This is a genomic window from Paenibacillus kobensis NBRC 15729 (genome assembly GCF_004000825.1).
Lineage (GTDB): Bacteria > Bacillota > Bacilli > Paenibacillales > Paenibacillaceae > Paenibacillus_T > Paenibacillus_T kobensis.
Genome location: NZ_BILZ01000050.1, coordinates 1 through 47,359, shown reverse-complemented (window position 1 = coordinate 47,359; position 47,359 = coordinate 1). Strand labels below are relative to the sequence as shown.

At 53.6% G+C, this 47,359-nt stretch carries 41 protein-coding genes; 4 read left to right on the top strand and 37 right to left on the bottom strand.

The window, feature by feature from the left end; translation table 11 throughout:
- From PKO01S_RS22400 to PKO01S_RS22355, 10 genes are all read right to left on the bottom strand, one after another.
- On the bottom strand, positions 1–851 hold an 851-nt coding region (locus tag PKO01S_RS22400; protein ID WP_127533674.1), incomplete at its 3' end, for an RlmE/FtsJ family methyltransferase.
- Positions 852–853: 2 nt separating this feature from the next.
- Positions 854–1,642 carry an ABC transporter ATP-binding protein gene (locus PKO01S_RS22395; RefSeq protein ID WP_127533667.1) on the bottom strand — a complete coding sequence of 263 codons (789 nt, stop codon included), beginning with the start codon at positions 1,640–1,642 and terminating at the stop codon, positions 854–856.
- Between the two features lie 42 nt (positions 1,643–1,684).
- Positions 1,685–2,059, bottom strand: coding sequence for a cyclic-phosphate processing receiver domain-containing protein (locus tag PKO01S_RS22390; protein ID WP_307719849.1), 375 nt, complete (start codon positions 2,057–2,059; stop codon positions 1,685–1,687).
- On the bottom strand, positions 2,041–2,877 hold the full coding sequence (locus tag PKO01S_RS22385) for a deoxyribonuclease IV (RefSeq protein ID WP_127533666.1): 837 nt from the start codon (positions 2,875–2,877) through the stop codon (positions 2,041–2,043). The genes PKO01S_RS22390 and PKO01S_RS22385 overlap by 19 nt, the downstream gene beginning before the upstream one ends.
- Before the next feature lies 1 nt (position 2,878).
- Positions 2,879–3,694: an Fpg/Nei family DNA glycosylase gene (locus PKO01S_RS22380; protein WP_127533665.1), complete on the bottom strand. Its 816-nt coding sequence runs from the start codon at positions 3,692–3,694 to the stop codon at positions 2,879–2,881.
- 36 nt (positions 3,695–3,730) lie between these two features.
- Positions 3,731–4,543 (bottom strand): HAD-IIA family hydrolase, encoded by an 813-nt coding sequence (locus PKO01S_RS22375; protein ID WP_127533664.1) that lies wholly within the window; start codon positions 4,541–4,543, stop codon positions 3,731–3,733.
- Positions 4,540–5,634, bottom strand: coding sequence for a Gfo/Idh/MocA family protein (locus PKO01S_RS22370; RefSeq protein ID WP_127533663.1), 1,095 nt, complete (start codon positions 5,632–5,634; stop codon positions 4,540–4,542). The genes PKO01S_RS22375 and PKO01S_RS22370 overlap by 4 nt, the downstream gene beginning before the upstream one ends.
- A 201-nt stretch (positions 5,635–5,835) precedes the next feature.
- Positions 5,836–7,278, bottom strand: a complete 1,443-nt coding sequence (locus PKO01S_RS22365; protein ID WP_127533662.1) for a ribonuclease H-like domain-containing protein — start codon at positions 7,276–7,278, stop codon at positions 5,836–5,838.
- Complete coding sequence (locus tag PKO01S_RS22360; RefSeq protein WP_127533661.1) at positions 7,275–9,560, bottom strand: DEAD/DEAH box helicase; 2,286 nt, start codon at positions 9,558–9,560, stop codon at positions 7,275–7,277. Before PKO01S_RS22360 ends, PKO01S_RS22365 begins: the two co-directional genes overlap by 4 nt.
- Before the next feature lie 161 nt (positions 9,561–9,721).
- Entirely contained in the window at positions 9,722–10,702 is a 981-nt protein-coding gene (locus PKO01S_RS22355; RefSeq protein WP_127533660.1) for a metal-dependent hydrolase, read from the bottom strand.
- A 235-nt stretch (positions 10,703–10,937) separates the two neighbouring features.
- Between PKO01S_RS22355 and tlp the strand changes: the two genes are divergently transcribed.
- Positions 10,938–11,159 (top strand): small acid-soluble spore protein Tlp, encoded by a 222-nt coding sequence (tlp, locus tag PKO01S_RS22350; protein WP_127533659.1) that lies wholly within the window; start codon positions 10,938–10,940, stop codon positions 11,157–11,159.
- 75 nt (positions 11,160–11,234) lie between these two features.
- Here tlp and rnz read toward each other — a convergent pair whose 3' ends face one another.
- Positions 11,235–12,161, bottom strand: a complete 927-nt coding sequence (gene rnz / locus PKO01S_RS22345; protein ID WP_127533658.1) for a ribonuclease Z — start codon at positions 12,159–12,161, stop codon at positions 11,235–11,237.
- A gap of 185 nt (positions 12,162–12,346) precedes the next feature.
- Positions 12,347–15,787: a methionine synthase gene (gene metH / locus PKO01S_RS22340; protein ID WP_127533657.1), complete on the bottom strand. Its 3,441-nt coding sequence runs from the start codon at positions 15,785–15,787 to the stop codon at positions 12,347–12,349.
- 160 nt (positions 15,788–15,947) lie between these two features.
- Between metH and PKO01S_RS22335 the strand changes: the two genes are divergently transcribed.
- A complete protein-coding gene (locus tag PKO01S_RS22335; RefSeq protein ID WP_127533656.1) occupies positions 15,948–16,490 on the top strand; it encodes a 1,2-dihydroxy-3-keto-5-methylthiopentene dioxygenase in 543 nt (180 codons plus the stop codon).
- A gap of 83 nt (positions 16,491–16,573) precedes the next feature.
- Here PKO01S_RS22335 and PKO01S_RS22330 read toward each other — a convergent pair whose 3' ends face one another.
- From PKO01S_RS22330 to PKO01S_RS22310, 5 genes are all read right to left on the bottom strand, one after another.
- Positions 16,574–17,359 (bottom strand): HAD family hydrolase, encoded by a 786-nt coding sequence (locus tag PKO01S_RS22330; RefSeq protein ID WP_127533655.1) that lies wholly within the window; start codon positions 17,357–17,359, stop codon positions 16,574–16,576.
- Between the two features lie 54 nt (positions 17,360–17,413).
- Positions 17,414–17,911: a hypothetical protein gene (locus PKO01S_RS22325; protein WP_127533654.1), complete on the bottom strand. Its 498-nt coding sequence runs from the start codon at positions 17,909–17,911 to the stop codon at positions 17,414–17,416.
- A gap of 54 nt (positions 17,912–17,965) precedes the next feature.
- Positions 17,966–18,958 carry an aldo/keto reductase gene (locus tag PKO01S_RS22320; protein ID WP_127533653.1) on the bottom strand — a complete coding sequence of 331 codons (993 nt, stop codon included), beginning with the start codon at positions 18,956–18,958 and terminating at the stop codon, positions 17,966–17,968.
- An 82-nt stretch (positions 18,959–19,040) separates the two neighbouring features.
- Positions 19,041–19,244: a DUF896 domain-containing protein gene (locus PKO01S_RS22315; RefSeq protein ID WP_127533652.1), complete on the bottom strand. Its 204-nt coding sequence runs from the start codon at positions 19,242–19,244 to the stop codon at positions 19,041–19,043.
- A gap of 628 nt (positions 19,245–19,872) precedes the next feature.
- On the bottom strand, positions 19,873–20,268 hold the full coding sequence (locus PKO01S_RS22310) for a LysM peptidoglycan-binding domain-containing protein (RefSeq protein WP_164779709.1): 396 nt from the start codon (positions 20,266–20,268) through the stop codon (positions 19,873–19,875).
- 187 nt (positions 20,269–20,455) lie between these two features.
- On the opposite strand from PKO01S_RS22310, the gene lexA reads away from it, so the two are divergent.
- A complete protein-coding gene (lexA, locus tag PKO01S_RS22305) occupies positions 20,456–21,079 on the top strand; it encodes a transcriptional repressor LexA (protein ID WP_127533650.1) in 624 nt (207 codons plus the stop codon).
- 239 nt (positions 21,080–21,318) lie between these two features.
- Here the strand turns inward: lexA and glnA are convergent, their stop codons facing one another.
- From glnA to mutS, 14 genes are all read right to left on the bottom strand, one after another.
- Complete coding sequence (gene glnA, locus PKO01S_RS22300) at positions 21,319–22,647, bottom strand: type I glutamate--ammonia ligase (RefSeq protein WP_127533649.1); 1,329 nt, start codon at positions 22,645–22,647, stop codon at positions 21,319–21,321.
- Positions 22,648–22,746: 99 nt separating this feature from the next.
- Positions 22,747–23,160 carry a MerR family transcriptional regulator gene (locus PKO01S_RS22295; protein WP_127533648.1) on the bottom strand — a complete coding sequence of 138 codons (414 nt, stop codon included), beginning with the start codon at positions 23,158–23,160 and terminating at the stop codon, positions 22,747–22,749.
- Between the two features lie 62 nt (positions 23,161–23,222).
- A complete protein-coding gene (locus PKO01S_RS22290) occupies positions 23,223–24,506 on the bottom strand; it encodes a methionine gamma-lyase family protein (RefSeq protein ID WP_407669693.1) in 1,284 nt (427 codons plus the stop codon).
- Between the two features lie 21 nt (positions 24,507–24,527).
- The gene (gene hflX, locus PKO01S_RS22285) at positions 24,528–25,823 is read right to left on the bottom strand and encodes a GTPase HflX (protein ID WP_127533647.1); all 1,296 of its coding nucleotides are present in this window, start codon (positions 25,821–25,823) and stop codon (positions 24,528–24,530) included.
- 24 nt (positions 25,824–25,847) lie between these two features.
- Complete coding sequence (locus tag PKO01S_RS22280; protein WP_127533671.1) at positions 25,848–26,861, bottom strand: AAA family ATPase; 1,014 nt, start codon at positions 26,859–26,861, stop codon at positions 25,848–25,850.
- Positions 26,862–27,022: 161 nt separating this feature from the next.
- Positions 27,023–27,724, bottom strand: a complete 702-nt coding sequence (locus tag PKO01S_RS22275; protein WP_127533646.1) for a YdcF family protein — start codon at positions 27,722–27,724, stop codon at positions 27,023–27,025.
- Complete coding sequence (locus PKO01S_RS22270) at positions 27,721–28,278, bottom strand: DUF402 domain-containing protein (protein WP_127533645.1); 558 nt, start codon at positions 28,276–28,278, stop codon at positions 27,721–27,723. Before PKO01S_RS22270 ends, PKO01S_RS22275 begins: the two co-directional genes overlap by 4 nt.
- Positions 28,279–28,509: 231 nt before the next feature.
- The gene (locus PKO01S_RS22265; protein WP_246070685.1) at positions 28,510–29,229 is read right to left on the bottom strand and encodes a peptidylprolyl isomerase; all 720 of its coding nucleotides are present in this window, start codon (positions 29,227–29,229) and stop codon (positions 28,510–28,512) included.
- A 69-nt stretch (positions 29,230–29,298) separates the two neighbouring features.
- Positions 29,299–31,899: a PBP1A family penicillin-binding protein gene (locus PKO01S_RS22260; protein WP_127533644.1), complete on the bottom strand. Its 2,601-nt coding sequence runs from the start codon at positions 31,897–31,899 to the stop codon at positions 29,299–29,301.
- A 156-nt stretch (positions 31,900–32,055) separates the two neighbouring features.
- Positions 32,056–32,295, bottom strand: a complete 240-nt coding sequence (gene hfq / locus PKO01S_RS22255) for an RNA chaperone Hfq (protein ID WP_006036762.1) — start codon at positions 32,293–32,295, stop codon at positions 32,056–32,058.
- Entirely contained in the window at positions 32,279–33,286 is a 1,008-nt protein-coding gene (gene miaA, locus PKO01S_RS22250; protein WP_127533669.1) for a tRNA (adenosine(37)-N6)-dimethylallyltransferase MiaA, read from the bottom strand. The genes hfq and miaA overlap by 17 nt, the downstream gene beginning before the upstream one ends.
- Positions 33,287–33,305: 19 nt before the next feature.
- A complete protein-coding gene (locus tag PKO01S_RS22245) occupies positions 33,306–34,100 on the bottom strand; it encodes a class I SAM-dependent methyltransferase (protein ID WP_127533643.1) in 795 nt (264 codons plus the stop codon).
- The gene (mutL, locus tag PKO01S_RS22240) at positions 34,097–36,331 is read right to left on the bottom strand and encodes a DNA mismatch repair endonuclease MutL (RefSeq protein ID WP_127533642.1); all 2,235 of its coding nucleotides are present in this window, start codon (positions 36,329–36,331) and stop codon (positions 34,097–34,099) included. The genes PKO01S_RS22245 and mutL overlap by 4 nt, the downstream gene beginning before the upstream one ends.
- Positions 36,332–36,397: 66 nt before the next feature.
- On the bottom strand, positions 36,398–39,166 hold the full coding sequence (gene mutS, locus PKO01S_RS22235; protein ID WP_127533641.1) for a DNA mismatch repair protein MutS: 2,769 nt from the start codon (positions 39,164–39,166) through the stop codon (positions 36,398–36,400).
- Positions 39,167–39,755: 589 nt separating this feature from the next.
- Between mutS and PKO01S_RS22230 the strand changes: the two genes are divergently transcribed.
- Positions 39,756–40,448, top strand: coding sequence for a hypothetical protein (locus tag PKO01S_RS22230; RefSeq protein WP_127533640.1), 693 nt, complete (start codon positions 39,756–39,758; stop codon positions 40,446–40,448).
- Between the two features lie 67 nt (positions 40,449–40,515).
- Here the strand turns inward: PKO01S_RS22230 and PKO01S_RS22225 are convergent, their stop codons facing one another.
- The 6 genes from PKO01S_RS22225 to PKO01S_RS22200 all read right to left on the bottom strand — a co-directional run.
- Complete coding sequence (locus tag PKO01S_RS22225; protein WP_127533639.1) at positions 40,516–42,369, bottom strand: putative amidoligase domain-containing protein; 1,854 nt, start codon at positions 42,367–42,369, stop codon at positions 40,516–40,518.
- Entirely contained in the window at positions 42,278–42,844 is a 567-nt protein-coding gene (locus tag PKO01S_RS22220) for an outer spore coat protein CotE (RefSeq protein ID WP_127533638.1), read from the bottom strand. The genes PKO01S_RS22225 and PKO01S_RS22220 overlap by 92 nt, the downstream gene beginning before the upstream one ends.
- Positions 42,845–43,098: 254 nt before the next feature.
- A complete protein-coding gene (locus PKO01S_RS22215; RefSeq protein ID WP_246070684.1) occupies positions 43,099–43,995 on the bottom strand; it encodes an alpha/beta hydrolase in 897 nt (298 codons plus the stop codon).
- Positions 43,996–44,098: 103 nt separating this feature from the next.
- Entirely contained in the window at positions 44,099–45,271 is a 1,173-nt protein-coding gene (locus tag PKO01S_RS22210; protein ID WP_127533637.1) for an alpha/beta hydrolase-fold protein, read from the bottom strand.
- A gap of 133 nt (positions 45,272–45,404) precedes the next feature.
- Positions 45,405–46,424, bottom strand: a complete 1,020-nt coding sequence (locus PKO01S_RS22205; protein WP_127533636.1) for a LacI family DNA-binding transcriptional regulator — start codon at positions 46,422–46,424, stop codon at positions 45,405–45,407.
- A gap of 41 nt (positions 46,425–46,465) precedes the next feature.
- A partial coding sequence (locus PKO01S_RS22200) for an aromatic acid exporter family protein (protein ID WP_127533635.1) occupies positions 46,466–47,359 on the bottom strand: 894 nt, incomplete at its 5' end.

Genomic DNA, 47,359 nt, shown 5'->3' with positions numbered 1-47,359 from the left:
TCAAGCACGAGCTTCACCATTTGCATCGGGCTCCAGCTCATATCGCATACGAGAAGATCGAATGTGCCTGGCTTGAACTTTACATCGGATGCGTTCCGTTTCATAATCTTCAAGTTCGGATGACGCTTCAACGAGGGGTGCATGTCGCCTGGATCAACCGCCGTCACCTTCACGCCGCGCTCCAACAGAAGCGATGTCCAACCGCCCGGCGCTGCTCCGATGTCGAGCGCCTCCCGGTACTGGCTGTATTGAAGACCGAAAGCGCGTTCCGCTTCGATCAGCTTGAACTTAGCACGGGAGATTTGACCGTCCTCCCGGTGGAACCGGATCGCTCCGCCCGGCCAGTCGGACATCAGTTCTTCCGGCGTACCGATACCGTACATCAGCTGGTCCTTCACGGCATACACGGACACGATTTGCTCCGGACTGCGCTGGTCCGGCTCCGCTCCGATATCCCGCAGCGCGGCATCGACCGATGTCTTCGTATCCAGCACGGAACGTTCGAACGCGCTCCCTTCCGCTCGCCGAATATGAACAGCAGCATGTTTGCCCGTCAATACGGCCTGCGCAACACGCACCTGTTCCGACAGCCATTCCAGCGGATCGCGTTCGCCGTCCAGAACGAGAATACCGTCAATCGGCTGAATATGGCGCAGAAACACGGACGGGTATTCGCTCAGCACCCTCAGCGTCTCCGTCCGATCGAAAGGACTCTCGATAATGAATGTCTCTGCCGGCGCCAATACCCGGACGGAAGCTCCAGATAGCGTGCGGCGAATCTCTTCCATGGCAAGCGGCGCGTAGCCTTGATTCGAAGTGCCGATCCATGCCGTTACCGATGGCATATCCATACTCACTTGACGGCTCCTTCCTGTTGCGGCAGCACTCTTATCCAAGGTCTGCCGTGCTGCCAATCCACTTCAATCGGCAGCTCATATGCGCTAGACAACACGGACGGCTGCAGAACCTGCTCCTTCGTGCCTGCAGCCGCAATGCGCCCATCATGAACGAGCGCAACATGCGTGAATAGCGGAACGATTTCTTCAATATGATGCGTAACATAGATAACCGTGATATCACGGTTTTTCAGCAGTTCCAGATCAGCCAGCAACTTCTCGCGTTCATACAGATCAAGCCCCGCACAAGGCTCGTCCATAATAAGCAGCTTCGGCTCCTGCATAAGGGCGCGCGCCAGCATCACTTTCTTCCGTTCACCTTGCGACAGCGTTCCGAGCGGCTGGTCCGCCGTATGCAGCAATCCGACCTCAGCAAGCAGCGACTTCGCTTTCGCCTGCACCTCTTCCGGAATCTCTTGATAGAACCGCAGGAAAGCGTACTCGCCCGTCGCAACGACCTCCCATACCGGATCGCGCAGCGTCAGTTTCTCGATCAACGACTGCGATATATAACCAATCTGCTTGCGTACTTCGCGCACGTCGACCGTGCCGAACCGGTTGCCAAGCACGTCGACCGTACCGCTCGTCGGAAACTGATAGCCGGTCATGAACTCGAGCAGTGTCGTTTTGCCGGAGCCATTCCGTCCGAGAATAACCCATTGCTGGCCTTTGCTGATATGAAGATTAACGCCATTTAATATCGTACGCTCATCGCGCTTGAACGTTATGTCCTGCAAATGTATCAAAGTTAACTCCCCCTTCACGATCGGATATCCAATCCATCCGTATCATTGCTTCGAGCTCTCACCCGTTGATCCGTCTCTCGCGGCTCTCTCCCGCACTTCATCAGGCATTGCCCTATAATGCAGGACCATGTCCTTCGGCGCATGCTGCGAGAGCAAGCGGTACATTTGCATCCGACCCGCCTCGCTGGACGTGTGCAAATAAACCTCTTGCGGATAAATCCCGTGTTCGACTATATATCGGACAACTTCGAGCCCCGTCGGTTGCCCATACCCAAGATCGTAATCCAGCGACAAAATGCCGACCGGCATATTCGCCAGCAGCATTATGCATTCTTCGGCATCGCGTGCAAGCACGAAACCGGACGGACATTTCCGATAGTCGTCCAAAAAAATATGCTTCAGCGTTCCGTCCCCCATATTACCATCCGCTCCAGCTGTTGTTTATGTGATCCCGCGCCTTCGGTCGGCGTCTCCAGTACGAAGGGGACGTTCTTAAGCTCCGGCGCTTGAAGCAGCCAGCGCAGCCCTTGCTCGCCGATCATTCCCGCACCGATCGCGGCATGGCGGTCCTTGCGCTGTCCCGATTCGTATTTGCTGTCGTTAAAATGAATGGCCTCGATGTGCGGCAATACTCCCGTTTCAGTCGCTTTCTTCAACCACGGCGCATTCGGCTCGCCGTTCCAGCCGCCGCTTGCGAACAAATGGCATGTATCCAGACAGAAGCCGATCTGCAGTGGAGCATTACATAAGCTGCGCACTGTCGCCAGCTCCTCGAACGTCGTGCCCATGAACGCATGGTCGCCCGCTTGATTCTCGATCAGCAGCTTCGCCTTGCCGTCCCACTGGGCTGTCACCTCGTTCAATGCCGTAATAATGTTCTGGTAACCGGCCAGCGGCTCAGCACCTTTATAGATACCGAAATGAACGACAACACCGATCGAACCGCACGCTTCTGCTATATCAAGGTCGTTAAGCAACGATGAGACGGTCCGGCTTCGCTGATCCGCATCCGCCGCAGCCAGATTCGTCGGGTAAGGCGTATGCGCGATCGAATGCAGCCCGCGTTCGGTGCAGTAAGCGGCGCACCGCTTCGCATCCGTACGGTCGAACGATTTAACGGAGAGCGCCCGCGGATTTTTCGGAAAATATTGAAATGACTTCGCGCCCTGCGCCTCCGCTCTCACGGCTGCCGCCAAATAACCGCCTCTGGTACTCACATGACAGCCGTACAGCATGTTATTGCTCCGGTTGGCACGAAGGGCAGTAGAACATTTTTTTCGAGGCGACTTCCGATTGCTCGATTGCGGTGCCGCATTGCAAGCAAGGCTGGCCGCCGCGGTCGTAGACACGGCAGCGCTCGTTGTAGCCGCCCGTCAGCGTATCCCCGAGGAACGTCGGCGATTCCATGTATCCGCCTGCTGCGGTCGCATCGCGAAGCACCGATTGCGTCGCACGGAACAAACGCTCCCATTCCTCGTCGCGAAGCGACGGGATGCGAGTATTCGGCCGAATCGATGCAGTAAAACAAATTTCGTCTGAATAACAATTGCCGATGCCCGCTATCGTCTGCTGATCGACGAGTGCCGATTTCAATACGCCGCGTTTGCCCTGGAACAACTTCCTGAATGATGCTGCCGTCAGCCGCGGATCCAGCGGCTCGGGTCCGAGTTCCTTGAACCGTTCGACTGCTTCCTTCGCGGACAGCAGATGGACGTAACCCAGACGCAGTCCGATTCCGAACAGCTTATGGCTGCCGAACGACAGTTCCACCTGTACCGTCCGGTCAGGACGGTCTTCTTCATCGCCATAATACAACGAGCCGCCGAGCATCAGATGGATGACGAGTCTGCGGCCATCGTCCAGATGCAGCAGCAGATGCTTGCCTCTTCGTTCGACGAACCAGACGGTTCTGCCGACGACATCCGAAATGAACGCGTCGGGCTCCATATTTATCGTTTTATCGCGCGTTACCGCAGCACCGGTTATCAGCTTGCCGGCAATCCGTTCCGACAGCATGATGCGATACGTTTCCATTTCCGGTAGTTCTGGCATCCGTCCTCTTCCTTCCTGTCCGTACGTTTCCTTCTCTTATTGCCCGATTCGCTCGGATATATACGAGCTTAACGCATCCAAGTCCGCGCATACAACGTCCGCTCTGCAACCGGCTCTCGCTGCATAATGTTCCAAGTTGTCTGCCGTCGTAAGTCCCGTCAGCACGAGAGCTGTAACACACCCCGCCGCGATGCCGGCACCAATATCCGTCGCAAGATTGTCTCCTACAACCAGCGTATCGCACGCCTCGACGCCAAGCCGCTCCAGCGCATAGTTCATTAGAATCGGCGAAGGTTTGCCGATAATCGTCGGCGCCTTGCCGCTCGCTGCTTGCAGCATCGCGCCAATCGAGCCAGCCCCTGGCATTAAACCATGCTCGGAAGGCAGCAGCAGGTCTGGATTCGTCATAACCGACTCCGCTCCGCTAAGCAATTGATCGACAGCTTGCGCCATTTTGCTATAAGTAAGCTCCCGGTCGATGCCTTGGAGCACGACATCAGCTCCGTTCTCGACGGGCTGAAGTCCTGCTTCCACCGCGGCTTCGCGCAGTCCGCTCTCTCCTATAATAAACACTTTAGCGCCGGGACGGCGCTCCGCCACATATTCGGCTGCTGCGCCTGCCGAGGTACAGACATCCTCTGCCCGGGCTGGAAGCCCCATTCCCCGCAACCTTGCCGCGAAAGCCTCCGGCGATAACGAAGAGTTGTTCGTTACATATAAGTAAGGAATGTTTCTTGCCGTCAGCATCTCCATTAAACGGTCCGCTCCGGCAATCATCCTCGTACCGTGATACAACGTACCGTCTAGATCGAGAAGCACACCTTTTATTGTTCGCCCCGAATTTTTCATGCCTGACCCGCTTTCGCTTGGGTAAGCACCCGATCGATCCAATACTCTGCAATAACGCCGTCCTTGAGCGTCGGTACGATATCGGACCAACGGTCATCGCCCGCAAGCCGGAGCACGAAATGATGAAGCGCACCAAAATGGGTGTCAACCGCAAATCCCATCGTAGATTTCTCATCTGGCACAAGCGCAAGCGATGAAGGCTCCGGCAGCGTCCCTGGCGTCCCGCGAAGCAGATGGACCGCCGGTACGGCATCCCGTTCCAAATCGCAAGTAATAGAACCTTTCGAGCCAACGATTTGAATATCGAATGCTTCGGATCCAAGTGCGACGCGCGATACTTCCGCCATGCCGTTCACGCCAGATTCGGTCGTAAGATGGATGATCGCCCAGTCGTCGATGGCCATCTCTACGAGTTCCGTGCTGCCTGCAGCAGCCGGTCGGCGCTTCACATGCGTATGAACTCGTCCGTCCGCGTGCGCGACCTCGCCGAACCAATACCGGAACAGATCAAGCGCATGAACGCCTAGATCGCTGATCGCTCCGCCTCCGGACATGCCCGTATCGAGTCTCCAGCTTACCGGACGCTCTGCGTTCAGATAACCGGACCGGCGGTACGCGATTTTACATTGCAGAATGTCGCCGACAACGCCTTGCATTACCAGTTCGCGTATACGCATAGCAGCCGGATGATAACGGAAAGTGAAAGCCAATTGCTGCGTCAGTCCCGAAGCGCTAACCGCTTGCTCCAGCGCAGCTGACGAATCGTATTGATCTGTAATCGGCTTCTCGCAATAAATTGCTTTGCCGCCTGCAATGGCCGCTCTCGCATCTTCGTCATGCCGATTGTTCGGCGTGCAAATGTCAAGAACATCGACTTGCGGATCAATCGCTGCTTCCGCAACGCTTGAGACGATTCGCCGGAAGCCGATCGCTTCCGCATGCGCCCGGTTGCGCTCCGGATCGCGCGTAATAAGAGTATCGAGCACCGGAACAGCCGGGACTTTCTTGACGATTGGCAGCGCGCGGAGCGCTGTCATATGGGTTTTGGCTATATTTCCGAAGCCGCTGAAGGCGAATCGGATCGTATTCATGTATGTATTCCCCCTGCCGCTGTCCTATCAAAATCACCTTGTACAATAACAAACAGCCTTCTGCCACAATAACATAGCTGTTGCCCTGTTGCCAAGCACATGTGACGCATGCGGCAATCGCTAGTTAAAGCTCATGTCAGCCTATGAAAATAAGCGTCCCTCACAGAGACGCTTATTGCCAACAACACAGTAATCGCTTCATTAACGTCCCGCTTTGCGGAGAAGCCGGTCGATACGGTGCTTGAGCGCATCGATTTCTTTGCGCCGCTTACTGTCTGCTTTGCCGCTTAGCGGATGACTAAGCGCAAGTTCAAGTGCGGTGCGGCCGTAATGGAGCGCTTGATGAATGTCTTTAGCCCGATGCTCGAAATACATGGATAACTCCACATGCGCATCCCAATTCAGCATTCCTGATGCTTGCTCAGCGGCGTCCGCCGCTTTCTCCCATAGAGCGGTCGCACACGCCCAATCGCCAAGCCGCTTATCGCGTTCCGCGAGCCGGTTCCAGACAGCCGGCGTGCCCCGTTCCGACGTCCGGACCAGTTCGAGCAGAGGCAGCGCGGAGTCATGGCGGCCCATTCGTTCCAACCACAGTCCAGTACGGACTAGCTCCTCCGGCTCCGTCGGAATCGGGAACGCTTCACCGATTCTGCCACCCAACAGGTGTCCGAACCGAATAGCAAGCGCGGCCAGCGAAAGCATATCGATCTCGTTATGCTTGAACACATCGAGAAGCGGCTGCGGATCTCCGTCTGCCAAATAAGCAAAGTACCGCCCCGGCGCCTCCGAACCAGGCAAATCGTCTTCACGGAATACGCCTAGCCGTTCTTCTTCGACATAACTAAGCTTGCAGGAGACGAGTGTATTGCGCCAAATACTTCTGGAAGGATGCAAAAAATCAAGATGGAGCGGCTCCCATACCCGGCTGCCGAATCCATTCATAATAAACCGGCTCTGCATAACCGGCCAGTCGAACGTTCGGCCATTATACGTCACGAGATATCGGAACCGCGGCAGCCGTTCCTTCAAATCGGCCAGCATTGCGCGCTCCTCAGCCGGATGGCGGATCAACGATTGCCGGACGACATATTCCCCATTCTCGAAATAAGCGATGCCTAGCATGAACGGCACGTTACCCGCTCCGGCTCCTAATCCGGTCGTTTCCAAATCGAGGAACAACACTTCTTCGCCAGCAAGCCTTGCTGTAGTCTCCTCATCAGCGTGCGAACCGGCACCCATCACTTCCTCGATCCCGTGAAAAGCTGCGAGCGAGGAGGAAGCCTCGCCCCATTCGGAAAAAGCATGGATACCGTGCTGGTACGAAACCGGGTAGCGCGTTTCTTTCAACAGAAACTCTCCCGACTCATTGCGTGCAAGCCGGACACCATGCGGTTCCCACTCCGGTACGATTTCGAGGACATCTGCAGGCAGAGACATGGAAGTGTGTGTCTGTTCCGACTCAGAAGCCGAAGCAGAAGCGTCCAGGCGGCCCCCTCTATCACTGTCAGTCTCATCTTGATCCGGAGTCGCAGCAGATAACTCCCTTTCGTCAATTTCGGCCGCGCCCGTCGTCTGCTCCGCAGCCGTTTCAGTTGAGGCGCTCTGTCCGCGCAGCCGGTTGAACCGGTCGCGAAATGCACTCATCGGCCTGCACCCGCTTCCTCAAGCAACTGGAGCGCTTGTGTTTTGCCGAGCAGTCCGACCTCCTCGATCGGTCCAACGCATGCAGGACAACCGCTTAAGCAGGTGCAATTGCGAATCATCTTGTGCGCCCGCTCCAGCAGCTCATCATGGACATCGAACAGCCGCTCGCTAAGTCCGATCCCGCCAGGGTACCGGTCGTAGAAATAAATCGTCGGCCGCTGCGTATGCACCGCCTTCACCTGCGGCACGACACGAATGTCGAGCGGATCGCACATGAGATAGACCGGCGCAATATGAACGAGCACGTTGGCAAGGCCTAGCAGTGCACACTGCATTTCGTTCGTCCCTTTGCCTGCCGCCGCCTCCTCGCTGAACGAGAACCAATAGCCGCTCGTATGCAGCTCCTCTTCGGGCAGGTGGATCGGTCCGGAGCCGATATTTTCGTGCGTGCGCAGTTTGATCTTTTTGAAAATCGTCGCCTTCGCATTAACCGTCACTTCGCCGTAGGTTCGTACGATCTCGCCGCTTATGCGCTCCTTGTCGGCATGCAGCACCTTCAGCTCTACCGCCATATTCGCATCGGTGTAATAATCGACGTCTACCTGTCGGACATAAGCTTTCTTCTCATGATAGTCCAGCTTCTCGACCTGATACTGGACACCCTCATGAATATAGATCGCCTCGTCATGTATGAGCGTCGGTGCACTGAACCGGTCGACCTCACCGAGCACGCGGCTGCCCTCGCTCATATCGATGATGATGAAGTTCTCCTGCGCCGCCGAGCGCAGCGATATGCCATGGGCCGGGAACGACTGCTCCATCCAATACCAGCGGTTGCCCGTTCGGTGCAGCACCTTCTCTTCCACCAGAAATTCAAGCATATCTTCAAGCGTCTCCGAGCCGAACTTCTCGCCCATCTCGAATGGCAGTTCATAAGCGGCACACTTCACATGATCGATTAGAATAAGCAGATTGTCGGGATGAATCAGCGCCCGCTCTGGCGGACGGTTGAAGAAGTATTCCGGGTTCTGAATGATGTACTGATCCAGCGGATTGCTGCTTGCCACCATGAACGTCACCGAGCTCGTCTGCCGCCGGCCGGCGCGCCCTGACTGCTGCCACGTACTCGCAACTGTGCCCGGATACCCGTTCAGCACACATGCCTGCAGCTGCCCGATGTCGATGCCGAGCTCGAGCGCGTTCGTACTGACGACACCTCGAATTTCGCCGCTTCTTAAGCCCCGTTCGATCTCGCGGCGGAGCTTCGGCAGATAACCTCCCCGATAGCCGCGAATCGTCTTGTCGTTCACTTTGTCCTTGATAAGCTCCTGCAAGTAGGTCAGCAGCAGCTCGACCCGAACCCGGCTGCGAGCGAACACGATCGTCTGCACGCCTTGCCGAAGCAGCATGCCGGCAAGCTTGCGTGTCTCCAGAACGCTGCTGCGGCGAATGCCGAGCTGTTGATTCACGACCGGCGGATTATAAAATATAAAATGCTTCTCGCCCATTGGAGCCCCGTTATCGTCGACTAGCGTAACCTGTTCGCCGATCAGCCGCTCCGCGTGCTCGCGCGGATTGTCGATCGTCGCGGATGCGCATATAAATTGCGGCGACGAGCCATAGAACTTACAAATCCGCTTCAGACGCCGAATAACGTTCGCCACATGGCTCCCGAACACGCCCCGGTAAGCATGCAGCTCATCGATAACGATATAGCGGATATTCTCGAACAGCTTCACCCATTTCGTATGATGAGGCAGGATGGCCGAGTGCAGCATATCCGGATTCGTCACAACGATATGTCCCGCATTCCGTATAGCCGTCCGCACCGTCGGCGGCGTATCGCCGTCGTATGTATGCGTCTTAATATCGACTTCCATTATATCTGCAAGCTTCTGCAGCTCTGCGACCTGGTCCTGCGCAAGTGCCTTCGTCGGGAACATGTACAGCGCCCTGCCGTCATCATTCTCAAGCAGCGATTGCAGCACCGGCAAATTGTAGCACATCGTCTTGCCCGATGCCGTAGGTGTAACGGCTACGACATGCCGTCCTTCCCGTACCGCTTGATAGGCCTTGGCCTGATGCACGTACAGCTCGTTGACCCCCCGATCCTGGAGCGCAGCCTTCAGCTTTGAATCCAAATCATAGGGAAGCGGCGACGTACGCGCCTCGCGAGGCGGTATCGTATGCCAGTGCGTCACGTTGTCCATCAGTTCCGGCTCATGCTTCAATTGCTCCAGCCAATCGTCCAAGTCGTCGGCTCGGCCCGTCCATCGGTTCATCCCTGTATCCTCCCGCATTCCGTACACGTAGTCTAGCTACATTGTACAGAATGCATGTTCGGCTGGCAATGGAAAGGATGGACAGCCGCTTGCGAAGAACAGCCCGCCCCAACCGGACGGGCTGGCAGAGCGGGCTTCAATCTTCACTATGCTGAGTCCGATCAGACGTATGGAGGCTCCCACGTTTTTTTGTCCCAACCGAGCTTGCTGCTTAACACATTCATCTGACGGTCCAACGTAACCGCAGCTGTATAGGGGAGCTTATGATTGTGCCAGAAACGGACGTCTCCCCAAGTTACCTCATACCCGTCAAGCTTCTCCTTCACTTGAACGTGCACATTCGTTGCAAAAGACAAGAATGCACGCACGCCGTCCGTTCCGAGCGTCGCAACAACCGGCTCTGATCCGCTAAGCGAGGTCGATTTCCATATCTTTGCTTCCATTACGATGCCCTTCACGCCGATCGTTCCTGTCTCATAGCACTCTGCGCCATCGATAACAAATTGCCAGGTCAGACCGGACATATGCGGCAGCAGCGTAATCCGGTTATTCGTACCGAAGACACGCTCCAGTTGTTTCTTCCGTCTTCGGCGTTCTGCGAGACGACTGAGCATATACACGAAGGTCAAGCCATACAGGATGTCGAACATCGCGCCTGCCGCAGATCCCTCCACAATTCCAGTCAGCCATAGCAGCGCTGCAGCAGTATGGATACCGAATATATAAGGATCGAATAAGCATAACGAATCCAGATGAAGCCACCGTCTTGTAAAAGGCCGCAGGCATTGAACGCCATAACCATTGAAGAGATCCAGCGTAATATGAAAAATAACAGCCAGCATCGTCCATAAGACGAGCAGCACTGCATGCTCCCATACGCCGAACAGCCATGCCGCCGGCAAACCGATTGCGGCCGCCCACACAGGCGGCGCCGGCAGAGAATGCGTAATGCCGCGATGATGGCGCAAATAAACGGTTTGCCCTTTCAACCGGGCAACAGCATCAAAATCAGGCGCATGGCTGCCAATGAGCGAAGCAGCAATTAGCGCATGCTGCAGCGACGGATCGGCTCCGACAGCCGGGATGGCAAGCGATGCGCCAGCTAACGTCAGTCCGAGCAGCAGATGACTTCCGGTATCCATTCGATCTACCCCTTCCAATTCTGATGCTGGCATCATACCAAGGCCGCTTCGCGCCTTCGACCATATCGTATCAGCGAACCGTTAACACATTGTTTACGGTTTCTATCGAAATTGTAAGGAAGGGGCTGTCACACGTATATTTCGCCGCCCGCTACCGCATCTTATACAAGGATTCGCAAGAGGAACTGTTCCGCTCAATCCAAATCATACACCGCTAATAGGAGGCCGAACCCAAATGGCTAAACCAGACGACCGCAGCAACAACGCATCCCGAATTCGCAATTCGATCGAGAACACGGAACAAAATTTACAAGAGGCACAAAGCTATCTCGACGAGCACGCAGAAGAAATTTCGCCTCAGGAGCTTAGCGCCATCCAAAGCAAAAACAAAGGCCGGCAAGCGGCCATCGAAGGCTTCCAGAGCGAACTCCAAGACGAAGAACCGCTCGAATCGTAAAATAATCGGCTATAATGCAACAGGCGGCAGACATACGTGTTGTTCAGACACGATGGCTGCCGCCCTGTTATTTGGTTAGCAGCGGCATTCCACTGCGAACTGAGAGCCGTCTTGGGCTGCATATGATGCCGGGAATCGCGTGCGGGCTTCCTCTTCGAGCCGCACAGCTTCATCCAGATCGTAGCGCGAGCTGAAATGGGTCATTACCAGCTTATGTGCGCCTGCTTCGCGTGCAATTTCTGCCGCTTGTATCGTCGTCGAATGGCCGTACGCTTCCGCCTTCTCCTCCAACCCGGCTTCGAATGTCGCTTCATGCACGAGCAAATCCGCATCGCGAGCCAGCTTCAAAGCACCGCTGCACGGTTTCGTATCCCCTAATATAGTGATGATCCGTCCAGGAATACAAGGACCTGTTACATCCGCCGAGCATACCGTGCGTCCGTCGTCCAGCACAATATCTTCGCCGGCTTTCAGCTTGCCATACAATGGACCCGCAGGCACGCCCGCCTCTTTCAGCTTCGCCGTATCCAACCGGCCAGAACGGTCCCGCTCGACGATCCTGTAGCCGAAGCACGGAACCCGATGCTCGAGCGCAGCCGCTTCCACACTGAACTGCCCGTCATCATAAATGATCCCTTCCTCGACTTCAACATAACGGATTTCGTAAGTAATGCGCGTGCTGCTCAATTCGAACAGACATTCAATCATTTCGCGCAGCCCCGGCGGACCGTATAACGTAACGGGATCAACGCCTCCGTCATAAGCGCGCGTACTGAGCAATCCTGCTAATCCGAACGTATGATCACCATGCATATGCGAAATAAAAATGCGGTCGATCCGATTCAGCTTAATCGGTGTATCAAGCAGCTTATGCTGCGTTCCTTCACCTGCGTCGAACAGCCAGACCGAATTCAACGGCGAAGGAAGCCGAAGCGCAATCGACGTCACGTTGCGCTGCCGGCTCGGTCTGCCTGCACCTGTACCGAGAAATGTTAGCTCCAACCATGCGCCTCCATCCTGTAATTAAAATCCAATATGTCCATTCGAGAATCGTCTAGTCTATGTGCATTATTTCTTACTATCCTGTACCGCATACCCGATACCCGAGACTGCTCTATGCAGCTCAAATAAAAACCTCCGGGCCACCGCCTCGATTCGGCGGTGCCCGGAGGCTGAGGCTGCTATCGTTATGCTTTGTCGACGTTGAAGTAACGGGCTTCCGGATGAGCGAACACCATCGCGGAGACAGATGCTTCGGGCTCCATCATGAACTCTTCCGTCAGCTCGACGCCGATATCCTCTGGCTTCATCAGTGCGAACAGAGGACCTTGATCCTCCAGATTCGGACATGCCGGATAACCGAACGATACACGGATGCCGCGGTAACGGGCACCGTGGCGCTGCGCCATCGTCATGTCGACCGGATCCGGAATGCCCCAGATGTCCCGCATAATATGATGCACGCGCTCTGCGAGGCCTTCTGCCAGCTCGATCGCCGTCGCTTGGATCGCATGGGAGAGCAGGTAATCGCCGTTCTCTTTGTACTGCTCCGCACGATCGCGGATGCCGTGACCCGCCGTGACGACGAGGAACCCGACATAATCCATCTCGCCGCTTTCCACCGAGCGGAGGAAGTCCGCCAAGCACAGGAACGGCTCGACATTCTGGCGAGGGAACGAGAACCGGTGCAGCACTTTCGTGTGATCCGCAGAATCATAGACGATAATGTCGTTGCCGGACGATTGGGCCGGGAAGAACCGGTACATCGCGTGCGCCTTAATCGATCCCGTCGCCGCCGCATCGCGAATGATGCCGTCCACCGTTTCCTTCAGATGCTCCGCCTTCGCGTCGCCTTGAGCGATCAGCTTATCGAAATTGCCTTTCAAGCCGAGATGGTGACCGATCAGCGTCTGCATGTTCACGTACGGAACAACTTGCGGGATCGGGATATTACGCAGGACGTGGCGCTCCAAATCAGGAGGCGCCAATACCGGCACATCCGTCGCAACGTTCGAACGAACGGCGCGCGACAGCTCCGGCATTGCCTTCGGCTCTTCCGTAATCCCGAAGCCCGAAGCGCGAAGCGCCTCATGCTCTTGCTCGATCACTTCCCGGTGAGTCGGGTTAACGAGCTTGTTCGCGATATCGAGTCCGTCCATGGCATCCTTCGCATATAGGACAAGTCCGTCATACTCCGGTGCGATACGCGTCTTCGTGAATTTGCGCGTAAGCGCAGCACCGCCGACCAGAATCGGCGCATCAATGCCCGCATTGCGCAAGTCTTGCGCTGTAATGACCATCTGGGCAGCTGACTTGACGAGTAGACCAGACAACCCGATTGCGTCTGCCTTTTCTTTGCGGTATGCCTCGATCAGTTGTTCAGGCGGAACCTTGATACCAAGGTTGATGATTTGATAACCATTGTTCGACAAAATGATTTCCACGAGGTTTTTGCCGATATCGTGCACGTCGCCTTTAACGGTTGCGAGAATAATTTTCCCCTTAACCGACGATTCCGACTTCTCCATGTGCGGTTCCAAGTGCGCGACGGACGCCTTCATCACTTCCGCGCTCTGCAGAACTTCGGCAACGATCAGCTCGTTCGCGTTAAACAGACGGCCGACTTCTTCCATGCCTGCCATAAGCGGACCGTTAATGATCGCCAGCGGCGCGTACTTCGTCAGCGCTTCGTCGAGATCCGCGAGCAAACCTTCCTTCGTCCCTTCGACGACATAGGAAGCAAGACGTTCTTCCAGCGTCAAGTTGGAAGCTTTCTCTTTCTTCACGACCGTCTTGTCGCGGAACGCGGCTACGAACAGAGCCAGCGTCTCGTCGTTCGTGTTAAAGATCAGATCTTCCGCCAGCTTCCGCTCTTCAGCCGGAATGGATGCGTAACGCTCCAGCTTCTCGGAGTTGACGATAGCGTAGTCGAGACCGGCTTTCGTGCACTCGTACAGGTAGACCGAGTTCAGCACTTCGCGGCCCGCCGGCGGCAAGCCGAACGAGATATTGCTGAGGCCGAGAATCGTCTTCGCGCGAGGATACTTCTGCTTGATCATCCGAATGCCTTCGATCGTCTCAACAGCAGAACCGATATACTGCGGGTCGCCGGAGCCAACCGGGAACATATTCGGGTCAAAAATAATATCTTCCGGCGTAACGCCATACTTATTGACCAGTAGATCGTACGAGCGGTCTGCCACTTCCATCTTCGCTTGGCGGGATACCGCTTGTCCGCTCTCGTCGATCAGAATACAGACGACAGCTGCGCCGTACTTATGCATGAGCGGCACGATTTTCTCGAACTTCGACTCGCCGTCTTCCAAGTTAATCGAGTTGATGATGGCTTTGCCTTGCGAATATTTCAGACCGAGCTCAATAATATGGTCATAAGTCGAGTCCAGCATGAGCGGTGCTTTGATCTTCTTCACAACCTGCGGAATGAACTGGTGAACGGCGTATTCCTCGTCCACATCGGTATCCTGAAGGTTGATGTCAATCACTTGAGCGCCATTCTTCACTTGGGAACGGGCAATCTCCGATGCTTCGTCGAAAGAGCCTTCCTTAATCAGACGCTTGAAGCGAAGCGAACCGGAAATGTTCGTCCGCTCACCGACCATGATCGGGCGGTTCGCATCTTCGATATAGACCGTATCGATGCCGGTAACAGCCGGAAGATGCTCGCCTTCTTTGCGGCGCGGCGCATGTTTTGCCATCGTCTCCGCCATCGCTTTAATATGAGCCGGAGTCGTGCCGCAGCAACCCCCCGCCACGTTCAGCCAGCCGCTCTCCGCGAATCCCGCCATCTTCGCAGCTAAGGATTCCGGCGTTTCATGGTATTGTCCGTTCTCATCCGGCAGACCGGCATTCGGATAGCAACTGATCGCTGCCTTCGAAATATCGTTCAGCGTACGGATATGATCGCGCATAAACTCTGGTCCCGTCGCACAGTTCAGACCGATCGAGATGGGTTTCAGATGCTCCAGCGACAAATAGAAGGATTCGATTGTCTGGCCTGCAAGCGTTGTGCCCATTGGCTCAATTGTGCCTGAGATCATGATCGGCAGTTCAATGCCCGTCTCTTCGAACGCTTGACGGATGCCGATGCTGCCGGCTTTGACGTTCAGCGTATCTTGGCTTGTCTCAAGCAGCAGCGCATCAACGCCGCCTTCGATCAGTGCGACTGCCTGCTCTTGATAGCTTTCGACGAGCTGATCGAACGTAACGCCGCCGGTAACGGACAACGTCTTCGTCGTCGGACCCATTGCGCCAGCAACGTAACGCGGCTTATCAGGCGTCGAGTATTTCTTCGCCGCATCGACTGCGAGCTTAGCTGCGACGAGATTGAGCTCGCGCGCCTTCTCCGGAATATCGTACTCTTGAAGAACGACGCTGGTTGATCCGAACGTGTTCGTTTCCAGAATGTCCGCGCCGGCTTCCAAGTATTGTTCATGAATCAATTGAATAACGTCAGGACGAGTCAGAACGAGCAATTCGTTACAACCATCCAGCTCTTCGCCGCCGAAATCTTCTGCTGTAAGATCTGCTTGCTGAATCATCGTACCCATTGCGCCGTCCATAATGAGAATGCGTTCTTGCATTAGTTGTTTTAGGCTCGGTTTCGTCACGCTTACACCACATCACTTTCGACAAAAATCATTAACATTTAGTCTACCAGAAAGGTCCACAAGTGAAAAGGACAATTGGTCGACATGCGGTTTTTTTTGCTTTATAATATAGGCTAGATGATCGATATTTTTATTCCAATAGGAAAAGAGGGAATGTGTCATGGCTGAAATTCGCATCCGCAACACGAACGAACGCATTCAAGGCGATGTCAACGTCGGCGAGTTCCTATCGAAACAAAATGTATTATATGAGCAATGGGACATGTCGAAGCTCCCGGCACAATTGAAAGAGAAATTTACGCTCTCGAACGAAGAGAAAGCCGAAATTCTCGCCGCATTCGACGACGAGATCCGCGACCTTGCCGCTCGCCGCGGCTACCAGACATGGGATATCATCACGCTGTCGGAATCGACGCCTAACCTCGAAGATCTGCTCAAAAAATTCGAGGATGTCCATACGCATACCGAAGACGAAATCCGTGCCATCGTTGGCGGACGAGGCATCTTTATTATTAAAGGCTCCGACGATATCGGCTACTTCGACGTCGAACTTGAGCCGGGCGACATCATCTCCGTACCGGAGAACACGCCCCACTTCTTCACGCTGATGGACAACAAGAAGATCGTTGCAGTTCGTCTGTTCATCGAGACGGACGGCTGGATCGCTCATCCGTTCGCAGACCCTACATTCAAGAAAGCATAATGCTTTCCTTATATTGCAGCATGAGAAAGCCCGCAACCAATCGGTTGCGGGCTTTTCGTTATCGATCGCGCCAGAATCCGCCGTTATTCAATAATCGGAAGGAGCTGCTCCAGATGCGAAATCTCGTATGCCGGCACAATTTCATCGGTGCGTTTCATACCGTGACGGTTGATCCACACGGACGTCATGCCGACCGTGTTCGCGCCGAGAATATCGGTCGTCAGCTTGTCCCCGACCATAACGCCGTCTTCCGGTTCAATGCCGAGCTTGTCCATCGCATGGCGGAAAATCGATGCCGCCGGCTTGCCTTCGCCGAACGCTCCAGAAATAATAATGTGATCGAAATAAGACACGAGATCCGGCACGCCGTCCAGCTTCTCTTGCTGCAGGTCAGGCGAACCATTCGTCAGCAGCAGCAGCTTGTACTTGCCTTTCAGACGGTCCAGCAGACGGAACGTCTCCTCGTATACGTACGAACGGGAACGGCGTTCAGCCGGGAACATCTCTGCAAGCTCCGCGCCAAGAGCTGCGTCTTCGATGCCCAATGCCGCAAGGCCGCGCGTCCATGAATCTCTGCGATAGCCTGGCGCGAGCGCCTGCATTTTACGGAACGACTCGAGTTCGCCTCCCGTGAAATTGCCCCACATACCTTCGAACGGGTTAATGCCGATCATCTTCGTGAACGCGAACGTTTCATACGACTCATACAGTGCGCGCGCTTCGCTGCGAACGGCTTCTTCCAGCTTGGCTGCGTCTACGCCCGTCTTCTCAGCCGCATAACGGCAAGTTGCGTCGAACGCCTCCTGAACGCTGCGGTCATCCCATAGCAAAGTGTCATCCAAGTCGAATAATACTGCTTTCTTAGCCATTTGTCTGTCGTCTCTCCCTGATTGAACATTCAACGATTATTGAACGAACATAAATTATTTGGTGTTAAAAGGAAGTTGGTGCTGCTTCGCGAAAGCTTGCAGCCGCTCAGCGAGCTTGTCCGTCGGATAACGGTTCACGAACTGGGAGAATACCCAGTTGCCGCCGCGATGGCGTTCGATGACCACGTAGCCGCTCGAAGCCGTAATCGATTTGATATCCGCTGCTTGCAGCGTTTTGTGACCGGAAAACTTGCGCGTCTGAACATTATCTGTTGCAACCTTCACGTACGGGCGGCGAACGAACAGCATCAGAGCCAAGAATAAGTATAATGCGATCGTTACCCAGTAAAGGTTCGACTCATTATCATTGCCGACGACGATCGCGTACATCGCCGTTAGCAAGACGAGTAAAATGGGCCCGATAAAGCTGCGCCCCTTATATGTATCGGATTTTTCCGCCGATGGCACTACCGATTGCAAGCCTTGCTTCTTACGTTGTTTATTCAGATTATTCATATTGCTGCGCACTTTGCGCTCCCAAGAACGTGACACGAATGATGTCCTCCTCTAACCTTCTGCCTTCGAGTCAAGTTGCCGAATTGACTCCTACTTAAGACCTCTGCTGAACTTCGTAATGAAACGTTTCGGATACTCGGAAGGAAGCGAGCTGACTTCATCGAGCTTAGCCCATACGTCATCAGGCATTTCCCAGCCGACCGCGCCCATGTTGTCCTCGAATTGTTCAAGCGTCCGCGCGCCGAAGATCGGCGATGTAATGCCTTGCCGCTGCAACAACCAGCGAAGCGCCACTTGCGCCGTCGTGCGGCCAAGCTCTTCGGCGGCTTGCTGCACAGCCTCCCGGATCGCGAAGTTGCGTTCCGTACCGCGAACAGTCCATGAGCTCTCGCCGCCGTTCGGATTCGCAAGTCGTCCTTCCGTCGGATACTCTTTGCCATAACGGTCCGTCAAGAATCCCCCGCCAATCGGCGCCCACGGGATGATAGCAATGTTCTCCTCGAGGCAAAGCTCGAGCAGCTCGCGGTCCATATCGCGGCTAACTAAGCTGTATTGCTGCTGAATGGATACGAAACGGGCATAATCGCGTGCATCGCTCACGGCGAGCGACTTCATCAAATGCCAAGCATAGAAGTTGGAACATCCGATATAACGGACTTTGCCGGAAGCGACCAAATCGTCCAGCGCCCGAAGCGTTTCTTCAATCGGCGTCGCCTGGTCCCAAGTATGCACTTGATATAGGTCTATGTAATCGGTACCGAGCCGGGTTAGGCTGGCCTCCACCGATTCGAAAATATGTTTGCGGGACAATCCGCCGCCGTTCACGTGGCTTGCGGTAGGAAACCGTACTTTCGTTGCGAGAATAAGCTCCGAACGTCGCGGTTTAATCGCCTTGCCGACGATTTCTTCCGAACGTCCGCCTACGTATACGTTCGCCGTATCCAGGAAGTTGCCGCCAAGTTCGACGAATTGATCCATCATTCGAAGCGATTGCTGCTCATCCGTCGTATTGCCGAACGTCATTGTGCCGAGGCACAATTCCGATACAGCAATACCGCTGTTCCCCAATAAACCGTATTTCATATTTTCCCCTCCTGCATCTCGTTCTCGTATTTCATTCTATCGGTTACGCTCCCAGACGTCTTACGTTTCGCCCTATTGCGGATTAATGCTTAATCCGCGGCTCCTCTCCGCCGTCTTCTCCCTCGCCTTCCCACTTGATCGAGTCAAGCTGGTTGCGGAAATTGCCTTTGAACACTTCAAGATACTTGCGCCGCAGTTGCGCCCGCTCCTCTGTCTCCGCTTCGGTCAAGCCTACCGTTTTATGTTTACGGGACAATTCGTTTATCCGCGCAATTAGTTCTTCCATTTTACGATTCTCCTTTCGGGTCAGTCATTTTTGCACTTCTTATTACTTTGACATTTTCGCTATTCGATTGTCAAGGTTTGAGCAGGCTTGACAACACGTATTCCTGCAAGAAACATAGGGGTTGTTGGATAAATGGTATATGTGCGGGTAGAGGCAGCTGCGCAGGCGAATGTTCTGACGATCGCTGTGCTCCGTTGCCGTCCCTTGATAGGTAATAGAATAACCACCCGATACGCCGCCTGTACATCGAAGCATTATCTTGAAACTTCTCATTAAATTAGAAATAGCGGCAGTATGGACCTATAAAGTCTTTTACAAGCCGCTGTATATTTGGGTCGCCGCTATCCTTTAGTTCTGTCTGGCTTGATTGAGAAACATCTCCAGTTTCTCCGAATAATCATCATCCGAACCGCGTGCATATAATTGATACCAAATAATATTCAATGAATGCATCATGTTATCTTGTTCAGATGGTGAGCCGGGCACAAACGTTGAACGATGTTTAAAAACAAAACGGATGAGCTGAGATATGTACACTCTCAGCTCATCCGTATGAATCGTATCCTATTAGTTCAGTCATCGAACTGAGACCTGAATCAATTAAAGGAAACCGGTGGTATACAATATACTACGAGTTCGGAATAATCAGCTTCTGACCCGACTTCAGCATCCCCGATTGCATATTGTTGCGCTTCTTAATCTCATAGACACGCTCACGAATATCATCCTTATGACCGATCGTACTGGAGGCAATACTCCACAACGTGTCACCAGGAGCTACGTATACAACCGCTTCACCTTCCATTGGCTCAGCAGGATGTTCCCCCGATGCATCTGACATTACAAGCAGTGCGCCGCAGAACAGAATAATCGCGAAGCCAATTGCAAATCCCCATCTTAATACTGCACGAACAGCCTCTGCTTGTTTCTTATTCAGCCGTCCAGCTTGGATCCGACCTGCCGAACGTACCGTTCTAGCCGTTCCATTGTTACTTCTATAATAAACTGCTGTCATTTCTCTCATCTTCATCAGCACCCCAAACATTTGTTCTTGTTGTCCATAATATACCACGAACAATTGTTCGGGTCAACAAGATTTCGGAACATTTGTTCCCTTTTATGTGCGAACGAATGTGCGAACGAACTTATGTTTGTACGAACTCCGGTTCTGTGTTATAATTTGCTATAATCTTACCTTTGGAGTGATGATGGTGTCGAAGCTTTCCAACCGCCAGCAGGCGATTCTTGAATTTATCAAGAACGAAGTTCGGGATAAAGGCTATCCGCCTTCCGTTCGAGAAATCGGCGAAGCGGTCGGTCTCGCCTCCAGCTCCACCGTTCATGGCCACTTGGACCGGTTGGAGAAGAAAGGCTTTATCCGCCGCGACCCAACGAAGCCGCGCGCAATCGAGATACTAGACGGCGACGTCGAGAGCACGGGCTCCTTCTCGCTCTCTTATGCCAAGGTGCCGGTCGTCGGTAAAGTAACGGCAGGCGTACCTATTACAGCAACCGAGAACATCGAGGACTACTTCCCGCTTCCAACCCATATGGTCGGCGATCATGATGTGTTCATCCTTAATGTCATGGGCGACTCGATGATTGAAGCCGGCATTCATAACGGCGACTACGTCATCGTACGCCAACAGCCGACGGCAACGAACGGCGATATCGTCGTCGCGATGACAGAAGAAGACGAAGCGACGGTTAAGACGTTCTATAAAGAGAAGGATCATATCCGTCTGCAGCCGCAGAACCCGACAATGGAGCCGCTTCGTTTGAAGCACGTAACGATTCTCGGCAAGGTCATCGGACTGTTCCGCGACATTCATTAAAGTATATCCCTTGCATGACCTATAGCCCGCATCGTTCCATCGGACAAGCTGATGAGAACAATGCGGGCTATTTGCTTACACCAATATGTCTTCAGGTGTTTTATATTTTAGTTCATGTCAGTGTTTATTCAGAAGTGACGTCAGTCATTTGGCATACTCAATAGAATAACCAACAACATAATAAACAAATGAACAAAAGAAAACACGGACGATGTCGAATCGTCCGTGTCGTTTGAATTCTAATAGAGAGTAAGGTATTGGTCGCGTTCCCATTGGTGGATTTGCGTCCGGTACATATCCCACTCGATTTCTTTCAGTTCGTAGAAGTGAGCAAGTGCGTGCTCGCCGAGCGCATCGCAGATCACTTCGCTGCGGAGCAGCTCTTGCAACGCTTCTGCCAAATCGCCAGGCAAGCTTGGAATGCCCTCTTCGATTCGCTCTTCTTCGCTCATGATATAAATGTTGCGGTCGACCGGCGCCGGCAGCGACATCCGGTTCTTAATGCCATCCAAGCCGGCTTTCAGCATAACTGCAAGCGCAAGATAAGGGTTCGCAGCTGGATCCGGGTTACGAGCTTCGATCCGGGTGCTAAGGCCGCGCGAAGCCGGAATACGAACCATCGGGCTGCGGTTGCTTGCAGACCATGCTACGTAACATGGCGCTTCATAGCCGGGAACGAGACGCTTGTACGAATTGACCGTAGGGTTCGTAATCGCCGCATAAGCACGAGCGTGATGCAGGATGCCAGCCATGTAATAGCGGGCGGTTTGGCTGAGGCCAAGCTTGTCGCTCTCGTCGTAGAATGCGTTCTTGTCGCCTTGGAACAACGACTGGTGGCAGTGCATGCCGGAGCCGTTGACGCCGAACAGCGGCTTCGGCATGAACGACGCATGCAGGCCGTGCTGTCTAGCAACCGTCTTAACGACGAGCTTGAACGTTTGAATTTGGTCCGCCGCTTTGATCGCGTCGGCATATTTGAAGTCGATTTCGTGCTGGCCAGGCGCCACTTCGTGGTGGGATGCTTCGATCTCGAAGCCCATCTCTTCCAGCGTCAACACGATTTCGCGGCGGCAGTTCTCGCCAAGGTCCATCGGTGCAAGGTCGAAGTATCCGCCTTGGTCGTTAAGCTCCGTCGTCGGATTACCTTTCTCGTCCGTTTTGAACAAGAAGAACTCTGGTTCTGGCCCAACGTTCATGGAGGAATAGCCCATCTCCTCGGCTTCCTTCAGCACACGTTTCAGAATGCCGCGAGGATCGCCAGCGAACGGCGTGCCGTCCGGCATATAGATATCACAGATCAGTCTTGCGACGCGATCTTCCGTAACCCAAGGGAAGACGACCCACGTATCGAGGTCCGGATACAAGTACATGTCGGATTCTTCGATCCGTACATAGCCTTCGATGGAAGAGCCGTCGAACATCATTTTGTTATCCAGCGCCTTCTCTAATTGGCTGACCGGAATTTCGACGTTCTTGATTGTACCGAGCAAGTCGGTGAACTGCAGACGGATGAATCTGACGTTCTCTTCTTTCGTAATACGCAGGATGTCCTCTTTTGTAAAGCCCACGAGATCATCTCCTTCTTCGCATCTAATTTAGATTATCGTAAAGTCAGTGGTACTCGCAGTAAGAAGCCATGATGCATCGTATTCATAAATGACAGCGCTTTAATGCTTGTTGTAGAAACGGGAGAGCTGGCCTTGAATAAGCGACGCCTTGCCTCCAGGCCGCTTCTCAAGCAATTGCTGCTTAAGCATCCGATGCAGCTGAGCGTCCGACAATTCGCGGCGCTTCACTTCGGATTGCTCGCTCATGACCGTTGCTTCTTCGGATTCCGTGTTGAGCGGATTCATCACTTGCTTAATGCCCGCGATGTTGACGCCCTTCTCGATTAGCGATTTGATCTCCAGCAGACGCTCGACATCATTAAAAGAGAACAACCGTTGATTGCCTGACGTACGCGCCGGAACAATCAGCTCATGCTGCTCATAATAGCGAATTTGTCGAGCGGTCAAATCCGTGAGCTTCATGACGATCCCTATCGGAAAAAGCGCCATGTTTCTCCGTATTTCGTCACCCATGTTCGCATCAACCTTCCAGTAGCCGAGATATGCCTTTATTGTAACGTTGCTGACATGACACGTCAAGTTGTGGAAGGGTTGATTGTTAATATTCCGCGTTCAGCCATGCGGCTTAACGCCGTTAGTACACCAAATTTCACATGCCCATACGTTAAGCCGCCCTGCATGTAGGCAATGTAAGGCTCACGAATTGGCGCATCAGCAGAAAGCTCGAGACTGCCGCCTTGAATGAACGTTCCAGCTGCCATAATGACGGGGTGTTCGTATCCCGGCATATCCCACGGTTCCGGAACGACATGTGAGTCCACGGCTGCTGCTTTCTGAATGCCTTGAACGAACGCGATCAAATGGTCGGCACTGCCGAAACGGATCGCTTGAATTAGATCGGTGCGCGGTTCATCCCATGCTGGCTTGGTCTCGAAGCCAAGCATTTCGAACAATGCCGACGCGAATACCGAGCCCTTAAGTGCTTGTCCGACTGTATGCGGAGCGAAGTATAGTCCCTGATACATGCCTCGCATGGTGCCGAGCATTGCGCCGACTTCGCCGCCAATGCCAGGAGCCGTCAGCCGGTACGCGGCTGCCTCAACGAGATCCGCTTTACCGGCGATATAGCCGCCCGTTGCCGCGATGCCGCCTCCCGGATTTTTGATGAGCGAACCAGCCATCAGATCGACGCCAACCTCAGTCGGCTCCGTCAATTCCGTAAATTCGCCGTAACAGTTATCGACGAACACAATGACATCGGGCTTTATCGCCTTCAGACGGCTCACCATCTCACCGATCTGCTCAACGGTAAAGGATGAACGCCAATCGTAACCGCGCGACCGCTGAATGCCTACGACCTTCGTGCGTTCGTTCATCTGTGCGGCAACGCCGTCCCAATCGACCGTTCCGTCCGGCAGCAAAGCCACTTCGCCATACCCGATTCCCCAATCTTGCAGCGATCCGGTACCGTCGCCGGGCTTGCCGATCACTTTGTGCAGCGTATCGTATGGGCGCCCTGTCACATACAGCAGTTCATCGCCGGGCCGCAGCACGCCGAACAGCGCTGTGCCGATCGTATGCGTACCCGATACGAAATGCGGACGAACGAGCGCCGCTTCCGCACCGAATACGTCGGCGTATACGAGGTCGAGTACTTCGCGTCCGCGGTCGTTATACCCGTATCCCGTCGAACCATTGAAATGAAAATCACTTACCTTATGCTGCTGGAATGCTCGAATTACTTTCCACTGATTGCGTTCAGCTGTTTTATCCAGTCGCGCAAAAGAAGCGGAGACGCGCCGTTCGGCCGCCTCCGCCCAACTTTCCAAGTGTGTCCATACCGTCATATCTTGATGCATAACGATTGATTCTCTCCCTCTCTATGTAGCCGGCTGCTCCAGGAACGGCTCCAGCGTGCGTGCGTGCTTCTCGAAATCTTGTTTGTTCACTTCGACCGTGAGCAGGAGCCGCTCTCCGTCGACATCCTGACTTTTCACTTCTCCTGTCCGGTAGACGAGTGCAATAAGATCGCCGCGCTCAGCCGGAATCGCGAACGTCCGCGTATCGCCGGCGAGCCGGTCCTGTAATGTTTGCTTCAGTCTTGCAAGATCCGCCTCTTCATAAGCACTGACGACCATTGCATCGCCGCCGTCCGGCAACGTCATCCGCTCATCGGGCGGGCACATATCTTTCTTATTATATATGACGATCGTAGGCTTGCCTGCTGCACCGAGCTGACCCAGCACTTCCTCTACGACAACCATATGCTCATTGCGCGTCGGCGACGAGCTGTCCACGACATGCAGCACGAGATCTGCTTCGTTCACTTCTTCTAGCGTCGCGCGGAATGCAGCAACGAGATCATGCGGCAGATTTTGAATAAAACCTACCGTATCCGTCAAAACGATCTCCTTACCGCTAGGCAGTTCCAGCGTACGAGAAGTCGGATCAAGCGTGGCAAACAATTGATTCTCAACATACACATCAGCATCCGTCAACTCTCGCAGGAGCGTTGATTTGCCTGCATTCGTGTACCCGACAAGCGCCACTTGAAAGACGCCTGACTTCTTGCGGCGTTCCCGGTGAAGCTTCCGGTGGCGGACGACTTCCTCCAGCGAATGCTTCAGGTCCGAAATTCGGTCTCGAATGTGACGGCGGTCCGTCTCCAGCTTCGTCTCGCCGGGACCGCGCGTACCGATGCCGCCTCCGAGTCGGGACAGATTTTTGCCATGGCCGGATAGACGCGGCAATAAATAGCTGAGCTGAGCCAGCTCAACCTGAAGAATACCTTCCCGCGTCTTGGCGCGCTGCGCGAATATATCAAGAATGAGCTGCGTCCGGTCGATGATCTTCATATCAAGCGCTTCTTCCAGGTTGCGAACTTGTGCCCCCGATAGCTCTTGATCGAAGATAGCTGTCGTTGCGCCAAGCTCTTCCGCCGCAGCACGAAGCTCCTCAACCTTCCCTTTGCCGATAAACCACTTCGTATCGACCGATTCCTTGTTCTGCGTCATCGTCGTCAGCACTTCCACGCCTGCTGTCTCCGCCAGGTTGACAAGTTCGTCGAGCGATTGTTCCGGGTTCATGCCGCTCCGCTTCACATCCGGCGTTACTAAGCTTACTAGTACCGCACGGTCTGCGATTCCGTTATCTACTTCATGCGTAGTATGTTTCATGAATGGCTCTCTGAGCTCCTTTATTCACCCTATTATGCCGTCTCTTCTGCCGCTTCCGCTAGCCGGTACGTCCACCTTCAAATCCTCGGGCCGAATAGACATCAGCTCTTGCTTGCCCGGCACACTGTTCGAATACTGGGTTAACAAGCGCACGGCTTGATGACGAATCGCCTTCTCGATCATATTCCTAACGTACCGGGCATTGCTGAATGAGAAGAGACTCATTTGTTTCTCCTGCATCAAATGCTGCCGCAGCTTGAACAGCGATTGAGGCAGCAGCGTATAATCCCGATCCTTCGCCATCAGCTCCGCGATCTGAATCAACTGATCCACCGTATAGTCCGGGAAATCAATCTGAATCGGAAACCTTGAAGGCAACCCGGGATTCGTAAGCAGAAAATGATCGATCTCCGCCGGATAGCCAGCCAAGATAAGTACGAACTGCGTCCGCATATCTTCCATCGCCTTCACAAGCGTATCGATCGCTTCTTTGCCGAAATCTTTCTCGCCGCCTCGCGCCAGACTGTACGCTTCATCGACGAACAGAACGCCGCCCGACGCTTTGCGGACAAGATCCCGCGTCTTCTGAGCCGTGTGTCCGATATATTCGCCGACGAGATCAGCACGCTCCACCTCGATAAGGTGACCTTTCGTCAGCACGCCCATCTTCTGAAGAAGCTTCGCGACGATTCTTGCGATCGTCGTCTTTCCCGTACCGGGGTTGCCCTTGAAGATCATATGGTACACATGTGCGCCGCTGTTCAAGCCCGCTTCCGATCGCATGTGGGCGACCTGAAGCATAGCATATATTTCGTATACGAGCGACTTTACGTTATCGAGGCCGATCATTACATCCAGCTCGCGCTGGATTTCGGCATAATGATCGCCTGGCGGCAGCGGCTTAACGGCCGGCATCGGCTCGTTATCCGGCAATGGCGCTGCCGTGCTGCTGCTGCTCTCTTGACTTCGTAGCACTACATTAATTTGGCGGGATGGCCGAGTGCCGCTCTTCGCCCCTGACGCGATTTGATTGTTCATTCGCTCGATCACCTGTCCCTTCAATCCCGTCGCTGCTGGCGGCTGCAAAGGCGCGGACATGCGCTTCAGCTGCCGCCGCTATAACCAGCATATTCGGGCATTCGGGCAAACAGTATGCTTTTCATTGCAGAGCATCGGCAGACGAGCGTGAACGGATATTTCTAATGATTGAAATAAGCGATTTCCGGCACTTTGATCTCGACACCGAATTGCATCGCCACCGCATCGACCTTCCACTTCGTAAAAGCAAGCACCTCGCGCGTCTCGTTATAAACCGGCTTCAATACGTCAGACTTGAACGGGGCCATGACTGGACGTTCGATGCCGACGTACTTCGCGATCTCCTTCGAACGCGCTGTGTGATAATCATGTGTAACAATGATGACCGACTTAAACTTCTCGCGGTCGATGATTGCTTTGCTGAACAACATATTCTCGTAGGTACTAGTCGCCTTCGGCTCCAGCAGCAACTTGTCGGGCGGAACGCCTAAGCCGGTCAAATACCGACGCATCCCTTCGGCTTCAGTCAGCTTCGAACCGTTATGGTCGAGACCGCCTGTCAGAATAAGCTTGTCCGTTTTGCCTTCTTTATACAACGCGTATGCGTGATCCAGTCGTTCTTTCAGTCCGGGGCTTGGCCGGTCGTTCCAGAGCGCTGCGCCAAGCACGACTGCAACATCGGCCTTCGGTATCGTCTTCGGTATCGTAACGCTGTTGATCGACCACAATATGTAACCGCACCAGAGAACACCCAGTACAGCGAACGATAAAACAAGCCGGAACAAAACGAGCAGCGGCTTTCGCCTGCGGTTTCTCCGCAGACCGCTGCTCGGTTTCGTCGATTTCGTTAATGCGCGCTTCACGATTCGCTCAACTCTCCTGTCCGCTCGGACAAGCTTTTGCGGTGTTTAAGACTTAATGTGAAATAGCGGAATCGGCCATTACGAATCGCCGACAGCAAACGTCCCGCCGTCTTTCTCGCCATTGCGGCGTCCTTGGATGTCACTTCTCCTTGGCGCAGTGCGTCTTCCAGCTCGTCTTCGTCGAGCAGGAATACTTCACCAGTCGGCAGCACGACGATATCCAAGTACAAGTCATCGAACCACGGTACTTGCTGATCCGTCATTCCTTGCGTTTTGCATACGTCGATATACCATTGGACGACGCGTCCTTTATCATCGAACATCGTCGTCACAACAAAATGCTCGCCGCGCGGGAAGTGCTGCATCCATAAGTAGCCCCGGTCTGCAAGACAAAGACGGCGTCCGTTATATTCCTTCCATAGCGGCTCGCGTAAATCGTGAATCCGATAAAAGGTGACGAGTCCTCTGAACTCGTCTCCATCCATGGTAAGACACATATAGCTCTTACGCAGTATACGCCGCCAGTTAGCCCGGTCCGAAAATTTTCGTTTCATGCGGAACGTACCTTTCCGTTAAGATGCGAAAAAAGCCGCCGTCTAGCAGCCGGCCTCTCCATCGTACGCGTAATTTCCAACCTTTTTCCTTTAAAAAAAGCTTACCACATCTTAGGATTCAAAGCCACCGAGCGCACAAAATAAACCAAGCTCTGTTGTCCAACTGCCTGGGCTTATGCCGCGACATATAAAAAAGGAGAACGCCTCTGCGCTCTCCCCTTTATAAACCGGCTACTTCTCGATAATGTCGATCGAATCGATCGTCACTTTCTCTGTCGGTTTGGACGGATTTCCGTCCTCGCCCATTACAACTGGTGTCTTGGCAATCGACATGACAGCATCCATCCCGTCCGTCACCTGTCCAAAGATCGTATAATTCGGCTGAGTGTTCAGATTGGAGCACACTTCTCCTGTACAGATAAAGAACTGGCTTCCGCCCGAATCCGGCATGCCGGTGTTGGCCATGGCAACCGTGCCTACGTCGTACTTATGGTCCGAGCCTAGCTCGTCCGGAATGTTATATCCCGGCCCACCCGTGCCAGTACCGGTCGGATCTCCGGTTTGAATCATGAACGTCTCAATGATCCGGTGAAAGGTAATGCCATTATAGAAGTTATTCTTCGCCAAGAAAACAAAGCTGTTTACCGTCGTCGGTGCTTCATCCGCGAACAGGTTGACCGTAAATTCACCCTTGTTCGTATGGAAAACCGCCGAGTATTGTTTGCTTGGATCGATGGACATATCCGGCATCTTGTCCCATTGTTTGGCCGCAGCGTCCTGCTTCGCCGAACCCGATCCTTGCTGTGAGTCGTCAACTTGCTCTACGTTTGCCGCCTGTTTCGATTCCGGCTCATCCTTCTTGTTGCCGCACCCTGCTGCGGCAAGCGCCAGCAGCAGGAGCGACAACAAAAGAATGCCGAATCGTATACGTGTACGCTTGTGAATCATCATTCGAAGTTCCTCGCTTCTCTTCAAATTCAGCCTAGCGATCAAGCATTCGTGCAACAAGCAGCATTAGCCTTACGGAGCTGGCACAACAACATCCGGCACGATAGGATTTGATCCGGCTCCAGACGAATTGTTCGTTGATGGAGACTGGCTGCCGTCGGCTGGCGTTCCGCCGCTTACGGTTCCGTCTGGGGTTGTACCGCCAGGAACAGTGCCGTCTCCTTGCCCGCTGCCGTTACCTGTGCCGTTGCCGTTATTCCCGCCGCCATTATTCGTACCGTTGCCGGTTCCGGTTCCGTTCCCGGTATCCGGAATCGTCCCTCCGCCTTCCGGCGGTGTTACTTCGCCTTCCGGCACGGTCGTATCTGGCGGTGTCGGTTGTTCTACTGGCGGCTGCGGCTCAAGCTCTTCCGGTGGTACGACGAGAGCAACTGCAGCAGATGGCCGGCTCTCGAGATTCGCCTCTGCGTTATAGGCCGTTACATAGTATTGATACGACAAGCCAGGCGCGACGCTCATATCCTCAGCAGTAGATCCCGCTGCAGAATCGAGCAAACGACTGAATTCAGCTTCGCTTGTCTCTTTGCGGTAGAGCCGGTATGTGATCGCATCGCCTTCGACCGGCTGCCAGCTAAGCTTCGCGATATGCGTATTCGCGTCGTAATTGACGGACAGACCCGATACTTGCTTCGGTTCCGCAACGGTTTGCTCCGGCTCTTCCTGAACCGGCGCCTTACCGAAGCTTCCTCGCGGCACGTTCTTCATCGCTTCCGACATGACCTTACCGAACATGGCTGCTGCTTGACCGCTGCTGTTCTTCAGCAAATGTTGTTTGTCCGTCTTATCGTAACCCATCCAGACTGCGGCTGTCCATTCAGGCGTGTACCCGACGAACCAGACGTCCCGGTTGGCGCTCGATTTCAGATCTTTAAAACCGTGCTGCGTCGTGCCAGTCTTGCCGGCGACAGGACGGTCGAGCTTCGCTCTCGTACCCGTACCGCCCGGCTCGGTTACGCCTTGCATGATCTCTGTCAATCCCGCCGCTGTCGACTCCTTGATCAACTGCTTCGCTCGCGGTGCATGGTACGTATACACCGGATCATCGTTCCGGTTATCGATACGCTTCACCGAGTGCGCGTCGACGCTCTTGCCGTCGTTGGCGAACACGCTGTATGCTGTTGCCATCTGAAGCGGTGAGACACCTTTCGTCAGACCGCCTAGCGCAATGGCCAGATTGCGGTCGTCCTTGCTAAGGTTGAATCCGAGCTTCTTCGCAAAATCGAGCCCTTTGTCAACGCCGATCTGATCGAGAAGCCAGACCGCTGGCAGGTTGCGCGATTCCTTAATCGCCTGTTTCATACTAACAGGCCCGATATATTTCGACTTATTGGAATCAGACGGACAATAGTTACCGAAACATTGCTTATCGTCCCTCAGGGTTGAGTTCGGCGTGAATTTGCCAGACTCGAGCGCAGGACCATACGCGGAAATCGGCTTGAATGACGAGCCCGGCTGTCTAGACTTCGTCACCCGGTTCCACGTTTTTTTCTGGTAATCGCGCCCACCCGCGATAGCCTGAATCTCGCCGTTGCGATGATCCATAATAATCATGGATCCCTGTACCTTTATATCGTCAGGACTTTGCTCAAAGTTTGCATCATCAGCGAATTGTTTCTCCACCGATTTTTGTGCGGTCGGATTAAGCGTCGTATAGATTTTGTAGCCGCCGATCCGCAATTCTTCCTCGCTAATGCCGCTCTGCTCGACCGCTTCATCGATGACGTAATCAACGAAAGCCGGATAGAGCTGCGGATTTGCTTTCTCGTTGGACATTGCAGGATCATACTCAGCGTTCACTGCCTCTTCCTTCTGCTCCGCCGTAATGTACCCTTGATCGAACATCAGCTTCAGCACGACCTCACGGCGAGCTTGCGAAGCTTCCGGATCGTTGATCGGGTTTAAACGCGTTGGAGCTTTCGGAATGCCTGCGAGTGTCGCCATCTGCCACAGTTCCAAATCCTTCGGTTCCTTGCCGAAGTAATATTCCGATGCCTGCTTAATGCCATAGGTGCCTTTGCCGAAAGGAATCCGGTTCAGGTACATTTCGAGAATTTCATCCTTCGTCTTATTGTTCTCGAGCGCAATGGCGATCGATGCTTCCGTCGCTTTGCGGAAGAACGTCTTATCAGCTGTCAAGAATATGTTCTTCGCCAGCTGTTGTGTAATCGTACTGCCGCCCTCCACTTTGCTTCGGGCGATGACGTCTTTCACAGCCGCACGGCCGAGCGAGAAGTAATCGATGCCCGAGTGCTGGTAGAAGCGCTGATCCTCTGTCGCAATGAATGCTTGGCGCTGCAACTCCGGAATTTCGTCGAGGCTAATGTTCTCGCGAGCGACGTTCGCATTATATAAGGATGCGATTTCATTGTTATTAGCATCGTACACATGCGATGCTTCCGGAAGAATGAGCTTATCCTGATTCGCCGTTAGTATTCTCTCACCGTTCAGTATGATGAACAAATATCCGATGATGCCGCATACAACTGCTATCGCTGCCGAGAAGAATAAAATGATAAACAGCTTCTTCGGCGAAAGCCGTCTCTTCTTGCCTGACTTTCTTGTGGACTTTCTTGTTGTCGTTCTATCGTTTCTACTTCGTGGTTGCTCCGTCATGATGACGACTCCCTCCTGTACGATCTGTCTCTACGTCTATCTTTACCCGCGAATGAAAAGAACAACCCACTCAGAGAGCGGGTTGTCGCAATTATCCGCTATTCAAATAGACGAACCGGGTCGGCCGAAGGTTTCAATCGCAAGCTGCAGCGCGTATTAGTGATCGTTCGAATGATCCTGCATCAAAGATACGTTGCGCTGTGGCGTAAAGGTCGAGATGGCATGCTTGTAAACCATTTGCTGTCTTCCTTCGCTATCAATTACGATCGTGAAATTGTCGAATGCCTTAATGACGCCACGAATTTGGAAGCCATTGGTCAAGTAGACTGTGACCGGGACGCTGTCTTTACGCAGCTGGTTCAAAAACGTATCCTGAATGTTAATGGTTTTGTTCATTGGCCGATACCCCCGTCGAAAAAGATTGATTAGAATTATATTCAAGACCTATCGCGAACTTTCCTGCTATTATAGCATGAACCGCCGCTAATTTGTTGTGAAAATTTTCATCCGCCTCGACCCAGTCAATATCTTTCATATGCCGGAACCACGACAGCTGCCGCTTCGCGAACCGTCTCGTGTCGCGTTTGAGCGTCTCTACCGCTTCGGGAAGCGTGCATTCCCCTGCAAAGTAGGGCACAAACTCCTTATAGCCTAGTCCCTGCATAGATACGGCATCATGAGGCAATCCGGATTCGATGATGACTCGTGCCTCTTCTTCCAATCCTTGCTCCATCATGAGTTCGATTCTTTCATTAATTCTCTCGTACAGTTTCTGACGCTCCATATTGAGACCTATTATACATAGATCATAAGGAGAGGTCTTCGTCTGACGGCCAAGCTGCTCCGACATCCTCTCTCCGGTCAGCTTATAGATCTCCAGTGCGCGGATAATACGGCGACGGTCGTTCGGATGAAGCCGTGCGGCAGAATCTTCATCAACCTTCACCAATAGCGCATGAAGCGCCTCCGCTCCCTGTTCATCCGCGTACTGCTCAAGCGAAAGCCGGTACTCGGGATCGGAACCGCGGTCCGCGAACTCATAGGCATAACATACCGATTCGATATAAAGGCCGGTGCCGCCTACGATGAACGGGATTTTGCCCCTGGACGTAATGTCGGCAATTAGTCGGCGGCAATCCTCTTGAAAATCGGCGGTCGAATAGGGCTCTTCCGGATTGCGGATATCGATCAAATGATGCGGAATCCCCTGGCGTTCGTCTGGCATGATTTTGGCCGTACCAATATCCATACCCCGATAGACCTGCATTGAATCGCCCGAAATAATTTCGCAATTATACGCGTTCGCGATGTCCAGACTCAGCTGGGTTTTACCGACTGCTGTCGGGCCGATCAGCACGAGCAGTCTCGGCTTCCCGGATGCGGAGATTGGACTCAGTTCCGCTTGATTAACGTGCTGCGTCAACGGCTATCACTCCGTACGTAATTTTCGATGTTTTCTTCGTATGGCAGCGCGTAAAGCCGAGCCGCTCGAACTCGCCGCTGCCTTTTTGCTCCTTCAGCATCACACATTTGCGTGCAACTCTGACGGCTTGACGAACGGCCTCATCGGACAGCCGGCCATAGTTCGCCAGTGCCCGCAACGGGCTGATTGCGCTCGATTCCTCGATCGCTTCTTCGAACATCGGATCAAAGTAAACGATATCGGCACATTTATCAGGCAATCCAGCCAAATACGCGGTGTGATTCGCAAGTTTCGTCTCGATCCGCCGCATTGCCTCATCCACTGCAGCCAAGCCGGACTGATACTGATGCAGCCCTTCCCGGATAACCGTGTGGAGCACCGGTTCGCTTTCAAGTGCCGTTACCGCTCCCTCACGGCCAACCGCGATGGAGAATACGAGCGCATCCGCTGCAAAACCTGTTGTGCAGTCGATAACCTGATCACCAGGCTCGCAGCCTGATAATGTGATCATCGGATCTTTATCCCCGTCTAACAGCCGCTTGGCCCGCACGAATGCCATGCTGGGATGATAATAAAGAGGATGCTGATCTGTCGAACCTTCATAAAATCGAATTTCATTCTCTAAGACGACCAACAGCCGGTCGTCGCTGCCCGCTGCCATCAGCTGGTTAAGCGTCTGGCCCCGCCGCAGCGTCAACCTGCCGGACAGCTCCTCCGCAAGCTGCTTCGCTTTCGCAAGCGACGCTTCTGACGGCTTCGCTGCCGTTGTAATGATCATGACATCACCCGTTTGAACATTTTTTCCAATTGATAGGTTGAAATATGCACGACGATCGGCCGTCCGTGCGGACAAGTATAGGGCTGAATGCAAGCGCCCAACCGGTCAAGGAGCGCCTCTCCCTCTTCCCTGCTGAGACGTTGGTTCGCCTTGATGGAAGCTTTGCAGGAACACATAATCGCCGATTTCTCCCGAAGCTTCTGGATATCGACACCGCGTTTCTCCTGAAGCACCCACTCGATCATCTCCTCAATGATCGACTGCTCGTCGCCTTTAGGCAGCCATTCCGGATGGGACCGAACGAGAAACGTGTTCATACCGAACGGTTCCAATTCAAGTCCGACCTCGGCAAGCAGAGGCAGCTTGTCCTTTAATTGAACGGCATCGCCAGCCGTCATTTCGAGCGTAATCGGCACGAGCAACTGCTGCGACGCTTGCTGCGGGCGGCCGAATTTCTCGACATAATATTCATAATGAATGCGCTCATGCGCGGCATGCTGATCGATCATATACAAGCCGCCTTCACTCTGTGCAACTAAATAAGTACCGTGCAGCTGTCCAATCCACGACAACTCCGGGAACGGAGGGGTGTCGGGATCACGGCAGACTGCAGGCGGCGCAGGTTGAACATCAGCATGGGCCGCAGCATTTTCTCTGCTCGCATCGTCGTCCGTCGGCCATGGTACAGATAGCTCAGCGTCCATGCCGCTGGCGATTGTATCCTGCAAGCTGCCAGCTGCTCCTAACGAATTGTTAGACGTTTCATCTGATGCCAACTCCTGCGGAGCTGGCGCATAGAAATCGGAATCGTCCGTCGTCGATTCTCGCAAAATGCCGATGCTTTGCCCGCGTGCCGGCGCATATAGCCGCTCGGTCGCATCAGCCGGGACGCTCTCGCGGCGTTCTCCCAATCCGCTGTACGCAGCTCCGTCACGCCGGTTCGCAAAACCTCCCGACGAAGACGCCCCCGTTCCGAAGCCTTGCGTTCTCGACGATCCCAAGCCGCCGAACGATGTGCTGGAGGACGGCTGAGAACGGAACAAAGGGCTGTCATCCTGAGTTCTCTGCGAAGACGCTGTGCCGCTGGCCGAATGAAGCGGCGATGCGACGATTCCGCTTCCGCTGCGGGGAATATCAGTTGGCGGAAATCCCGGTTCCGGCCGGTGGAACGCGATTCGCTCCTGCACATACACCGGCTTTGACCGTTCGCCTTCCTTGCCGGCGGCCGGCTCAGGAATATAACGGTCGCGTCCGAGAACCTTGCGCACCGCTTGCTCAATCAGCTCGCGGAGCTCCGGCTCCTTGCTGAAGCGGACTTCCATCTTCGATGGATGAACGTTGACATCGAGCAGTGACGGATGCATGCCGATTTCAATAGCGACGAGCGGGAAACGGTTGATCGGCAGCAGCGTATGGTATCCTTGCAGCAGCGCCTGGTTAACGAGAAAGCTACGTATATAGCGGCCGTTCACGACAACCGTAATCGCATTCCGGTTCGCCCTCGTCAATTCCGGTTTCGAAATATATCCGGTTAACGTGTAGTCTGGCGTCTCACCTTCTACCGGGAGCATTGCCTTGGCTGCGCTCGTGCCGTATACGGCAGCAATGACTTGCAGCCGGTCGCCGGTGCCCGGTGTCCGCAGCAGCTCATTGCCATTATGTCTGAGCGTGAAAGCGATACCCGGATGTGCCAGAGCAATACGATTAATATAATCGCTAATATGGCCTAATTCCGTCTGGATAGACTTCATATACTTTAAACGAGCGGGGGTATTATAAAACAAATCGCGAACGGTCATATCCGTCCCTTGCGGGGCATTGACCGGACCTTGTTGCTTCACTGTTCCGCCCTCAATGACGAGTCTGTGACCAAGACCGTCCGTTGTCTGCGAGGAAATGCATTCTACTCGCGATACGGCCGCGATACTTGGCAGCGCCTCGCCGCGGAAGCCGAGACTTGCGATGCGGAACAGATCCGCGCTCGTAATGAGCTTGCTCGTCGCATGCCGTTGGAATGCAGTCTCGATCTCTTCTGGATGAATGCCAGCACCATTATCGAGCACACGGATCAGATTCAATCCGCCTTCCTCGATGGTCAGATCGATCGTCGTTGCTCCGGCATCCACCGCATTTTCGACAAGTTCCTTCACGACCGAGGACGGCCGTTCTACTACTTCACCCGCTGCAATCTGGTTCGCCAACTGCTCATCCAGCACACGAATGGACGCCATCGCCACTTCTCCTCCCGCGTATGTCAAGAACCGGTCATAGCCGGACTTACAAGATGTATTAATCCGTTATTCCGTTATTTTCATCTTCATCTCATTCAGCCATTGAAGCGCCTGCATCGGCGTCATGTTCAGCACATCAAGCTTGCGAAGCTTGTCCGCAACAATTTCCGCCTTCGGTGTAAGCTTCCGCTTCCCTTGATCCGGCTGCTGTGCAGCGTGGGAAGAAGCATCCGCCGCCGAATTGGCCGCGTCGTCACCGAAGATCGACAACTGCACGACCGCTCCGGCAATCTCCCCGGAAGGTTCCTGCTCGGCAGGCTCCGGCAGTACTGATTGTACGACTGCTGTTACGGATGCTGCTGCCGCTGCCGCTTCTCGGACATAATCACGCTGAGGCTCGATTGCTGCTTGAACATAGCTTGCGGTGACGCTTCGTTCAGAACCGGCATCTTCGTCGAGAAGCGCATACGCCCGGCCGATAATCGTATCCGGCAGGCCTGCCAGTCTCGCACAGTATACGCCATAGCTTGAGCTCGCCGCCCCTGGCACTAACTTCCGCAGGAATGTTACGTTGTCGCCATCCTCACGCACGGCCATGCAAGCGTTGGACAAGAGAGACAGCGACTGCTCCAGATGAGACAGTTCGTGAAAATGCGTGGACACGAGCGCCTTGCTTCCGATTGAATCGTGCACATATTCGATGACCGCTTGCGCGATGGCCATCCCTTCATTCGTCGAGGTGCCTCGACCGAGTTCGTCAATAATAACCAAGCTTCTCTCGGTTGCTTTCTCGGTCATGACTTGAATATCTTTCATTTCGACCATAAATGTACTCTGACCGCCTGCCAAATCATCTGCTGCTCCTATCCGCGTAAAGATGCGGTCCACGAGCGGCAATACGGCGGACTTGGCTGGAACAAAGCAGCCGATCTGCGCCATAACGCACAGAAGAGCGACTTGACGCATGTAGGTGCTCTTGCCCGCCATATTCGGACCGGTAATGAGCAGCATCGTCTGGCTGTCTTTCGTCAGCTTCGTGCCATTCGTCATAAACGGCACACCGTCCATCAGCGCTTCGACGACCGGGTGGCGGCCATCTTCTACGACGAGGTCGTACCCGTCTGTTACAGACGGTCGAACGAAACGGCGCTCGGCACTTACAGTTGCAAGCGACTGATACGCATCCAGCATCGCAATACGTTCGGCAAGCTTTTGCAGTCGGTGAAGCTGACTTGCGAGATGCTCACGAAGCTCGACGAACCGTTCGTATTCGAGGTCCACCATTTTTTCTTCTGCTTCGAGAATAAGCCGTTCCTTTTCTTTCAACTCCGGCGTTACGAAACGCTCGGCGTTCGCAAGCGTCTGCTTTCGTTCATAGCGGCCTTCCGGCAAACCGGCAAGATTGGCTTTCGATACTTCAAGATAATAGCCGAACACTTTGTTATAACCAATCTTGAGCGACTTAATGCCGGTCGCTTCACGCTCCGACCGTTCCAGATCCGCCAGCCAACGTTTGCCGTCCGTACTTGCTTCGCGCAGCCGGTCGAGATACTCGTCATAGCCTTGACGGATCAATCCGCCTTCACGAACTGATACCGGTGGTTCGTCAACGATGACTGTCTCGATTGAATCCGCTAGATCAGCGCAATTGTCAACTCCTTGGAACAGCGTGCTAAGCGTCGCATTCCCTGCTCCTTCGCACAAGGCGGTTAACGCCGGTACGCGGCGCAGCGACGACTTCAGGGCGTTCAGATCGCGGCCGTTCGCGCTTCCGAAGGCAACACGCCCGACGAGCCGCTCAAGGTCATAGATATCCGCAAGCTCGCGGCGCGTATCATCACGCAATATTAGATCGCGGTGAAGCGATTCTACTGCCGACAACCGCTCTTCGATTGCGGCAACGCTTAGCAGCGGCTTGTCTACCCAGCGGCGAAGCAGCCGCGCGCCCATCGACGTCTGCGTCCGGTCGAGCAGCCAGAGCAGCGAGCCTTTCTTGTTCCGGTCGCGTACGGTCTCGGTCAATTCGAGGTTGCGGCGCGTAAACGGATCAAGAATCATATATTGGTTCGGCTCGTAACGGCGGATCGTCCGCACATGTCCGAAAGACCTTTTTTGCGTATCAGCTAGATAGCCTGTGAGAGTTGCAATGACACGCAGCCGTTCAGGGGACAGCCCTTCCAGCTGCTGGTCGCCGAACTGCTCGGCGACGCCTTCATGTGCCATCGGCTCGCGAGGAGTCAGCACGACCGGCCGCGCCCAGCCCGATGCATGAGGCTTTAATTGCTCCAAAAGTTCTACGCTGCCGACAATCTCTGCCGGGTGATATACGTTAATCTCATCAAGCAGTGCTTCCAGCCCGCTGCCTGATGCGAACGATGTAACGTACAGTTCACCGGTCGACAAATCACACGCGGCAAAACCGAGTCGGCCGCCATCAACGTCTGCACCGACGATGAAGTTGTTTGTTTTGTCCGCAAGCGACTTCGACTCCATGACCGTACCCGGCGTTACGACGCGCACGATCTCACGGCGTACGACGCCTTTGGCTACCGACGGATCTTCTACTTGCTCGCAGATGGCAACCTTATACCCTTTCTCGATCAGACGAGCAATGTAGTTGTCCGCCGAATGGTAGGGAACGCCGCACATCGGCACCCGCTCCGCTCCTCCTGCTTCGCGGCCCGTCAACGTTATTTCTAGCTCGCGCGAAGCGAGCACCGCATCTTCAAAAAACATTTCATAGAAATCGCCAAGCCGGAACAGCAAGAACGCATCCTTCGCTTGCTCCTTGATCGCAAGATATTGCTGCATCATAGGCGTATAAGCTGCTGTCATGAACGCCCCTCCGTACACGAGTTGGATTAAAAACACTATCCTTCATTATAACACGAAACAATAGGCCCCGCATGACGGAATAGTGGAACCGGCAGCTTTCGAGGTGTCCGTCTCGATCGTGGTAATTCAGCCGAACGCTGCTCCAACTCCTACCTGCGACCATTGTAAGCGACGTTTGGGGACTCTTATCTGCCTCGCCGACTATCCATTCGCCAATTAAGTAACCTCCAAAGACTCTTAATCCAGCCGAACGCTGCTCATACCCCACCCTGCTGCCGATTAAGCGACGTTTGGGGACTCTTATTTACTTCAGTCACAATGTGCAAAGATAATAAGTGTCCTTTGGGGGCTCTTATTTTCTCGACGACACTTCATTCATCGATTAAACACCGATATGTATGTCCGCAACACCTCTCAAGTGCTATACAAACTAGATTATTAATAGTAAAATATGGATGAGAATATCCATAAGTCGCAAAGCATGCGCCTGAACTTGGGATCGATTTACGATTCCCTTGATTCCGGCGCATTTTTTTATGAATAACGCTTTGATTGTTCAAATCAAAGTAACAAAGAAGGGATTGATCAAATGAGCAGCATCATGACAGCAAACGAGGAGTTTGAGAAAAATTTAAAGGAATGGCTTGATTCTAACCGAGTACATCGTAAAGGAGAATCGCTTCGCCGATTGGAGAACGGGATAGGTTATGGGGAGAAACTGTTTCTGGAACAGGTGTGGTGGCCAGTTGTCGGTACTTTCGATCATTTGTTTCCGGAGTACCTATTCATTGACGATGCCGAAAGAGAGCGGTTTATTGATCTAGCCTATGTTCGTGTTCCGTACCGGTTCGCGATTGAAATTGACGGTTATGGACCGCATGTAAAGAACGTTGACCGCTATCAGTTCGGTGACGGCTTAATGAGACAAAATCAACTCGTTATGGAAGGCTGGAAACCTATACGTTTCTCGGTCACTGATTTGGAGCAGCGCCCAGACCGGTGCATTCGGTTTGTTCGCAGCATGCTGGGACAGTGGTACGGCAAACCGGAAGCAGATATTACACTCCTTGTACGCGAAAGGCAGTTAATTCATTTAGCCGTGTTCAATCATCCGTTTGTCGATGCCTCCATTATTGCGGCTGAGTTCAGTATTCGACGAGAACATGCAAGCAAATGGCTGCGAAGATTACACAATAATGGATTGCTCACTCCGTTAAAGGCGGGTGAACGAATCCATCGCTACAGATACAGTGAGAAAGCTGTTCGCATGCTGCAAATTTAATCGGACAGCTTTGAACCATGCACTTAACTCAATGCCAAGAGACACTTCCATCAACCAAAGATCAACATCAAGCACGAGAAAAAGACCCCACCCGCCACTTGCGGCGGATATCGGCGCTCTCGTCCCATACGGCGCCCCGGTGGGCGGCTTCGAACAAGGGTTCGATCCATCGCGCATACTCGCCATAGGACGGCAAGCCGGCTAACTCACCGGCGATCGCGTCAAGACTGCCCCGCAGCTCCGTGCGGTCTCCTTCATAGAAAGCTGCCTCCTCGCGCTCCGGCATTAGCGGTCTTACGGGCAGCGCCCACGTATCCTTCGCACACAGCAGAGTCAAAGCGAAAGCGGCTTTCGCCGTTAACGGCGAAGCGAGCCAGCTCGGCAGCGTCCGGTACTCGAAACCGCCATGCGGCTGCTGGCGGTAATCGCCGAGCGCCCCGTAACGCGGCCGGCGCCCTCGCCCGTTATCGCTTTCTACCATCGCGACGGGCATAGCGACGTACCGGTCCAATTGTCGCAGCAGCCGGCTCGTCAGCGCGGCGCCGCTTACATGGATATGGCCGCCGAGCGCTACGCCTGCAACAGGCATCGCCCCAGCCGCCCAGCGCAGCGAATGATCACTTACACGCGACGTCGCCCGTATAAGCTGACGCCGGACGTTAGCAGCCAGCCCCTCCGGAGATGAGGCGGGATCAGGCCGCACTTCGCCGATCGGATATTCGATTCGACGGCCGACGACAAGCGCATCCGCACCGGTGCCTCCGCCAAGATCAAAATACCGGTTGGCAGGTACAATCCGGCCGTCGTCCCGGAGCAAGACGAACTCTGGATCTGCACCGATTAGAATGGACGTGTTCCTCAATTCACGTTCATTAATGTTGCGTTCTGCCTTATACCACGTATGAAACATCGAGAAAGCGGCTTTCCATGCAACCGATGGTTCTCCGCTTTCCCAGTCCACCGGCTGTACAACCGATAGTGCTGCGGTTCGCCCGCTGCCATGAAGAGCAATGATGGCCTCTCCAACATCAAGACCTAACGAATAGACCGCTCTGACCGCCATACGCACGACCCGCCTAAGGTAAGAATCGGATGCGAGAAGCAGAGTTAACTGCGGCCCGCTAACGTATGAATAACGATCGTCATCCTTCGGCAACGGATACTGCTGCATTGCGGTAAGGGACTCCAGTCTAGAGCCTTTTCCATGAAATGCAGCAGCACTCGAACGGTTAAGGCGCCGAACCGCCACTGGGTCTAGATGAAAAATCGAGACCGCATACACACGCCAACCCTCTTGTATCGTTTCGTCAATCTTCTCGCGAAGCGTCCGGTTCCACGCTCCACTATCGTTGTTAAGGAGCAATCCCGCCCGCTTCCAGCGTCGATAGATGTCATCCATATCGCGCAGTGCAATAGAAGCACCCGGCGCAAGAAGCGTCCAGAATCCTGCGGAGGAAGCCGCATTAGCGGATGAGCGTGCGACAACAGTGCCGCTGCAGCCGACCGGATCCATTGCGGAATTCGCCCCTTCGTTGCCAATAACATCCATTCCGCCCCAAAGCTGGCGAGGCAGCTCTCCGCCGGCAACGATGACGGCATCACATGCGCCGATGGCAGTTGCAGTTTTCATCGAACCTTTTAGAGACTTTGGCTGCCAACTGCCGTCCGCATCACGAAGCGTGCCATCCCACATCCACACCTTTGCAGGCCGCACCGCATTCACACTCATCCGCCCTTCACCTCCGCCCAAAAAAAACAAAAAGAGGGCTGCCGCCCTCGTAATCGCCGCATGCGGCGCATATCGTATTGTAAACCGTCCCCCAGACGGCTTACACTTCATCATCCAGCAGATCCGGATCCAGGTCGTCGTAATCTCCGTCGTCGCCAAGTCCGTAATCGAGATCTTTCCCATCCAGATCATCGAGCCCGCCAGGGATGCAAGCTACCGTTACTTTCGTCTCAGCAACCATCTCTACAGCAAACTCGCGCTCAACCCGAATTGTAACGCTAGAACCGCTCGACGAAATGTTCGCCTCGATGCAGTTCGGCTCCTGCGTTGCATCGGCCGCTACCTCTTCGGTCGTGGCACGGTGCTTCGGGTCTACATACGAAAGAGGTACGTTCTCCACGTAGGATACCGTTTCTTTCGCAACTTCGGTTTGCGAGTTTTTACTGTAGGAATACCAGATGTTAATATCGTAAGTACCTATAACCTCGATACCGTCGCCCGAACGAACCGCTTCATATTGATGGTTGATAATCCACGCGCCGAGAATGCTCGTGGGGCTATGAGGCGGAGTCACGGTATGGGATACGGTGGAAAACTTACGACCTTTGCCGCAGACAGCTTTCGTAATAATCTCTCTATACTGAAGCTGTTTATCTGCAAGTGCCATCGATTATAACCTCCTCCATACAATCATTCACTTAAAGTGTATGCAGGACATAGGCGTTTGTTGATTAAACGAGCGTAAGGAAACTCATTTAATTTCACGGCACCTGCGCCTAGATAGATTGCAAGCCTTGCTGATGTACGGACCAACCAGCCTGCGGCCCCGCTCCCAATCCCTGCCGGCCTCACGCCATGAGCAGCGGCCTTTTCCCTTGATGTTTCATTTATATGCTTTCGGATAGCCCGGTATGATGGCCTTTAGCGAAACAACAATTGCGAGAAATAATATAAGCCTGTCTTCCATTCCGGCCAATTGTGCGTCCCGCCAGCGTACTCATGCCAAACATGGGGAATCTTCATCTGCTCCAAATATGCAACCGTACGTTTACTTACATCGAAAAGGGAATCCTTATCGCCGCACAGCAGCCACAGCGCTTTCAGTTCCTTCTGAGCAGCTGTAAGATCGGGTACGAGCTGCTCGGGCTGCTTCGTATTCGGGGCAGCCGAAAATGCGCCAATCCAGGCGAATGTATCGATATTAGCAAAGCCAATGTTGAGGGTCTGCCCTCCTCCCATCGACAGCCCTGCCAACGCCCGGTTCTCCCTGCCTGTCAATACCGAATAGTTCGATTCGATATAAGGGATCAAATCATGCAGCAAATCCCTCTCGAACGTTTCGAACCCCTTTATTTTATCTGCTGCGAACAGATCACCCTCCGCCCGGTCGTTCGGAATAGCCCGGCCATTCGGCAGAACGACGATCATCGGCTCAAGCTTGCCTTCGGCATACAGATTATCAAGAATCGTTTCTGGACTTCCATGCTTATGCCACTCTTCCTCGTCCCCGCCAATGCCATGAAGCAAGTACAGCACGTTATACTTGTTCGACTCAGAATAACCCGGCGGCGTATACACAAGTGCGTTGCGCTTGTTTCCTACCGTCTTGGAGTCATATTCTACCGTTGTGATAACACCGTGCTCAATATCGCTTCGAGCGGCATCGTATCCTGCCGGCGGCAACTCGATCACGGGCACCTCATCGCCAGCCGCCGTTTCTGCAACGGTTTGCTCAACAACTCTCGACTCTAATGGGCTATTCACTTGTTCCTCATCTTGTTGCTTCATCTCTTGATTGCTTGGGTTCATGGATACCATGTAGATAATCACTCCTAAGATTAAAATTAATAACGCTGCGGCAAAAACAATGGAAACTCTAAATCGGTTCTTTCGTACGTTCATCGTCGCGATCCAACCTGCCTTACTCATTTTCATGCTCAGGCTGAAACAGCCTGAGCAGAAACTGATATACGCTCTTCCGCCACACCGTCCAGTCATGGTAGCCCTGACAGCTATAGAACTCGCAGTGTATGCCTTGCTCGCGCAGGTTAGCTATTTGACTCGTAATCGGCGTAAAGCCAGCCTCTTGTTCCCCCATCGAGACGAACAGCAGCCGAGTCTGGCGATTGAACGCGTCCGCATCCTCGAACCGCAAACGATGATCGAAGCCGGCCTTCTCCTTGTAATCCAAACTGCCGCTGAATAAACCAATCCATGCGAAGCGGTCTTGATGCTTGAAGGTGGTTTGCAGCGTCTGGAACGCTCCCATCGACAGACCCGCCATTGCGCGCGAATCCCGATCCGTCAGCGTCCTGTATTTACTGTCGATAAACGGAAGGCAGTCCTTCATGAGAACGCTATCAAAATCTCCCGGCAAAAAATCACTGAGCTCTTCCTCCCGGAATGCGTAGCCGTTATTCATGACAACGATCATTTCTGAACATAAACCATCTGCCAGCATGTTGTCCATTATATAATGGATTTTCCCCTGCCAGATCCATCCCGTCTCATTCTCGCCGCCTCCATGCTGCAAATAAAGAACAGGATACCGTTTATCTTGCCGCTCATCATAACCCGGCGGCGTGTAAACCCAGCAGTTTCTCGTTCTGCCCGTGACGGCCGAATCATACAGCTCCATGCGAATCGTACCGTGAGGGACGTTACGAAGCAAATAAAAATGTTGCTCGGGGTCGGGAACTTCTACATAATTGATAGGCCTAAATCCTCCAAAGCCAATAGGCGCCAAAATGTTTATCGTGTCGATTCCGTTCACACTGTAATGGTGATAATGAAAACCGGCCGGCAGACCGGCAACATCTGCCGACCAATAACCGTCCCCTCTTGGGCTCATTTCATACCGGGTACCGCATAAACCTTCGATCCAGACGGAATATGCTTCTGGAGCATAAAAGTGAAAGCGCATATTCCCGTTATCCAGCTTCACAGCTCCTTTTTCTTCCATGGCATAAGGTATTCGCCGCAGTTCGTGATCCATATTGGACCAATCGATTTTACGATCGACGGGATCATGGCTCAGCGCATGGGAATGATAGGCGGCATTCCAACGGTTATCGTCGTGCCTACTGCTTAACATTGCATGCCTCCTATATGCTATTATGCTAAAAAGTTATGCTTAAACGTTTTAGCTTATCTAATTAATAACTTACTTGACAGTCCCTCCATTGTCAATCCATGTTTTAAACAAAAAAAAACCGCAATATGCGGCCTTAAACTTTGTACTTATGCTCCGGGAAACTTTCACGGAATATGACGGGAGTAGGGTACAGCCGAGAAACGTTCATATCTCTTCCCTTTAACAAATCCATCAGTATTTCCAAACAGGAACTCGCCATCTCCTCCACTGGCAAAATCATCGACGTGAGCGAAGGGACCGTATATTGTTCATGTTCGCTGTTCCCATAGGTAATGATCGCGAGATCTTCCGGAATTCTGACTCCTGCGCGCTGAAAGGCACTCACTGCCCCGACAGCCATGATCCCGTTAGGAAAAAACAAAGCATCCGGCCGCTGCCCCTCTAACATCGCTGCAGCCGCTTCCTGTCCGCCGCCCATATTCAGAACGGCATACCGTTCATGTTCCGGCAGAACTTGCAGACCTAACGACTGGCAGCCTTCCAGAAAACCTTTGCAACGAAGCAGGATCGAACTGGATTCGACATCAGGGGCGATGAGTCCGGCATGGCGGCGGCCTGATGCTGCGAACAGTTCTGCCGCCTTGCGTCCCGCCTCATAATCATCGACATAGAAGGAGCTGTACTTGTCCAATCTCCGATTGAAGACGACTACAGGAATCTTCAGCTCAGCCTCTTCAAGGAACCGGAGATCTTCGTCGGATATGCCGGTAAGGATCGCACCGTTGCACAGATCGTCCGTTGCCAGCTGCTTCGCAAGATGCAGCTCGGAAGGTCGGAATGGCTGCACGATCATTTCGCACTGCATGCCCTTGTTCAAAATACTGTGTTGAATACCCGAGAAGAATCGGCCCAGCAGTTCACTCGGAAAATCATTCGCCCAAAAGATGGCGATCGTCGGCCGGCTTCCTTCTCCGGCTTTCCGAAGTCTTCGCGCCGCTACGTTCGGATGGTAATCCAGTTCTTTCGCAACAACCAATATCCGGTCCCGCGTCTGCTTCGCGATTCTCAATTCATCCGCCCGGCCGTTCAGAACGACCGATACCGTTCCGATGGATACGCCTGCGGCTTGCGCAATTTCCTTCAAGCTAGCCATATGATGTCAACCGTCCTTTTACCGGATTAACCGAATCATGCTTATATGGTGCCGCTGCGAAGCTCCGGTTTTTTTCGTTTATTCCGCTTCGCCACTTCGAGATACCGGTGAAGCTCCCTGCACATTTGATACAAAGACGCGCGGACTTCGAATTCTTGCCGCGTCTTAGGCAGTTCCATCGAACGAAATTGCTGCTCCAGATCCTCCAGTTGCCGTTCCGCATTGCCCTCGTACACATCCGATTTGACATCATCGCCGAGTGATTCGAATACGTCGGCAAGCTGACCGCCCTGCGGCAACGTCTCATAGACGAATGCTAGCAGCACGAGCATTTGCTGGATAGACTCCAATTGATCCTTGCGCATAACAAAATACACTTCCCAGTACCGTCCGCCGCGGCCGAAACGGTTCTCGCGGCTGACAGCGGCGCGGCGCATACCCTGCTCGATCGCCCGATGCGCATCGAGCAGCTCACGGCCGTCCCAGACATAAGACGTATCGCGCAGCGTGCGGGCAATTTGCTCGAATAGGCTGGTGAACAACTGCTCCGTCTCATCACGCATCTGCTTGAGCTTCTTATCTTCCGCCGGCATGTAGAGAAGATTAATAATCGTCGCCCAGCCGAGTCCGGCCATCAGGAGCATCACTTCGTTGCCGATCAGCTCCGGCGTTACGTGTCCGTGGTCAAATACATGGAATACGATGACCGAAGACGTAACGATACCGTCCTTCAACTGGAACCGCGCTAACAGCGGGAACGTGACGAGAATGAATAAAGATACGGTCCATATCTCGTAGCCTAACGTTTCAAATAATACCGATGCCAGAAATAGTCCAAGAACAGAAGCCACGAAACGGATGAGCGAGCTTTGCACACCCTTCATCCTTGTGACTTCGACGCCTAATATCGCAAATATACCCGCCGATAACGGCGG

What these genes read in the sequence shown, in the direction of transcription:
- PKO01S_RS22390 (WP_307719849.1), bottom strand. Translation starts at nt 2,059, where the DNA reads ATGGGGGACGGAACGCTGAAGCATATTTTTTTGGACGACTATCGGAAA.
- PKO01S_RS22385 (WP_127533666.1), bottom strand. Translation starts at nt 2,877, where the DNA reads ATGCTGTACGGCTGTCATGTGAGTACCAGAGGCGGTTATTTGGCGGCA.
- PKO01S_RS22380 (WP_127533665.1), bottom strand. Translation starts at nt 3,694, where the DNA reads ATGCCAGAACTACCGGAAATGGAAACGTATCGCATCATGCTGTCGGAA.
- PKO01S_RS22375 (WP_127533664.1), bottom strand. Translation starts at nt 4,543, where the DNA reads ATGAAAAATTCGGGGCGAACAATAAAAGGTGTGCTTCTCGATCTAGAC.
- PKO01S_RS22370 (WP_127533663.1), bottom strand. Translation starts at nt 5,634, where the DNA reads ATGAATACGATCCGATTCGCCTTCAGCGGCTTCGGAAATATAGCCAAA.
- PKO01S_RS22365 (WP_127533662.1), bottom strand. Translation starts at nt 7,278, where the DNA reads ATGAGTGCATTTCGCGACCGGTTCAACCGGCTGCGCGGACAGAGCGCC.
- PKO01S_RS22360 (WP_127533661.1), bottom strand. Translation starts at nt 9,560, where the DNA reads ATGAACCGATGGACGGGCCGAGCCGACGACTTGGACGATTGGCTGGAG.
- PKO01S_RS22355 (WP_127533660.1), bottom strand. Translation starts at nt 10,702, where the DNA reads ATGGATACCGGAAGTCATCTGCTGCTCGGACTGACGTTAGCTGGCGCA.
- tlp (WP_127533659.1), top strand. Translation starts at nt 10,938, where the DNA reads ATGGCTAAACCAGACGACCGCAGCAACAACGCATCCCGAATTCGCAAT.
- PKO01S_RS22335 (WP_127533656.1), top strand. Translation starts at nt 15,948, where the DNA reads ATGGCTGAAATTCGCATCCGCAACACGAACGAACGCATTCAAGGCGAT.
- PKO01S_RS22330 (WP_127533655.1), bottom strand. Translation starts at nt 17,359, where the DNA reads ATGGCTAAGAAAGCAGTATTATTCGACTTGGATGACACTTTGCTATGG.
- PKO01S_RS22320 (WP_127533653.1), bottom strand. Translation starts at nt 18,958, where the DNA reads ATGAAATACGGTTTATTGGGGAACAGCGGTATTGCTGTATCGGAATTG.
- PKO01S_RS22315 (WP_127533652.1), bottom strand. Translation starts at nt 19,244, where the DNA reads ATGGAAGAACTAATTGCGCGGATAAACGAATTGTCCCGTAAACATAAA.
- PKO01S_RS22310 (WP_164779709.1), bottom strand. Translation starts at nt 20,268, where the DNA reads ATGAGAGAAATGACAGCAGTTTATTATAGAAGTAACAATGGAACGGCT.
- PKO01S_RS22295 (WP_127533648.1), bottom strand. Translation starts at nt 23,160, where the DNA reads ATGGGTGACGAAATACGGAGAAACATGGCGCTTTTTCCGATAGGGATC.
- PKO01S_RS22290 (WP_407669693.1), bottom strand. Translation starts at nt 24,506, where the DNA reads ATGCATCAAGATATGACGGTATGGACACACTTGGAAAGTTGGGCGGAG.
- hflX (WP_127533647.1), bottom strand. Translation starts at nt 25,823, where the DNA reads ATGAAACATACTACGCATGAAGTAGATAACGGAATCGCAGACCGTGCG.
- PKO01S_RS22280 (WP_127533671.1), bottom strand. Translation starts at nt 26,861, where the DNA reads ATGAACAATCAAATCGCGTCAGGGGCGAAGAGCGGCACTCGGCCATCC.
- PKO01S_RS22270 (WP_127533645.1), bottom strand. Translation starts at nt 28,278, where the DNA reads ATGAAACGAAAATTTTCGGACCGGGCTAACTGGCGGCGTATACTGCGT.
- PKO01S_RS22265 (WP_246070685.1), bottom strand. Translation starts at nt 29,229, where the DNA reads ATGATGATTCACAAGCGTACACGTATACGATTCGGCATTCTTTTGTTG.
- PKO01S_RS22260 (WP_127533644.1), bottom strand. Translation starts at nt 31,899, where the DNA reads ATGACGGAGCAACCACGAAGTAGAAACGATAGAACGACAACAAGAAAG.
- hfq (WP_006036762.1), bottom strand. Translation starts at nt 32,295, where the DNA reads ATGAACAAAACCATTAACATTCAGGATACGTTTTTGAACCAGCTGCGT.
- PKO01S_RS22245 (WP_127533643.1), bottom strand. Translation starts at nt 34,100, where the DNA reads ATGATCATTACAACGGCAGCGAAGCCGTCAGAAGCGTCGCTTGCGAAA.
- mutL (WP_127533642.1), bottom strand. Translation starts at nt 36,331, where the DNA reads ATGGCGTCCATTCGTGTGCTGGATGAGCAGTTGGCGAACCAGATTGCA.
- mutS (WP_127533641.1), bottom strand. Translation starts at nt 39,166, where the DNA reads ATGACAGCAGCTTATACGCCTATGATGCAGCAATATCTTGCGATCAAG.
- PKO01S_RS22230 (WP_127533640.1), top strand. Translation starts at nt 39,756, where the DNA reads ATGAGCAGCATCATGACAGCAAACGAGGAGTTTGAGAAAAATTTAAAG.
- PKO01S_RS22225 (WP_127533639.1), bottom strand. Translation starts at nt 42,369, where the DNA reads ATGATCTGGATGGGAAAGATCTCGATTACGGACTTGGCGACGACGGAG.
- PKO01S_RS22220 (WP_127533638.1), bottom strand. Translation starts at nt 42,844, where the DNA reads ATGGCACTTGCAGATAAACAGCTTCAGTATAGAGAGATTATTACGAAA.
- PKO01S_RS22215 (WP_246070684.1), bottom strand. Translation starts at nt 43,995, where the DNA reads ATGGTATCCATGAACCCAAGCAATCAAGAGATGAAGCAACAAGATGAG.
- PKO01S_RS22210 (WP_127533637.1), bottom strand. Translation starts at nt 45,271, where the DNA reads ATGTTAAGCAGTAGGCACGACGATAACCGTTGGAATGCCGCCTATCAT.
- PKO01S_RS22205 (WP_127533636.1), bottom strand. Translation starts at nt 46,424, where the DNA reads ATGGCTAGCTTGAAGGAAATTGCGCAAGCCGCAGGCGTATCCATCGGA.